The organism is Pontibacter locisalis, from assembly GCF_042684605.1.
Classification (GTDB): Bacteria; Bacteroidota; Bacteroidia; order Cytophagales; family Hymenobacteraceae; genus Pontibacter; species Pontibacter locisalis.
In genome coordinates this window covers 5524-63194 of record NZ_JBHULU010000022.1, presented here as the reverse complement: position 1 = coordinate 63194, position 57671 = coordinate 5524, and the positions used below count along the sequence as shown (strand labels likewise).

Genomic DNA, 57671 nt, shown 5'->3' with positions numbered 1-57671 from the left:
GGCTTCTTTAGTACTACAGTCAGGTCAGTAAGTGAACCATCCGGAATAGGAACGCGCATTGCTACGCCATCCAGTTTACCTTTCAGGTGAGGAAGCACAAGACCAACGGCCTTAGCAGCACCAGTAGAGGTAGGAACGATGGAGTAAGCCGCAGCACGTGCTCTGCGCAGGTCTTTGTGCGGACCATCCTGCAGGTTCTGATCAGCTGTGTAAGCGTGAACAGTGGTGATGTATCCTTTCTCGATGCCGAAAGTATCATCCAAAACCTTTGCCATTGGCGCAAGGCAGTTGGTTGTACAAGAGGCGTTAGAAACGATTCTTTCTTCACCATTTAACACATCATCATTTACACCAAGAACTACTGTTTTGATATCGCCTTTAGCAGGAGCAGAAATAACTACTTTTCTGGCACCAGCCTCCAGGTGACCACCAGCACCCTGCTCATCCACGAAACGACCTGTAGACTCTAAAACTACGTCTACTCCCAGCTTACCCCAAGGCAAGTTCTTAGGCTCACGCTCTGCAGTAATCTGGATCTCCTGGCCATTTACTACGATGCTTTTATCAGTAGCCTCTACGGTGCCGTTAAAACGACCGTGCACAGAGTCATACTTTAACAGGTGCGCCAGTGTTTTGGTATCAGTAAGGTCGTTGATAGCAACTACTTCTACGTTCTCCTTCTGAAGCAGCGCCTTAAATGTAAGTCTGCCGATACGGCCGAAACCGTTAATTGCAACTTTTATTTTAGACATAGTTTCTAATTTTGAGAGTTATAATTTATGGTGCGAAGTTACGATTACCATAGTGTAAAACCAATATTTTTTTCTATCCTGATAATGAACATTTTACAGATAATGTTAAAAAAAATATGCTTTACGTTTTTGCAATTAATAAGAGAGCTGTATATTTGCACCACAATTAGACAGAACGGCCCGTTCGTCTAGGGGTTAGGACGCCAGATTTTCATTCTGGTAACAGGGGTTCGATTCCCCTACGGGCTACTGGAAGGGAAAAGTGATCGTTTGCATCGCTTTTCCCTTTTTCTTTTGCCTCTAAAAACCGCTCTATCTCCTTGGAAAGGGAGAAAAAGCCGTTCACCCTTGTGGTTCGATAACCCTCCATTTCGCGGTCATAATACACCCCATCGGGAAACATCATCGCCTGCAGTTGTTTTCTGCCCTGCACGTTTTTATTACTCCATGAAGATGAGATAGTTACCGCTGTATTTAGCCCGTTTTCAATGAAGGATTTGGGGTTCGATAACGCTGGTGCGCACTTTTCAAGATTCTGCTCGATTTCCAGTAGCTCAGCTTTCAGTTCAGAGCTGAATTTAGTGAAGAGTTCCTTCTCTATTTCGCCAAAGGCATAGCGGCGCTCGAGCGTGTCCAGCTTCTTTTTGAGCTCGGTGTGCTGCGTCTGCAAACGTTTTTCTTCTATCCTACTTTCCTCTGTCAGCTTATGGTAGGTCTCTTCCATGATCTCCGACAGCTTGGGCAAGTATGTAGCATCAACCTCGAGTTCCGCTAAAAAGCCTTCGTATAGGTTGTGCAGCTTACTGGCGTTTCTATTTAGCTTGCAGCCGATGGTGTTGCACTTGTAGTAGTGGATCTGCTTCTTTTTCATCTCGTAGCCCGTCAGTGGCTTTTTACAGCTGCCGCACTTGATGTGATGTCTAAGCGGCAGTTCCTCGTCTTCTTTCACCTGTGTGTAGCCGTGCGCGTTCTGGGCCTGCAGCCCGTTCACCTTCAGAAACATCTGGCGCGTAATCAGCGGCTCGTGCTGGCCTTCCACGACTTCGCCATCTTCCAGTAAGCCATGGCTGATCAATCCGCAGTAGAAGGGGTTTCTGAACAGCTTTGTAAGGGTTTGGTTATAGAGTATCAAGCCTTGCGCTTTCAGGCGCTTTAGAATATCTGTGTTACTTAGTCCCTGCTCAGCTTTGAGCTGAAAGGCTAGGCGAATCAGCTTACCCGTTTTATTGGGCTTTAGAATCACTTCTTTGCCTACAATCACTTTATCATAACCCATCGGAATCTTGCCAACCCACAGACCGCGTCTGACGCGCGCTTCCATGCCCGTCATGCACTTTTCCCGTCGCTGGTCATTGTCGAACTGCGAGAAAAGAAATTGAATGCCTTGCTGCAGCTTGCCGGCCGCCGTTTGGGTGTCCACCGGCTGGGTCACGGCTACAACCGAGATGCCCATACGGCCTAGTTCATCCACGATGCCGATGGCCGAAGAGCCGGTACGCGAAAAGCGGTCATGCGAGTAGACGATGATATAGCCTACCCGGAGCTTGCTTTTCTTCACGAATTCGAGCATCTTCTGAAACTCCTTCCGTTCGTCTGACTTGGCACTTTCATAGGTGCCGCCAAACTTACCCACCACCTGGTAGCCGTGGCGCTCAGCGTAAGCTGTGCAGCGCTCTAACTGGGTGGATAAGCTTTGGTTGGTCTCAGCCTGCTCTTTGGTCGATACGCGGGTGTAGATGATGGCCACCTTGCCGCGCGGGGCTGCTTTCTTGGCTCCCTTCTGCAGTGGCCGTGCAAAGATGCTCAGTTCATCCCCTTTCCCTGTGACAGCCCGAAGTGCCGTAGGCTTTTTAGCTTGAGCAGGTTTCTTAGAAACAGCTTTAGCTTTCGCAGCAGATTTTGTAGCTACCTTCTTAACTTTAGTTGCAACCTCCGGTGTCTCCGGCATAGCTGCTGTGGTTTGCTTTTTCATGTTCTGTCAAGGTTAAAGGGAAAGGGGTTCTTTTGCTTTTTTGTTACGCTTGATTTTGGGCTTTAGTGCTTTAGAGACTTTAGCAGATTCAGGGTCTGTTCCGTCTTCACCAGCCATAGTGGCCGCTGTCAGCTCCTGCAGGTGCTGGTTAAAAACCCAGGCACTAAAACGGAGCATAAAATCTACCTGTGCATAGGCTTCTTCTTCGGTCAGATGCTCCAGCCCCGGCGTCTGCCTTAGTTCGCGGACATGACGCTCGATGCTTTCAATTTCTTCGGTGAGCTGCTTGTAGTAGCTATCGTAGCCACTTTGCTGTCCTTGTTCAGGTTGCGCGGATGCAGCAACTGTATTGATGCTGCCAGGTCTTACTGAACGCTGTTTTTTGTTTGGTCTTTGTTGTTTCTCTTTTTGGTTTTTAGATAACGTTTTCAATTTGGTATTTGCCAGTGCCAGTGTCCGGGGCGACCGGTACATTGACGGGCTATACTATGGGTGCGGGGCTACCGCTACCCTTGGCTCCTGCCTGATCAGCGTCCGGCAAGAGTAAGCTAAATGGTAATGTATGCTGAAAGCTAATAAGCCTTGGGCACTAAATTCTACGTCTGTGTTCTTTGGTGAACTTCAGTTTAGAGCCCCCGCGGTTTTCCAGCTCCACCGACTGATAGTTCTTCAGTGCCAGTGTTTCGATCAATTCCTTAGACAAGGCCTCGTCCAGCACACCATCTGACGTGGTGCGCAGGGTGATCTGGCGCTTCTCGTCGAAGGTGACGGTAACCTGCCGGAAACTTTTGTTGCGGATGGCCCTGACCACCTGCAGCTCTTCTTCTGAAAGCAACGATAAACGCGGAATATAGTCGGCTTTGTCTTCGTCTAAGATAAATGCTGCCAGGTGCTGGGTAATGGACAGGAACACATGCGTTCTGCCCAGCAGCACCTGCCCTTCTGGCCCCATGCCCTGCATCTCGTCGAGCCACGGCACCAGATCGCCTGTCGGAAAGATCAGAATGCCGGCTTCCTGCTTGTGGTATAACGCGGAATAAACCATCGACTCCAGCAGCGTAAAACCAATCCCGAACGTTTGCAAAATTTCATCAAGTTGTCCGGTCTTCACCAACTCTAGAACTTCAGCTACTTCGGCAGGCTTCATTGCCTTTGCCAGCCCTGTTTCTAGTTTCTTCAGTAATGACGGACTGAGGTTCTTGCCGCTGATTGGAAAGTTGCCAAACAGGTACTCGCGCAAGGCTTTTACCCGTGCCAGCGGCAGCCCCAACTCGCGCAGCTCCTTGGCCATCTTCAGCCACAGGAACTCCAGAAAACTGAGCTTGGTCCAGGCCTGCTCTTCCGTCTTGGGCGCCAGCCCGGCTTTCTTCCAGTCCACGTAGAGCTTGGGGGCAATACCGGCTTGCTTCAGCGAAAAGATCGGCTCGCGCAGCTTCTCGTAAAGCTCTGGTATCTGGTCCATTTCCTGCAGGTCCAGCTGCAAAGCAAAGTCTTCCGTGCCGGTTTCGGGGGGTGGTGTCTCCTCTCTCATGTGTAGTTAAATTCTATATTTAACCCAAAGGTAATATTTAGTTTTAACTATACAACAACTTTGTAATATTTGTTTTATTCCGGGGTAAAATATTTTCTTATACCAGTGCTGGTGCTTAAAACGGCAGCTTGGATATGCATAAACAATCGTCTCTAAAAAAACTGAAACCGGATCTTGCATGCGCGCATGCACGCGTACGTCGTGCGCAGGCGGGCGCGATTATAGAAGCGTTGGTGCTGGTTGCGGACACGGAAAACACAGCCGGAAAAGCAGGGTATGCGGTAGAAAATCAAGGTTCCGCATAGGCACTGCAAGTGCTTGTTTTACGGAAACTTTTGCGGAGATCTAAGTAGCGTGCGCACAGGTAGTTACAAATACTTTTTAGCGTTCATTAAACATTAAAAATAGCCGCCCGAACTGGGTGTTTTTTCAGGCGGAAACGCGCCGGAAACTATAGCTCTCAGGCAAAAACCACTGAAACCCCAAAAACCGCATTCCGCAGTACGCTTCCAGAACAACAGCTAAAACATGCAGTCAAATCTACATGCAACTAACGCCATCACAAGGGGTTACAGAAATAATTAAGCGCCTGAAAACAGGCAAAAACAGCGTTTCCGTAGTTCCGTACTTCCAGGCTGAAAAACGAACTATACAACAATCATCTTGCAACGAAAATTCTCACAGTCTATTTTCATGGTAAAGTACCACGGGCACCATGCCCTTAACCATCCAAAAAGAGCCACGGAAATAAGTGCGGAAAAAAGTCGGTAAAACCGCACGCTTAATAGCCCCTGTAACGCCGCCAAAACAGACTGTTTATATGATCTATAAAAGCTGCTGCTAAACATCCTGTTTTCCGCCGCTTAAACCACCGACAGGATCACACTTTGGCGCGGAGCTTTTTGGGCAGCCGGAAAGGCTGTTACAGAAAGTCACGCGCATTTTGAGCGCACTCTTTTTGTTCCGTAACTTGATCCGAATCCAGGCAGCGAGAGACAGTAAAACCAACTGTTTTCCGCATGTAAAACACACTGAATCTTACCGCACTTTTTCCGTCTGCTAAACCCGTGCATAAACAAGTATAAAATAGCGGACCGGAGCACCCGTTTTCAGCGGGTTCCGGCGTGAATTCAAGCGCGGCAACACAACTGCCTACAGTACAACTACAGCCTGTGTTATATACACAACCAACTTTCAACACCTCCTAGTCCCTGCCGGCCTGCACAGCCACTTGAACTATACCGCGTCTCTGCTACCTGTTCCTCCCTGCAGCAACCGCTCCAAAACATCGCAAAAATTCTATACTTTTCTACAGAACAATGCCACCTTTTCCCTACCTTGTACTCCTGTATTAACGCCGAGTACCCAAGTATAAATGAGCAATAAAAACACCCCTGCCGCTAAAGCTAAAGCGGATATAGATTTTGAAAACGAACTCTGGAATGCTGCCAACGAGCTGCGTGGCGCTGTAGCCGAGAACCAGTACAAAGACTACGTGCTCTCGCTGCTGTTTGTAAAGCACCTCTCCGAGCGCTACGAACTGCGCAAGCAGGAAATACAGCAGGACTTTGCTAACCCCGAAAGCGACTACTATAACATAGAGGCCCACCAGCAGGCCGAGGTACTCGAAGACGAGCTGGAGTACCAGGTAAAGAACGTGTACCGCCTGCCCCAGCAAGCTACTTGGGAGTACCTGCGCGAGAACGCTGAGCAGGACGACATTAAAGTGAAGGTAGACCAGGCCTTTGTGCTGCTAGACGAGCTGCTTGCCAAGCGCAACCCCGACTACAAAGGCGTGCTGGAGCCTATCTTTGTCAAAAGCCAGCTCTCCCCTACGCAGGTAGCCGGGCTCATCAACCTGTTCTCCAAAGAGAAGTTCTCCGAGATCAACAACCCCGAGTCTGATATTTACGGCCGCGTGTATGAGTACTACATCGGCAAGTTTGCCATGGCCGAAGGCTCCGGTGCGGGGCAGTTCTTTACGCCGGGTGCGGTGGTGCGTTTGCTCGTGGAAATGCTGGAGCCGCTCAAGGGCCGCATCATGGACCTGGCCTGCGGCTCGGGTGGTATGTTTGTGCAGAGCCTCAAGTTTCTGCAGGCGCACGGCGGTGACAAAAACGACATTTCCATTTACGGGCAGGAGCGCTACGAAGGCACGCTGCGTCTCTGCAAAATGAACCTGCTGCTGCGCAACCTCTCCTTCGACGTGAAGCTGGGCGACTCGCTGCTGCAGGACCGCTTCTCCGACCTGAAGGCCGACTACGCCCTCATGAACCCGCCGTTCAACATCAGCAACTGGCACCCCGAGCTGTTGCCCGACAACGACCCGCGCCTCTTCGGGGCCAAAGATACCTTTACCACCCCCGGCAACGCCAATTACATGTGGTTCCAGACGCTGTGGCACCACCTGAGCGAGCGCGGCACGGCTGGCGTGGTGATGGCCAACGGCGCCATGACCACCGGAAGCGCCGGCGAAAAGAACGTGCGCGAGCACATGATACAGCAAGGCATGGTAGACTGCATTGTGCAGATGCCCGACAAGCTCTTCCTGACCACCGGCATACCGGCCTGTATTTTTATACTTAGCAAGAACCGCGACGGACGCGACGGCGAGCACCGCGAGCGCAAAAACGAGATTCTCTTTATAGATGCCCGCAAACTGGGCACCATGGCCAGCCGACGCCTGCGTGTGTTCGAAGATGCCGACGTGGCCCGAATTGCCGACACCTACCATACCTGGCGCAACTTGGGCGGCAGCTACTCAGATGTGGAAGGCTTCTGCAAGGCCGCTACCTTAGCCGAGGTGGCTGCCAACAATTACGTTCTCTCGCCGGGCCGCTACGTGGGCTCCGAAGCCGAGGAAGACGACGGTGTTCCGTTTGAAGAGAAGATGAAACTGCTGACTACCGAACTTGCCGCTCAGTTTGAGGAAAGCGCCCTGCTGGAGAAGCGGATTCGGGAGAATCTGGAGGGGATTGGGTTTGGGTTGTAAAAGCTATTTCCTTTATTTGTATACTATAATTTAACGTAAACTATTCATAAAACTTTATTAATATAAAGCTAATGAAAGACTTCGATATTAATTCACAGGAATGGTGGAATGATGATCAAAAACCAGATCAAGCTTTCTTTGACGAAGCTAATGCCAAAATAAAATCTATATATGATAGTTTAAATAACTTCCAAGATGAAGAGGTTAAAGAAGATCATACAAAGAAGGTAGACAAAATAAAGCTCCTGGAAGGCTTAATAAAACATTACCTCGATTTAACAAAGGCTTTAGATCAAAGAAGAGGAGACTACTTTAAAGCTGGTTTACAGCTCTTTACAATAGCCCTTGCTGGCCTTGGTATAGTTATAAGATATATAAGTCCGAGTAATTTGACAGTTCTTGGATTAGTTAGTGCTTCTATAGCAATCGGCTTAGCTATTATTATTTATACTGGCTTCAGAATCATTACTACTTATTATTGGCAAACAAAATCAGACCGATACCACTTTTTAAAGATTGATGCCAAAAAACTTAACTACCTAGGAAACAGCTGGATGTGGTTTTATCATGGCGTTCCAGGAGTAAGTAAAATACCTTTTACTGATAACCCCAAAAAGGGAAGTAATGAAGACCTTCAATTAAATAAAAAAGGTGTACTTGGTTATTTAGAAGGTGCTGAAGCGTATTTCAACAATTATATAAAAGCTACAGATAAAGATATTTTTATACAGCATCTAAGATATACTTATCTATTACTAGTTCACAACGCCTATAAAAACAAGTTCGATAGACAACTGACTGATAGATTATCCATAGGTACTAGGTGGGCGGCTTTTGCTACAGTTATAGCACTTGTAGTAAGTATCGTTTATAGCTCCGTAACCAAACTTCCTTTCAGCAGGCAGGAGATTGTAGATATGACAAATAGAGAACTATATGATAGCTTAAGTCAGAATTCGGATATAGTTACAATTAACCCGGTACAGCAAAACAACAAGCTTCAAGATAGCGCTTTGACTATAAAAAACAATTTTGCTATCGACTCATCAAAGATATTGGTGGCTGCTATAGACACTACTGCTACTAAGCAGTCTACAGCTGAAAAAACTACGCCAAAGCCCAAAACTGCCCCAACCAAATAATGGCTGAAAATAAGGACTATAGATACTCCATGAGTATTACATCACAATTACCACATTGTAGTTTGCCTCTAAGGCTTGATTCATATTCTAAGTGCTCCTATCGCTGTAGCTATTGTTTTGCTAAAAATAGAGGTGGCAATCATCCCCCAAAAGGGATTAAAACTATAAATTACAAGTCTGTTGATAAACTTTTATGCAAGTCATTAAAGACTGAAAATGATTCAACGAAGACTGTTATATCTCAACTATTAGAAAACAAAACACCTATACACTTTGGGGGTATGAGTGATCCATTCATGGAGTATGAGGAGTATGGTCAGAAGACTTTGGAAACATTAAAAGTCCTAAGAGACTACCATTATCCAACTATTATATCAACTAAAGGAACCCTAATTACAAAAGATGAATACCTAAAAGTTATATCACAAAGTTTAGTTGCTACACAAGTCTCTTTCTCTTCATTAGATGATAAAGTATCCAGTCTAATAGAGTTTAATACACCGTTACCATCAGAAAGATTAGATGTTATAAAAAGCCTTGCTGCAGTTTGCTGGGTATCTGCAAGGCTACAGCCTTTGATACCGGGGGAATTGGATTCAACAATCGAGGCCATCAAAACCTTAGCTAAAGCGGGGGTTAAGCATATATCAGTAGAATTACTAAAACTTCCTCTTACCGAATATTCTAAATTAACTACTCAAATATCTAGTGCAGTAGGAAGAGAAATAGAGGAATATTATTCCGAAAGAAGACTAATGGGATTAGAGTTTTTAGTTAACAGAGAATATGCTCTACTAACTCACAAAGAGTTATCAAAGGTAGCTTGGGGATTAGGTATTAGTTATTCTTCAGCTGACACTGACCTCCTCCCTTACGATAGTAGTGATTGCTGCTGTTCTGGAGTTCATGAACTACCAGGGTTTGAAAATTACTACCGTTACACTTTCTCACAAGCGATAAGGAATGCATTAAGAGAAAATAGTAAATTATTGATGTATGAGCATTTATCATGCGAGTGGGCTCCTGATGGACCGATCAATCAATATGTAAATTCAAAGAGCAGAGTTGAGGATGCAAACAATATAATCGGATGGATGGCTGCAAAATGGAATAGCTCAACAAAATCTATAGGACCACTAGCTTTTTATGGTATTGAAGAAACTGAATGCTATGATAATAATGGGATGAAAATATATAGAATAAGCAATAAAGCTTTTGAGTTAGCGCTTCAATTAGGTGCAATACCTAAGACCGCAACAAAAGCAAAAGATAAAATGCTAATTCCAAATTAATAAGTTAACATCCCAAAACATGTACAATTGGAACACATATAATTTAGGAACACTTTGCACTAAGGTAACTTCAGGTGGAACACCCTTGCGTTCTAAAAAGGAGTTTTATGAAAACGGCAAAATTCCTTGGCTAAAAACCAAAGAGGTTGCCAATTGCAGAGTTTATAATGCAGAAAACAAGATTACACAGTTAGGCTTAGAGAAATCTTCTGCAAAGCTTATTCCTCCCAACTCTGTAATAGTTGCGATGTATGGTGATGGTGAAACTGCTGGTAGAGTTGCGATCAACAAGATACCTTTAGCTACTAATCAAGCTTGCTGTAACCTAATTATAGATTCGAATAAAGCAGATTATGAGTTCATATATTATTACCTTCTTAACTCTTACGATTATCTAGTAAATCTCAAGTCTGGAAGTGGACAGCAAAACTTAAGTGGGGCTATTATCAAAGAAGTAGAAGTTATACTCCCCGACCTCCCCACCCAACGCCGCATAGCCGAAATTTTATCTGCGCTGGATGACAAAATAGAGCTGAACCGCCGCATGAACCAAACGCTGGAGCAAATGGCGCAAACGCTCTTCCGGCAGTATTTCGTGGATGGTATAGATGAAGAGAATCTGCCGGAGGGATGGAAAACTGAGCCTTTAGACGAAGTGGCTAATTTCTTAAATGGTTTAGCTCTTCAGAAGTATAAACCTAAAGACGAAAAGCACTTTTTACCAATCATTAAGATTAGAGAATTAAAGAATGGTATCACATCATCTACTGAAAAAGCTGATGTGAATATACCTTCTCAGTATATTATTCATGATGGTGATATTTTGTTCAGTTGGTCTGGTACTTTGGAAGCAGATATTTGGTGTCACGGTGATGGAGCCTTAAACCAACACTTGTTCAAAGTAACATCTGATAAGTTTCCTAAGTGGTTCTATTATTATTGGGTGAAAGAGCATTTAAGAGAGTTTCAAAGTATAGCTGCTTCTAAAGCTACAACAATGGGCCATATTAAGAGAAGCCATTTATCAGAAGCTATAGTTTATACTTCGCCTGAAGAACATTTGAGCAAAGCTAATAATGTGATTGCCCCTTTGCTTGATAAAATAGTTAATTGCAAAGTAGAAATACGAAGACTCATCAAACTTCGTGACACCCTCCTACCTAAACTCATGTCAGGAGAAATTGACGTGATGCAACTGAAAACAGACGAACAGCATGAGCCAATACTTAGCTGAAGAAGCCATTGAGCAAGCGGCCATAGCCTGGCTGCGCGAGCAGGAGCCCTATACTTACCAACACGGCTCCGAACTGAAACGTGACCAGAGCAAAGCCGTGCTCGAAGATGTGTTTGAGCAATTTCTGCAGCGCCGTTATCCGCAGGTACCGCCCAAGGTGCTGGCCGAGCTAAAGCAAGAGTTCCTGTTTAACAGCGGCACCGATCTGCACCAGCGCAACCACGCCTTTCACCTCAAGCTCAGCAAAGGCATCAGCAAAACATGGAAAGACGATACCGGCAAGCAGCATTTCGGCCACTTCTACCCCATCGCCTACGACGCTGTTTCTGAAAATGACTTCCGGGTAGTCAACCAGTTTACCATCGTCGGTAAAAACAAGCGTATCCCCGACCTCATCATCTTCGTGAACGGCCTGCCGCTGGTGCTCTTCGAGTTCAAAAACCTGTTCAGCCAAGACGCCACCGTAGAAGCCGCCTACAACCAGGTGCAGCACTATACCCTGGATATTCCGCAGGTGTTCGAGTACAACGCCCTGACCGTGGTAAGCGATGGCCAAACTACCCTGCATGGCATGTACAGCAGCGGCCTGGAGTGGTTTGCCGCCTGGAAAAGCACAGACGGACGTGAGGTGGTAAACAACGGCTTCGCACTGGAAACCCTCATCAAAGGCCTGCTGGTGCCAGAGCGCCTCTTGCAATACGTGCGCTACTTCATCTTCCATGAGCCAGACAAGGGCCAGCTGATAAAGAAAGGCGCCAAGTACCACCAGTTCTTCGGGATACAATACGCCCTGCAGCAAACCCTGAAGAGTGTACGCCCTTACGGCGATGGGCGCATTGGCGTGGTATGGCACACCACCCGCTCGGGCAAAAGCATAACCATGGCCATTTACACCGGCATTTTGCGCCAGCTGCCCGAGCTCAAAAACCCAACCATTGTGGTGCAGGTAGACCGCTTCGACCTGAACCGCCAGCTCTTCGACGATTTCGTGGCAGCCAAAGACCTGGTAGGCGACGTGAGCATAGCCAACACCACCGACGAGCTGCGCAGTCTGCTGAGCGGAGAAGGCGGAGGCGTAGTGTTTAGCACCGTGCAGAAGTTTAACCTGAAAGATAACGCCAACGGCCGCGAACTGGAGCACCCCGTCCTGAGTACCCGCGACAACATTATTGTGATTGCCGACGAGTGCCACCGCACCCAGTACGGCCTGATTCAGGGCTTTGCCAATAACCTGCGCCGTGCCCTGCCACAGGCCAGCTTCATTGGCTTTACCGGCACCCCCGTAGACAGTAAAGACGCCGACACCGAAGCCGTGTTCGGGGAGATCATCCATACATATGACATCAGGCAGGCCACCGAAGACAAAGCCGTGGTACCGATCTACTACGAACCTCGCCTGGCCAAACTGCATTTAGGCAACGAGCAGCTAGAGGAAGAAGCCGAAGAGATAACCGGCGGTCTGGATGACAGCGACAAGAACAAAATACTGTGGGCTGCCATGGAAGACGCAGCCGGTTCTGCCGCGCGTGTGGAAGCCATTGCCAAAGACATGCTGCAGCACTATACTACGCGCAACGCCAGCCTGAGCGGCAAGGCCATGATCGTGTGCATGAGCCGTCGCAATTGCGTGAAGCTCTACGATGCCCTCACCGCCCTGGAAGGCTGTCCCGAGGTAGCCGTGATCATGACCACCAACATCGCCAAAGACCCCATCGCCTGGAACCCGCACGTGCGCACCAAAGAGCAGATGGAGGCCATCAAAAGCCGCTTCAAAGACCCCGACGACCCGCTAAAGCTCGTGATCGTGCGCGACATGTGGCTGACTGGCTTCGACAACCCGGCCATGCACACGCTGTATGTAGACAAGGTGATGAGCGGCCATAACCTGATACAGGCCGTAAACCGCGTCGCCACCGTGTTCCGCGATAAGCCCAGCGGCCTGATCGTGGACTACATCGGCATAGGCGACAGGCTCCGCGACGCCACCAACAAATACACCACCTCCGGAGGCCAGGGCAAAGTAGCCTTTGACATTGAAGAGGCGTTTGAGCTGGCCAAGGAAACAATTGGTGTGTTGCGGGAGATGCTGCCGGGAGGGCTTATAGAAATAAATTATAGTGGCGCTAATGGCGCGAGCGTCCACGCTCGTGACGGCTATAGTGGGGGCCTCCGGCCCCAGGAACAGCCAACCCGGCCAGAGGCCTCCTATATAGGAAACACGAGCGAGGACGCTCGCGCTATGAAATTTAATACGTTGCATGAGGCTATTCCATACTTTGGAGCTTTACCTAAGACTGAAAAATACAAACTTGTATCTTTTGCCGTTAACCATCTGGTAGCAGACGATGAACTATGCAAGGCTTTTATGCTGAACGAGAAGATTCTCAGCAGCCTCGCCCCGATCATCAAAAGCCACGAAAGTATAAACGAACTGGCAGCGGATATTATCTACCTGCAACACGTGGGTGCGGCACTGCGCAAACTGAAAAACCCGAACAGGAGCGTGAAAGAATCGGCACAAAAAGTCAAAGACCTCATCCACCGTAGCATAGAGAGCGAAGATGTAGTAGACGTATTCCAGATGGCAGGCATCGAGCGCTTCGACATCTCCATCATCAACGACGATTTCCTAGCCACCGCCAAGGCCCAAAAAACCGGCAACGAACTAAAGCTGGAGCTGATACGCCAGATCCTGAACGATGAGATAAAAGTGCGCTCTTTTAAAAACCTGGCAAAGTCGCGCAAGTTAAAAGAGGCAGTAGAGAAAATTCTGGCCGACTACCACAACCACTTTTTCGATAGCCTGGTGGCCATGGAAAAGCTGCGCGAAGTGGCTAAGCAGATGCAGGAAGAAGACCAGCGCAGGAACCAGCTCGGCCTCACCGACGAGGAAGAAGCCTTCTACGAGATCCTGGCCAATCACCCCAACGCCGTGCAGGACTTCGACCTGATAAAGGAACTGGTGCAAAAGATATTAGCTGAAGTAAAGAAAAGCGCCCAGCAACCCGACTGGTACAAAAAAGACGACACCAAAGCCCAACTGCAACTAGCCGTGAAAAAGGTATTGCGCTTTAAAGTGAATGCCGAACTGCAGGAGATTCTGGATGAGGTGATGGAGCAGGCCGAGGCACGGTATAGCAAGTGGGGAGATATGAGTGTGGCGTAAGAAGAAACCAAACGCATTTTTAATCAAATCAGGGGTTATAAAATTTGATGCAACTTTATACCTTAGCGCCAAAAGCTTTTAATTTTAAGTTTGATTTCCTAGCTTTGCAGCCATGACATTATCAAACAACGCATATTACTATTATTACTATAGCCGTGACTTCCGTTTCGGAATAGGATGCGTTTGTTCCCTTTGAAGTAGCTAATACTACAAATATACAGAAGCCTGGTTCCGAAACGAACCAGGCTTTTTTTATTCCCGAATACCTAAAAACACAGCTCAAAATGATCAGTACAACAGAAATCGAAACAAGTACAGTACGCCAGATACCTACTTTAAAAGATATGCAGCAGGTATACCAGAACTATACAACTGAAGACCAGAAAGTCTGGGAGATACTCTACACCAGGCAGATGAAGGACCTGCCGCACGAAGCATCCGTGGCTTTTTTAGACGGGTTACAGGTGGCAGGCTTCAAAAGCGCGACCATACCGGACTTCGCCAAAGTCAATAACATCCTTGGTGAACTTAATGGCTGGGAGATAGTGGCTGTAGAGGGTATAATCGATGACAAGCTCTTCTTTGAGCTTTTGTCTGACAAGAAGTTTCCGGCCACCACCTGGTTGCGCAAAATGAGCGAGCTGGATTACCTGGAGGAGCCGGATATGTTCCATGATGTGTTTGGCCACGTGCCCTTGCTTACTGACAATACAGTAACTGATTTTCTGCAGGCTCTGAGCCGGATCGGTGCTGCCCGCGCAAATAATCCCGCCGCCATTGAGCTACTGTCAAGGATCTACTGGTTCACCATCGAGTTCGGACTGATTAGAGAGAACGGAGATTTAAGAATTTACGGGGCGGGAATCCTTAGCTCCGTAGGTGAGACAAAACACAGCCTGAGTGATGCACCCCTGCACTTTGCGTATAACTTACAGCAGATCCTGCAAACGCCTTACCGCAAAGATACTTTCCAGGACAGGTACTTTATCATCGACTCCTATGAACAGCTGCTTGATTCTATAGAAGAAATTGAGGCGAAACTGGAAGAGAGCTTAGCCGATTTTGCACTAAACTAAAACTGAGATATACCATGTCACTTACCGAGAAAAGATGCGTGCCCTGCGAAGGGGGCGTTCCCACTATCAAAGGCGGGGAGATAGAAAACTATACGTGCCAGCTGAAAAGCAAGTGGAGCGTTGTGGACGGGAAAAAGATCCGCAGGGAATTTACCTTTTCAGACTTTGTGGCCGCCATGGCCTTTGCCAACCGCGTGGCCGAAATTGCCGAATCTGAAGAGCACCACCCCGACCTGCATATTTACTACGGAAGGGTGGTAGTGGAGCTTTGGACACACGCGATAGACGGTTTATCTGAGAACGACTTCATCGTGGCCGCTAAGATAGACGAGATCTAAGTATCAAGCTTCTAAGGCTCCTGGCTATACAGACCCGTATAGTCTCTTGATTAAACCCGCTCCGTTAAAAGAACAGGAGCGGGTTTTGTTTTTATCAGAAAACATCTCTCCTGCTCCATAACAAACTCCTGTAAATAGTCAGAGAATTTGTCTTCTGCGCGACAAAACGTAAAATTTATGTTTGCACATTATTTCACCGTTCACAGCGGCAATAGTGTAGTCAAAGCGCTGAACCCAGAATTAAGGCATATTCACAACCACTCTTAAAAATTTAACTCCACCACTTAAACAACAACAGCATAACCAGAGCGTAAATTATAAGGGTATGGAAACAGATCAATAGCGTTAAAGAAAATATACTTATGGGCCATAAACTACACTAGCTATGAAAAAACTAATGAACATTCTTTTAGCAGGGATAACCGGTACGGCTATTATAATGGCCTGTACTAACGGAACCTCCACCACTGCTAGCACAACAGAAACCACTGCAATGGCAACTGAGCCCATGCAAACTACTCAGGCAAACCAAAACCAGGACGCCAGAGCTATGGTTAAGGACTGGCCTGAAACGGCAAAAATGGCCGCCAACAACACGATGGAAAAGTATGGGCAGCCACACGGTATAACGCCTCACATGCTGGTGTGGCATGACACGGGGCCCTTCAAACGCACAATAGTCTACAAAGAGGAAGTACAACACGACTTCCCGATGCCGCACAAGGATGTGCTGGAGCAGTTCGTTAATTACCAGGTGCCGGCCGACAAGTTCGACGAGCTTGCCATGTATGACGGTAGTGTGATTGCCGAACGCACAAAAGGGGAGCTTTCTGCACGCTGCGACAAAGAAGGAGCCAACATCCTCGCGCTTAATCTGGCTGATGACATTATAAAGGACAAGCGCACGGTAGATGAAGCGCGTCAGTTTTACGCAGACGCGATCATGCAGATGCTGGAAGGACAAGCGCCTGCCTACATGCAGAGCCTGCAGTTCAGTCCACCTACGCAAAACGTAGGCTTTACCGACAAAACCGTAATGGACATGTCTAAGGTAAAACAGCTGAAGCAGGACAAATAAATGACAGTAAACTGTCACGTAGATGAGGTATCCAGCAGACAAAGGCCTGTAGAGCAGAAGTTCTACAGGCCTTTGTTGATTTCGCTTATTCTTTGCAGACTGGAGTATATGATTCACCAAAACATGCCAAAGCTAACCTTTAAGAGGCAAGCCAGTACCTAACAATTGATACACATGACAATCAATATGACACGCTCCCAATACACAAATATTTCAGCATTATTGCTTTTGTTTTTTTCTCTAGTGCTGATGCAATGCACCAGCAAGCCTGAAAAGCAGGCATCTGTAGCAGAGCCTACGGCCATGCAGGATGGCTACAAAGCAAAAGGCCTAGCTTACGCAGCAGGAAACCAGCAAAAAGTAGAGGCTATCTACAGCAACCTTGTTTCGGCTCTGGAGGATAACAATGCAATAAGCATAGTAGCCCAGGTAAATCATCAACAAAACGCCAGCAAGGCGGGTATGGATCTGAATCCTACACGGGTGGTGCTGTTTGGCAATCCTAAGCTGGGAACCCCGCTCATGCAGGCCAATCAGCAGGCGGGCCTCGACCTACCCCAGAAGATACTGGTTTATGAAGACGAAGCAGGCGAAACGTACGCAGCCTTTAACTCCGTTCAGTACCTTGCCAGCAGGCATGGCCTGGATACCGTCTCCACACTCCCTAAAATTGAGAACGCCCTGTCCGGTTTGGTAAAGAATGCCACCAATAGCCAGGTGGTTAACCCGGATGCCAACTCTGTTTCTTTGAACGAAGGAGTTGTAAGTAAGGAAAGCACAAACTCTTTTACGGACACCTACGAAAAGCTCTCGAAAGCTATTGAGGGTAACGCCAACATTAAGATAATGGCAGAACTGGACCATCAACAGAACGCTAAATCAGTAGGGCTGGAACTTAACCCGACAAAGCTCATCGTTTTCGGCAATCCCAACCTAGGCACACCGCTGATGCAGGCAGCCCAGACAGTCGGCATAGACCTGCCGCAGAAAATGCTGGTGTACCAGGACAATAGCGGCACTGTGAGAGTCGCATACAACGACCCTTATTACCTAGCTGAGAGGCATGGCATCGACGGACAGGACGATGTGCTCAGGAAAATAGCCGATGCTCTTGGCAGCCTTGCCACGGCCGCCACAAAGTAAGACGGTATATGGAAAAGAAGAGAAGAACATTCCTCCGAAACATGGCGGCTGTTGGCGCAGGAGCCTTCGTGGCTTTCGCCGTAACTGGTATGTCCCCGGCTACAACTACAGATTAAATCCTAAACACTACATCCATGCAAAAGCCAAAGCTCCTGATATTCGACGTGAACGAAACGCTGCTCGACCTGAGCAGCATGAAAGAAAGCATCAACAAGGCTTTGGACCACGAGTTCGCTTTCAGCCAATGGTTTGCCTTCATGCTGCAGTACTCCCTTGTAGATACTGTCACAAGCAACTACCACGACTTCGGCACCATTGGGAAAGCAGCCATGCAGATGACGCAGGAAAAGCTCAGCAGAAGTATACCCGACAGTAAAGTGCAGGAGCTCTTAAGTATGATCAAAAGCCTGCCGCCCCACCCGGACGTGAAACCAGGACTGGAAAAGCTGAAAGATGCCGGTTACCGGATGATCACGCTCACCAACTCCACACACGAAGTGGTAACACAGCAGATGAAGTCTGCCGGACTTACCGGATACTTTGATGAGCTGATGAGCATTGAAAGCACCCGCAAGTATAAACCGCACCCGGACACCTATCAGTACGCACTCCAAAAAGCAGGTGTGAAACCCGGTGAAGCCATGTTGATCGCAGCACACGGCTGGGACATAACAGGTGCCTTACAAGCCGGTTTGCAGGCAGCGTTTATTAACCGCGAGGGACAGGTGCTTTATCCGCTTGCTACGAGACCACAGTTTAACGAAAAGATGCTCACCCCTATTACCGAGAAACTTACAGCCTTATAAAAAGTAAGGTTAGCATACTCTTAAGTGAAATAAAGATAAAAATATCCTCATGCGATCAGACATTGTGGCAGGAGCCAAATTCCCTGATTATGAACTGCCCGACCATACCGGGCATAGGAAGAAGCTAAGTGACCTGCAGGGCAAGGACCCGATGGCACTGGTGCTGGCCCGTGGCGGCTACTGCCCAAAAGAGCACCTGCAGCATATTTGGATGGCCGAAATGCAGCCGGAGCTGAAGGTGGGCTATACCCGCTTTGTCACCATCAGCACCGATTCTGTGCTCCAATCGAAGGAGTGGCGGAACAGGCTCGGGGCACACTGGCCATTCCTTTCAGACGAAGAGCGGACGATACAGCAGGATTTGGAGATTGAAGAGTACACAGATCCCATTCATAACCCAATGATCCCACACACCATTCTGCTGGAGCCCGGTCTGGTAGTGTATAAAGTATACAACGGCTACTGGTACTGGGGCCGCCCCACGCCTGAGGAAATGCGCCAGGACTTCCGTGCCATTTCTCAAAAGCACCGCCCCGACTGGGACTTGAACACACGTGGACTGCGGGAAAAGTGGGAAAACGGTGAAAAGGAGTATTTCCTGCCTTACAAGAAAAAATAAGCCTGTGGCCAGTTTGTCTACTACTGCTGACTGGAGCTTCCGGGAATAGGAGTGTTTAGATCACCCGGCTATTTATTCGCTTCAAAAACCGCAGTTTCAGGATGAAAAGCATACCAGGCAAACCAATACATTTGGTTTACTATCACTTTCTCCCCGTTCTCCTGTTTAACAGTCACGCTATTGGCTTTCTCATCAAACCTGATGCTAAGCTCTTGCCCTTTATAAGTATCTTTTACAGTATCAGACGCGGCTTTGCGTAGTTCTGGAAAAGGATAAGCTTTATAGGCACCATCTATTTCTATACCAGCCACAAGTGTCTTTGGGTGATACCTGTCGCTGGTTTCCTGCACCGGGAACATGATCTCCTTGCTTCCGGTATAGTCCCCGTACGGGCTTCTATTATAGTCCCGGTTATAGCCTGTGTTCGTAGACAGTACTTCCGTATCAGGATGTTGCGAAAGCCACCCTTCCCAGGTAGTAGAGGTTGCCGCCACCTGCGGCAGCTCAGCTCCTTTCATTTTACCGCTAATAGCCTCTGCCTTCACCTGCGACCACAACGATTCTGTCTGGTGATCATACATCACCACATTGCTATTATATAAAAGGCCGCTTACACCAAAGGTTAAAAGACTGTCGTTTATCTCCCTCGAAAAAACATAGGCGCTGTTGCAAAGGGGACAGTAACTAATAACAACGGGCTTTCCGCCCACCACATCGTTCACGATTTCATGCCAGGTGAGTATCTTGATCGGGTATGCCTTTACATCCTGATTTATGCTGATGCCAATCACCTCATCCGAAGGGTTCATGAAATCAGCATTTGCAGCAGTCACATATTCAGGATTCGAGATTGCCGGAATGTTGTCCCGGTTGGGGGTTCCCTCATAAATTTCACCTATGAGCACCGTCGGATCTATGATCTCAAACCCATTCAGTACCCTGACTTCCTGGGAATCATTTTTCACCTTATTCTGTGCGTTGTTCTGTGCATTACATCCGGTAAGCAGCAAAACCAAAACTGATAAAACTAAATAGCGCATAGCAAACCTTCTATTGTTGCAGATTCAGCCTTATGTAAGCTCTTTCTACTACATTTATATACGCTTTTTCCCGCCTCCCGAACAATAGTCTTGCGGAGCCGGTTTAAATTGAACATATCAAGTAACTGGCAATCAGAAAGAATAAACTTATACTGAAGAAGTAAAGTATGGCAGTAGTAATGGAGCCTAAGATTTCAGACTACGTATTGATAGGTAATTCACGCGCAGCAGCCTTATTAAGCAACAAAGGCTCCATTGACTGGTGCTGCCTCCCTGAATTTGACTCGCCCAGCATTTTTGCAGCTCTTTTAGACCGGGTGAAGGGCGGCTGCTTTGCTTTAAGTCCTGAATCCCCCTACACCTCCAGCCAAAACTATCTACCTGACACCAATGTTGTGGAGACTGTTTTTGAAAACGATGACGGCAGAGTACGGCTGACCGATACATTCACCGCCATGGAGGAGCGTGAAAAAGAGAAGACACTCTTCCCCGATCATGAAATACTACGCGTAATAGAAGGCATTACAGGTACTGTGCGGATGAAAATGGAATATACTCCCAGGCCTTATTATGGTAAGAACACTCCTAAGCTGAATGACCTGAAGAAGCTGGGACTCTCTTTTTCATGGAAAGAAAACACCTATGTTCTCATTAGCACACTCGACCCTACCCAGATCACCTTAAACAAAGACAAAAGCAAGGCAACAGCAGAGTTCCAGGTGCAGCCAGGAGAACAGGTGATATTTTCCTTTAGCAATTCCAGCCAAAATCCAGCCATTATTCCTGAATTAAGGCTAACTACCCCCAAGCGGCTACAGGGTACCGTCTCCTTCTGGCATAAATGGATAGCCAGCTGTCATTACTCAGGCGTCTACAAGGATCAGGTGAAACGGAGCGCCCTGGTGCTGAAGCTTTTGACGCATGCCCCTTCAGGAGCCATTGTTGCTGCCCCTACCACCTCGCTACCCGAAGAAATAGGAGGCGTAAGAAACTGGGACTACCGATACTGCTGGTTACGGGATGCCTCCTTTACAATCCGGGCATTATTAAACCTGGGATTTGAAGAAGAGGCGCGCGCCTATGTCAGCTGGATGCTTCACGCCACCCAACTTACCAGGCCAAAGCTCCAGGTTGTCTATTCAGTTTTCGGGCACTCCTCCCTAGAAGAAAAGCAGCTTGACTGGTTAGATGGATACCAGAACTCTAAACCTGTTCGTGTGGGTAACGGAGCTGACAGCCAGCTACAGCTAGACGTGTACGGGGAGGTGCTTGATGGGGTGTATGCTTACTACTCCTCAGGAAATAACCTTGATCGCGAGACCAGGAAATTCCTTATTGGTTTAGGTGGTATACTATGTAAAATATGGGACCAACCGGATAACGGAATCTGGGAAGTACGCTCTGATATTGTTCATCATACCCACTCTAAAGTTCTGGCCTGGGTCGGCTTGGATCGCCTTATCAAACTTAGCGAAAAGCATAATTGGAAAGATGTGCCCCGAGAAAAGTTTAAAGACATAGCATCCCGTATTAAAGAGGCAGTTGAAAAGGATGGATACAACAGCATATTGAACTCCTATACCCGTGAATTCAACGGTAACTCTTTAGATGCCAGCCTGCTTACGCTTCCTCTCGTAGGTTACTGCAAAGCTTCATCACCCAGAATGATGTCTACTGTCAGTTTAATCTTGGAAAAGCTTACAAAGAATAACATGGTGTACCGTTACCTGAACACCAACGACGGGCTTAACGGGTCAGAAGGCACATTTGGTGTGTGCAGTTTTTGGCTTGTCGAGAATCTGGTAGCGTGTGGAAAGTTGGAAGAAGCAGTCAAGGTGTTTGAAACAATGATTGATCATGCCAGTCCGGCTGGCCTGCTTTCAGAGGAAGTAGATCCAGATACAAACCAACTGTTAGGCAACTACCCACAGGGCTTCTCCCACATTGGTCTTATCAATGCCGCTCTTACAATCAATAAAGCTTTGGAGAAAGGAGACAAAAACCATGAACATTGATAACCTGCTACTCTGGGGGTTTGCGGCCACCCTGATTCTAACCACTTTAATGGCCGCTTCGAAGCATTTCGGCCTTACCCGAATGGACATTCCTTTCATGCTAGGCACCATGTTTACTTCGAACCGGAACAAAGCCCCCTGGTTTGGATTTATGATACACCTTATGATGGGGTGGATATTTGCCTTTATCTATGGCTTGGCATTTGAAAGCTCCGGCTTACACACATGGTGGTTTGGCCTCGCAATCGGTTTTGTGCACGCGGCCTTTGTGCTGTCAGTAGGTTTACAAATCGTCAGTGCGTTTCACCCCCGGATGGCTCAGCCTTATCAAGGTCCTACGCCCACAAAACAGTTAGAGCCGCCAGGCTTCTTTGCCCTAAACTACGGGAAAGGAACACCTTTGGCCACGCTGATCGGGCATTTAGTCTATGGTGGCGTTTTAGGTCTGTTTTATACTTAAGTTACCTGTTTTCACCTCTCCGGCTTCCTGCTAGCTGCACCACTAGCTGCGCAATCTCCTCCGGCTTTTCCTCCTGCAGGAAATGTCTGGAGTCGAGCTTATGGACAGTGCTTAGATTTGCCGCCCGCTTAATCTCATTACCAAAGTGCTCATAATCCAGCGCCGGGTCGTCGGCTCCCCAGATGGCTTGTATCGGATAGTCCACATTCTGCACAGCCTGATAGCACAGCTGCTTAAACTCTTCCGACTTCTGGAAATTCCGCATAATCTTCAGAAAAGCTTTGCCCCCATCGTCGCGCTTAAGCAGGTCCACATAGGCGTATACTTCCTCTTTGGGCAAATCATCGGCATGATTCACACCTAGCTGCGAGAAAAGCAGATACCAGGTGGGATGTTGAATAGTCATTAACTCTGCCTCTCCCAGCAGCGGCTTTTCAAACGGACGCATTGGCAGGGGCTTTTGGAACTTGTCTACTTCTATCCAGGTGTTCAGGATGGTGAGTGAGAGCACCTTCTCTTTATTCTCTGCGGCCATCGCAAAGCCTACCGGACCGCCAATGTCATGTATAAGCAGGTGGTACTTTTCGATGCCCATCACTTCGGCTGCACGGGCACAGAAGCGCGCAAAGTTGTGGAAGGTGTACTCAAAATCCTCTGGTCTGTCTGATAAACCAAGGCCGGGCAGATCAATGGAAACACCGCGCATACCTTTAGCAGCCAGCGCATGTATCACCTTGCGGTACAGGTAAGATGAGGAAGGAACCCCGTGGATACAGAACACCACCTCCCCTTCGCCCTCATCCCGCACAAAGGTCCTGATGCCGTCTACTTGTATAAACTTACCTGCAGCTTGATGCTGTTCTATTACCTGCTCCACTGTTCTTTTACCGCTCATAGTCTGTTCAATTAGATGTATCAATTCATACTTACGGAACAGTTTCTGGCAGGTGAGAACTTTTTTATCCTCTAGATAGCAACATCTACTTGTACCCGCCGCTACTACTCATAAAACAGGTTATTACAGTATTTCTAAGCTAATCATTATGCGCTTTTGTCGTGGGGCAGACAAAAAGATACTCTGTATAACTGTAGGTTAGCTTGTGCAGTAAGTGTGTTATCATGCAAGATGAGTACGCTGTTTAAAAGTAAGTGCTGCGCTTTTAGTTCGCGTGTCCGCAACTCGTATTCTATCAAATCAGAAACTTTATGGCAAATCAAGATAAAGAATGCACCACCAGCCAATGGGACTTTAGCAACCTAAAGGCTTTGTTCCTGAACTGCACCTTGAAAAGGTCTCCTGAAAAGTCGCACACCAGAACGCTGATAGATGTTGCTGTGGCTGTTATGGAAAAAAACGGGGTAAGCACTGAAGTAATCCGACCGGTAGACTATAAAATTGCCCCCGGTGTGTATCCTGATATGAAGGAGCAGGGATGGGAAGAAGATCAATGGCCTGAATTGTGGAAAAAAGTGCAGGCTGCAGATATTCTCGTAATTGGCTCTCCAATCTGGTTAGGTGATAAATCCTCAGAGTGCACCAAAGTGATAGAGCGGCTTTACGGGCAGTCGGGCCAACTGAACGAGCAGGGCCAGTACATTTACTACGGAAAGGTGGCAGGCTGCATTATTACAGGCAACGAAGACGGCATTAAGCACTGCTCCATGAATATCCTGTATTCCATGCAGCACCTCGGCTGCGTTATACCGCCCCAGGCAGATGCCGGCTGGATCGGCGAAGCAGGCCCAGGCCCCTCCTACGGTGACGATGGAATTGGGCTTGACAACGATTTTACCCAACGCAACACCACCTTTATGGCCTGGAACCTCATGCACCTGGCGCGCATCTTAAAAGAAAGCAAGGGAATACCGGTGCACGGCAACCAACGCTCCTTATGGGAATCAGGCTGCCGCTTTGATCACCCGAACCCGGAGTATAGATAACCGGCATATACTTACCGATTCTATACAAATAACATGTCATCAGGATTCACAGGAACTATTATATGGAGTTAAAAACAACAACATTGGATCCCCTGATCAACCTTACCCGAAAAGAAAACGGCAATAAGGATCTGACAGACTTCGCCAATCACGTGACGGCTGGTTTAAGTCATACACCCAAAAAACTATCATCTCGTTATTTCTACGACGGGCCGGGCAGTGCGCTCTTCCAGCAGATTATGGAGTTGCCAGAGTATTACCCTACCCGCTGCGAGTACGAGGTGATTACAGAAAACAAATCCGCCATCGCAGCCCATCTGGCAAGCGAGGGGTTCTTCCATCTTATAGACTTGGGTGCCGGTGATGCCTTGAAAACAAAGATTCTTTTAAAGGAGCTTCAGGAACGCCGGGCTGCATTTGAATATCTGCCTGTAGACATTTCTGAGGACGCTATGCAACAGCTGAGCAGCAGTTTGGAAAAGGAAATACCGGGGCTCAACCATCAGGCTGTAGTTGGTGATTACAATGATTCGCTGGAGTGGCTGCAGCAAAATAAGTCTGGCCGAAAAGTTATCCTGTTCCTGGGGTCCAACATCGGCAACTTTGAGCACGAAGAAAGTCTGGGTTTCCTGCGTAAGATAAGGTCGCACCTGGAGCCGGGAGATAGCCTGCTGATGGGTATTGACCTGCGTAAAGATCCTGATACGATATTACGCGCCTACAACGATTTCGCCGGCGTAACAGCAGCCTTTAACCTGAACCTGCTGCACCGTATCAACAGGGAGCTTGGTGGCAATTTTGATGTAAATGGCTTTATCCACTATCCAATTTATAACCCGCAGGAAGGTGTGATGCGAAGCTACCTGGTAAGTAAGCAGGAGCAGGATGTGTACATTCAGGCAACAGGAAGATCATTTCACTTCAATGCTTGGGAAGCCATTCATACCGAGAGTTCTTATAAGTATACGCTGCCGCAGATCCAGGCTATGGTAGAAGCAAGTGGCTTTACGTTGGAAACAATATTCCAGGACAAAGAGGGATGTTTTGCTGACGTTATCTTCCATGCAGTATAGCTTCTAAAAACCCGTTAAAGCGTAAATTAAGGCGCTAGAATAAATAACGCTGATAGTGTCTATAAACTAAAGAAGCCGTGCTAAATACTAACACCGCTCCTCTAGAAACAATACACCAGCTATGGTTTCTTTTAAATTCAGGAATGATTTCCTTTGATCAGGTTATAAGCCGGCTTAAGAGAGGCAAAATTAATAACTGCCCCTGTCACACAGTACACGCAAACTTTTTTCTGCACAAAAGCCATCTTATACAAATATTGCGCAGCGCCTACTGCCTGCCCAAGTACAATGCCACTCAAAGCCAGGTCCAGCAGGCGTGAGCGCTTTTTGAAACGGGAACTTGCCATCGCCAGGAACATCGTGGCCGCATAAGCCCCCAGACTGATCACGCCATCCGGTATGCCCAAGATCACCGCATCCTTCGACGTGTTCACTTTAACGGTATCAAACACTTTTCCGGGCGGATCCGGAAGTTTTTTAAAATAGCCCATCTGCAGCAGAGAAATAAGGCTGAAGTCAGCTAGTCCTCCCGCAGCTAAGGCCGCTATATCGCGACGGTGCTCTGTACTATCACTTTTATCAGCGCGTATTTTATCAATAGTAGTCATTTTCATAGTATTATCTTATTTGTTCAGTTTACTCTACGAGTGGCTGCAGCGGGTTTGGTATCAGCAACACCCGCCACCGTCGTAGAACCAGGTAGAATCGGTGATGTAAATGTCTTCTCTGCTCAGGCTGCCTAAGGCCTTGGCTGTCTTATCGCAAACGGCGAGCGGCTGGTTTTGTAGCAGTGTGTGTCCTTTGCCGTCGTCAAAGTAATCTTCTGCTCCAAAGTAGATAGCGTGCTTGCCTGTGAATACACATGGGCCATCAGCCGGCATCGGGTCTTTGATGGCGCAGATTTCCACGCTTTCGATAAACACCAGCTTATCCGTATCGTACTGCCCCGGGGCCAGCACGCGGTAAGGTCTTCTGGCACGCACCTCCACAGTACCGAATCCTACCCTGGTGATCATGTCGATATACTGCTGCAAAGGCAAGGCACCGCTCAGGCACAGGGCACGTAGCCTGTCATCGTTCCGCAGGCTTTCGCTCATGTAATCCTCACTAGTAGGATCCGACAGCACCAGCCGGCCGTGCGGCTTCAGTACCCGGTACATCTCAGCAAGAGCCAATTCCAGTTCTTCTTCCTTAAAAATATTGAACAGGCAGTTTTGCGCAGCAACATCTATGCTCTCGCTTGCAACAGGAAGTTCTAGTGCATCCCCGTTTCGCAATTCAACAAAGTCTTTGTTAAACCAGCTATTTTGTTTTTCCGCTTCCTGCAGGTTCTCTTCACACACCTCCAGCATCCGCTCCACAGGGTCAACACCTACTACAGCACCGGGTCTGCGGCAGAAGTAGGAGAACTGCAGCAACTCCATGCCGCCTCCAACGCCTACATACAGCACGTTTGGGTTGTTGCTCAGGTCCCGCGGGTTTACCGTGGAGCCACAGCCATAGTTCATCTCCAGCATCTTAGACGGAACAGTAAGCTCGGGTAATTGCCAAACCGGCGTAGTGGTGCAGCAAAGTCCTTTCTGTGGGGTGTTGGCAGCTTCTTCGTAAACTAGTTTTGCTGCTTCTAAATAGTTACTCATCTATGTACATGTGTTTATATTATTTGAATAGGTTGATTTAAAACTCTTCACTTGGGTAAAGGTTTAGGACTATACTATATCAGGTTTATCAGCCAATAGGTAATACCGGCGCAAACTGCCGCCACCGGCAAGGTAAGAAGCCAAGACAGCAAAATATTAGACACCACCCGGTAATTCGCCCTACCGGTTACCGTACCAATTCCAAAAATAGAGCCTACCGAGACATGCGTTGTGGAAACAGGCATACCGTGTATACTTGCTGTTGTTACTAAAAGGCCGGTGATCAGGTTGGCTGTAAAGCCTTGCCCGTGGTTCATGCGGGTTATTTTTTTGCTCATGGTCAGCGCAACTTTTCGTGCATTCAGCAGGCCGCCCAGCGCAATGGCTACAGCGATAGCACCTATCCCCCATTCCAGCTTAAGCGCCTGCGCCACCAGCAGCAATCCCGCTATCTTAGGCGTGTCATTCAGGCCGCGGGCAAAACTCACAACGCCGGCACTCAGGAAATGGGCGCTGTCCAGCACCCTTTGCATGCCTATTCCTAAAAAATGCCCCTGGTACACCTGCTGGCAATGCTGCTGCTTGCCTATTTTCAGGGAAGTGGGTTGTAAAACGGCTATGGTTTGCAACATACTTCCGTTTGCAGCCAGAGCGCTAACAGGAACATATTCCTTTCCAACACATACGCAGGTTTCCTTTGTAAAACCCAGCCTGCTGCGGAGCCTGTTAAAGACAAAGTATAACAAAAGACTTAAGACAGCCGCTATCAGCGGACTCACCAGCAGCGGAACAAGAAACGTACTGCCTAGTTTAGCAAAGTTGAAGGAAGAACCTAAGGCAACAACGCCCGAACCAAACAAGGCCCCCACCAAACCGTGTGTCGTGGAGATGGGCATGCCTATTTTTGTGGCGATAAGCACTGCCAGAGCAGCTCCCAGGGCAACAGAAATGGCAAATTCGGGTCCTGTCAGTAAGGAATCTGGCACCAAACCTTTCCCTGAGAAATTCTTTACCAGCACACCAGCAAGGAAAATGGCAGCCAGCGATCCCATTAAAGTGGTTACAGTAGCCCAGGTAATGGCACTTTTGTAATTGGTGGTACCGCTGCCAAACAGCGTGGCTACTCCCTTAAAGTTATCATTGGCTCCGTTGCTGTAGGCTAAGAAGCAGGCGGCTATAAAAAGAAGTATGAGCATCGCTAACTGTTACAGGTCTATACTTATTTAACGGTCTCACCGCCACAACTTGAACCGGCACCTGCTGTGCAGCCGTAGCAATGTTGGTTGAGTACAATGTGTCGCTTGTCCAGCGGCTCGGCGTCAAATTCGCGGATGTGGCGGGGCATACCCTCCTCCACTTTCAGTTCCAGCATCTGGTTAAAGTCGCAGTCGTAGAGGTAGCCGTCCCAGCCTACCGAGATGGTGTTTCGGCACATTACGCCAGCGGCAGCTACCGGATTAAAAGCGTCTATCAGTTTCTGTATATAGTTCTCGTAGTTACCACTTCGTATCAGGTAATCGAGGTAGCGGCTCACGGGCAAATTCGTGATACAGAAAAGGCTGTTAAAATCGATGTCGTACCCACTCTTAAGCCGGCGTTTGAACTCTGCCTCAAGCGACTTCTGCCCGCTTGGCAGGAAGGCACCCGATGGATTAAATACCAGATCCAGTAGCAAACCTGTGTCCTCCTTTCCATAGCCAACATCATTGAGCATCTGTAGTGCTTTTATTGATTTCTCGAACACGCCATCGCCGCGCTGTGCATCGGTACGGGATGCCTGGAAGTATGGCAAAGAAGAAATAACATGAACGCCATGCTCCTTAAAGAACTCCGGCAGATCGTGGTACTTTTTGTTGGCAAGTATAATCGTAAGGTTGCAACGCACGATCACCTGCCGCCCCAGCTTCGAGAGCTCTTCTACAAACCACCGGAAGTCCGGGTTCATCTCTGGAGCACCGCCTGTCAGGTCTACAGTTCCGATATTCGGCGACTGCTTTATGGCATCCAGGCAAAGCTGCATCGTCTCGCGCGTCATGATCTCTTTACGGTCCGGCCCTGCGTCTACGTGGCAGTGTTTGCAGGTCTGGTTACACATTTTGCCAACGTTAATTTGCAGAATAGTAGTCCCTGTAGAAGTTAGTGGGTAAAGTCCGTATTCATCAAGTTTTTCAGCAAAGGCCTGAAACTGGCTCCCGTGCAAGGAGGGTTGTTGCAGCACAGTTAGCTGCATGAGCGGATCTGCCAGTTCGTGCGCTTGTCTTTTCAATGATTTTATCATCCGAGGTATAGGTTACATGGTCAGTTCCTTTAATTTGTTCATCATCTGCACACCGTGCACCAAAGCTGCACCACCTTTAATGGCAGCGGCTACATGCACGGCTTCCATCATCTGGTTCTCGTCTGCACCTTTCTGCAAGCAATCTGTAGTATAGGCATCAATGCAGTAAGGGCATTGCACGGCATGAGACACAGCCAGGGCGATCAGGGCTTTTTCACGTTCTGTCAAAGCGCCTTCTTTAAAAACCTCTCCATAGTAATCGAAGAACTTGCGACCCAGCTTCGGCTGAAGCTCAGTTATACCTCCAAACTTTTTAAGGTCGGCGGGATTGTAATAGGTATGTTCCATTTGTGCGGTGTTATGTATTTTCTATACTACCCTATAGCGAGCAAAGCAAGCCTACAGTTTTTCGATGGTATACAGCTCAGTTGCGATAGCATGAAGCTTTATAACCTAACTTAAAGGTATAATGCTATTTAGTCACTTATTGTCGTGGTACTGACAAATAGTGAAAAAGGACAATAGATAGGGATTGTCTGCGCTGAAGATTAAAATGCTCAGGTCAGGTTTGTCTAAGAAAAAGGGTAGGAAGCGTCAGAGCGCAGTAGTCTGGAATTACCACAGGCTGTACCGCAGTATGAACGTACTAAGCCTACTTCACTGCTGTTTGTTATTGGATTGTTAAAGTATAGCTATGAATCCAGTATTCTACAGAATTAGAGTTTGTTCAGACATTTAATGTAGATACGGTGCCTGTTGTAGGTTATAATTTCAGATTTTTCAAGGTTACTTAGAACGGTTGTAACAGTTTGGCGGCTTGTAGCAGTCATCTTTCCTATCTCGTCATGTGTTAGTTGCACATGCACAGCCATTTCATTCGGATTGTTGCCCACAACATAACCGTGTTCAAAAACCAGGTCCCGTATGAAGTCCCTCACACGCTCCTCTGCTGTTCTGAACATCAGGCGCTCCAAGTGACGCTGTAATTTTTCTAACCGCTGCCCAATCGTCTTCGTGATCTGTAAAAGCAAAGCAGGATTATCTTCTACCACTTTCCCAAACGCGTCTATCTCAAACCTGCATATTAGTGCTTCCTCTCCAACTACAGCTATTTCTTCACGAATTTCTTTGCCAGCTACTGAAAGCTCTCCGAAAACCTCTCCCGGCCCGAGTACAGCCAGTATGATCTCTTTGCCACTATCAGAGCGTTGCAAAATTCTCACTTTCCCCTCTTTTACCAGGTATAAGCTATCCGCTGTCTGTCCGGAAGTATAAATAACCTGCCCTTCAGGTAACCTCTCCATAAGCGCAAGCTTCCCTAGCTTCATTCTGTCTTCTTTAGTCAGAACATCGAAAAAGCTGAAATTCTCCAAATACCACTGAACAGTTTTAGTAGCGATAGCCATAGGTGCAGGTTTATACTTATCAAAAGTACAAAAATTGTCAAAATTTTAGATTAGCTTATACTATAAATATTAGCTCCCGCTTTTATAGAACTCATTTTTATAATCGATTATAGCACCTATGAGAGAGGCATGTACAAAAGCCTGCGGCACGTTACCCAACCACTCCCCTGTTTCCGGGTCTCCTTCCTCAGGCATTATGCCAGCGTCGTTCATAAAATTCAGTACCGCCCCGATGATCTGCTCAAACTTCTCCTTATCCTGCCGCATCACCCAGTACTGGGCTACCCAGCAGGTGCCGGCCAGAAAGGCGCCTTCTTTGCGGGAGTCATAGTCAACAAGATGGCGACGGTACAGGTTTTGTTGGCAATACTCCTTTTCCAAACGTTCTATGGTTTTAAGCATCTGCGGCGTATCTGCCTCTATAAAACCCCACACAGGAAAAAGGGCCGCCGTCACGTCTACATCCTCGCTTCCGGCATAAACCGCGTATGCACCGTCAGATGTAATACAATTCTCGTCAATATACTTTCTGATCTCTTTAGATGTATCCTGCCAACGTTTTTTCTGTGCTTCATCCTGCGAGTGCTCGGATATATAATGCAGGCTAATAGAGGCCACTACCTTACTAGAAGTATACTGATGCTTCTGTGTTTCCTCCCAAATACCATGGTCAGGCTTCTCCCAGTTATCCACCAAAAATTCAGCCATTTGTTCTACCGTATCCCAATGCTCGCGGGTGTCGTACCGATTGTAGATCACTTTGGCTGCGATGATCACATTACTATTTGCATCTAGCTGCAGCTGGTTGCTGGCTCCGTTGCCGTACTGCACAGGCTTGCTGTTTTTGTAGCCTTTAAAATCCAGTTCCTGCTGCGTTCCGGCAGGTTGCTCATCGAGGGTAAGCATGGGCACGACGGGTTTAGGTATGCGGTGCATGGCCGAGCACATAAAGCTCAAGAACTTGCGTTCTTCTTCGCCGTCGCTTCCTGCCCGTGCCAGGGCGCTTACAATCATGGCCGCATCACGAAGCCACACATAGCGGTAATCATAGTTTCGCTCACCACCCGGAACCTCGGGTAAGGACGTCGTAGCTGCTGCAATAATGCCGCCATTCTGTGCATACGTAAGTAGGCGCAGCAATCGCAGCGAATTACGAACCTGCTCTTCATATGGTCCTTTGTATGTTATCCGCTGGGAAACTTTTCTCCAGTTTTTCAAGGTCAGCTCCCTTGCCTCTTCCATCAGTTCTAGCGGCCGGTCCAGGTATTTTTCTGCCAGTATAAACCAAGCTTTTTCGCCTGCAGGAACATGGCAGATAATGATGTCATCCACTATTTCCATTGGGTGTGAGGCATGCACATGAAAATCAAACTCCAGGGATACATGCCTTTCGCCTAATACTTCCAGTTCTGGTTTCCGCCTGTTATAATTTGGCCTGTAAGCTATTCTTGTTGTGTAGGAGACCGGAGAGGCAGAAAGTTCGCGGCAAATACCATAAAAGCTGGCATCCAAAGGCATCCAGTCCTCCAGCAAAAGGCTACCACTCTTATGTGTAAGATAAGTTTGTAACACAGCGCTGTCCTCCAGGTAGTTTCTTTTTTCGAGCTCAATCCCTTCCACCTCCAAAGACCATGAGCCTCCAGCTTCAGCATCCAGTAAGGCAGCAAAGTAAGAGGGGCTGTCAAAGCGCTTAGGACAGTACCACACAATGTTTCCACTTTTATCTAACAAGGCACAGGTACGCCTGTCACCGATCATGGCCAGATCCTGAATGTTTATATGCTGCGTTTTCATTACCCTATAGCGATTTTTCTAAACTTATTTTTGCTTTAAACCATACTTCTAGACTTAACCTCCCTTCAAACTGTGCAGGCTATAGCTTAAGCAAAGGGTTACCACAATACTGCATAGTTCTACTAATTACGTCAATTAGTAGAACTGCAAATGTCGTTGCAGCGACAAAAAGCCAATTGAGGTTGTGAACACGAAGCTTAGGCACGTACATCTCATATTTTTCGTATTACTTTAATACCTAATTAGCGAAGAAGCAGTAACCAAAAGCATAAAATAAAAAGTATGGCTCAAACGAAACTATGGCACCTGGAGAACTTTAGCATGCTGCACATCCTTACAAAACAGGAAATGCAGGCGCTGGATAAAATGGCAGTCATGCGAAACGCACCCAGAAACCAGGTGATCTATTTTCCGGAAGACACTTCTGATACTGTATTTCTATTAAAACAAGGCAAAGTAAAGATCTCACGCATATCGGAAGCAGGTAAGGAAATGATACTGGCCATACTTGGCCCGGGGGAGATTTTTGGAGAGCTTTCCATTACAGGACAGTCAAAACGCGAAGAGATAGCCGAGGCCACAGAAGATGCCGTCATCTGCTCGGTAAGTATTGCCGATTTTCAGCGTATGATGGAGATGAACCCTAAATTTAACCTGCAGGTGACTAAATTCATCGGGTTTCGGTTAAAGAAAATACAATCAAGGCTGGAGAGCCTGATTTTTAAAACCGCTGAGCAGCGCGTACGTTACCTGTTGAAAGAGCTGGCCGAGGAGCATGGTCGCCAAATCATCAATAACCCGGAAGAACGTGTTGTTAAAATGCGTCTCACCCACGAAGACATTGCCAAGCTTTCCGCCACCAGCCGGCAAACGGTTACCACCGTGTTAAATGACTTGGAGAAGCACGGTATCATCAGTTATGACCGCAGTCGCATTTTCGTTAGAAAATATAGCGAACTATAGCAGGTTATTACAGTTGCGGTTCCTTCCTTAATGGTTCAAACATGGTGCTGTTTTGTTAATTCCAGTCACTTAATATGTCGCGTTAGCAGCATGCTTTCTGTAATGCCTCATCCAGCCTGCTCTTGAGCTGGTCCAGTGATTTCATCCGGTTCAGCTCCTCTGCCTCCAGAAGCACCTCAATGCGGTTTTCACCGGTCTGCAGAGCTACCAGCGGATAAGTGTCACGAACGGGCGCAAACCGCCATTCATTTCTATATATAAACTCCACCGGCATTGGCAACTGCTTTATATATTCACTCCACGCCTTCTGCACGGTAAATTTGCCGTACGTCAACGCGCAAAGGCTGCAGGCATAGGTTTCAGGAGAAACAATCTTATGCGCGAAATCAGTCAGCTTATTAAACAAACCTGTCTCTGAGTTGTAAACGAAAATCAGCTTCTGCTCCATTTTTATGTTTTTTTATAAGACTGAAAAGAGTAATAGAACACCAGCAGATAACCTATCGCCAGCATACTGTGGAAAATGAGTAAGCCATACTCCCCCTTCACCACACTCCATACGGCAACAGCCAGGAACAACAGTCCCAGCAAGCCTTCCGCATAGGTAGTAAAGGGCATGCGGAGGTTCAGGTACAGATTCTCCTGCCACCTATGTTGCGGCGCCTCCAGGTTGAACTTGGGTGTTCGGATAAATGGTGATTTACGGCCCGTCCAGCCCTCCCAAACGGCAACGGCGTTGTGCAGCGCCAGCCCCATCGACAGCGACAGGAACAGCGGAAAGTATAGCAGAAAGCCCGCACGGTCTGAGAAGGAAGCCTTCTCCCGGCTGAAAGCCTGAAAATACACTAGGCTGATAACCAGGAAGCTTAGCAGTGTGGCCGCGCCAATAGTAAATATCTCTTCTGGCAGTTGGTTGTTCACCCGGGCCCACAGCAGTGGAATGCTCGCCAGCGAGGCCAGCAGAACGGCCACGAACACGGCGCTGTTGAGCAGGTGGGCCAGCGCATGGTATTTCACCTTTAATGGTGCATCAGAATGCACCACCGTGCCCAGGTGTTTCACAGCCGACTCAGCCCCGCCCTTGGTCCAGCGGAATTGCTGCGACTTGAGCGCGCTCATCACCGGGGGCAGCTCAGCCGGCGACTCTACCTCCGGCAGATACTTGAATTTCCAGCCTTTGATCTGCGCCCGGTAGCTCAGGTCCAGGTCTTCGGTCAGTGTGTCGTCCTGCCAGTTGCCTGCATCCAGTATGGTTTCCTTCCGCCAGATGCCCCCGGTGCCGTTGAAGTTGATGTAGGCGCTCAGGCTGTTTCGTCCCACCTGCTCCACGTAGAAGTGCGCGTCCAGAGCAAAGGCCTGCAGCCGCGTCAGCAGTGAGTATTCTCTGTTTAGGTGCGTCCATCGGGTCTGCACCATGCCCACGCTCTCGTCGGCAAAGTATGGCACCGTGCGCTTGAGGAAATGCGGCTTAGGTGTAAAGTCGGCATCAAAAATGGCAATGTATTCCCCCTTCACCAGGTCCAGCCCATGCTTTAGGGCACCCGCCTTATAGCCACTGCGGTCCGGGCGCCGGATGTGCTGCAGGTTTAGGCGGGGATACTGCTGTATTTTTGCCTGGATCAGTTGTGTTGTCTCATCATCGCTATCATCCAGAAGCTGCACTTCCAGCTTGTCAGCGGGATAATCCAGGGTGGCCACGGCACCTATCAGGCGCTCCACTACATACCGCTCGTTATACACCGGTAGCTGCACCGTGACCATGGGCCAAACGTCAGGCGCAGGAGGCGTAGCGCCATGGCCTCGCTTGAGGAACAGTCGGAAACGATAGAGCAGGTGCGCCTGGGCCACGCTGTAGAAAAGTATAAACAGCATGGCCATCCCATAAACCAAAACAAACAAAAGCAGTAGCAAACTCATTAACTCAATACATTAATAGACTCATTTCCAGTCAGCACGGGTATATCGGTAATGCGCCCCTGCTCCGGACCGTTCTCCAGCTTCAGCACACCCCGTGGGCAGACAGAAGCACATACCCCGCACCCCACGCAGGAGGCGCGCACTATGTTCTGACCGCGCTGCGCGTACCAGCGCACATCAATACCCATCTCACAGTAGGTAGAGCAGTTGCCGCAGGAGATGCATTGCCCGCCGTTGGTGGTAATGCGGAAGCGCGACTTGAAACGCTGCACAATGCCTAGATAAGCCGCCAGCGGACAGCCAAACCGACACCATACGCGGTTACCCATCAGCGGGTAAAAGCCCACCCCCACCACGCCGGCAAAGGCAGCCCCGATTAGAAAGCCATACCACTCATGCAGCGTATTAGTCCACTGCCCCAGCATCGCGAAACCGGAGAAGTAATTGGCAATTGTCACGCCGGTCATTACCACAGCAAACACCAGCACGCCGTGCACCATCCAGCGCTCGATGCGCCAGGCCTTCAATGATTTATCGGAAAGGTGTCGATACGGGTCACCGGCCGTCTCTGCCAGTCCGCCGCAGCCGCACACCCAGCTGCAGTACCAGCGCTTGCCGTAAAAATACGTCAATAGCGGCACCCCCAGGATGATCAGCAGGATTCCCCACACGAACATGAAAAGGCCGATGCCGCCGCTGCTCAGCATGCTGTCCACGCGGTAGTCGTAGAAGAACGTGTAGTCCAGTGGCCAGATGTTCTTGAAATCGTGCCAGGGCTTGTTGAGCAGCACCAGGATCTCCGGGATCAGGAAAGCAAAGCTCAGCTGAAAGAACATCACCGAAGAGGTGCGCAGCAGCTGGTAGTTGTTGCCCCTGTACTTGCGGAACATCCGCACGCCCATCACCAGGATGGCCAGGGTATAAATGGTGCCGTACAGAAACCACTGGCTTGCCGGGCCGCCGGAGAGCAACTGGCTGAGCGGGTCGACCAGCAGCGTCCAGTTCACGATGTAAGCCGGGAACCAGTACAGCAGCACGTAGATGCCGATCAGGTACACGCCCAGCGTAATGCCGATGATACCCCGCGACTTGTTGGAGGAGAACATCACGCCGTTGTGCTTGATGCCCGCCGGCTCTTCTCTATACTTTGGCAGGATATTCAGGAACGCACCGAGCGTACCCAGCCCAATAGTGAGCAGCAACAGCAGCAGCCTGTTGTTTGCAACGAAACCCTCGCTGGCAGCCTTGGTGGCGGCAAACGTGTAATCGTCCCAGATCACGCGGTCCCACTGCTCGTTCTCCTGCTGCCGCTGGTTATAGGCATCGAAGTGCCGGTTAAAGGCGCTGGCGAAGGAAAAGCTGCTGCCATAGGTCTTTCCCAGCATGGGCTGCAGCTCCTGCCGCAGTATCTCAAAGCTCTGCTCGCTGGTTACCTGCTTCAGCTTCTGCTCCGTCAGCTGGAAGTCCCCCAGGAAGAGCAGCCCGTTGAAGACGAGCAGCGCCACCAGAAACATCCCTAAACCTATTTTCTGAATCATTCTCATACCCATGCTTTATAGTCCGAACAGCGCCAGCAGGCCCTTCTTTTTTTTCTTTTCAGGTGACTGCAGGTTAGTGCCGAACTGCCGGTTGAACTTCTGCAGGATTTCCGCATAATGCCTGTCGTAGAACTCCGGGTCAAAGTTGGCTTGGTGCAGCTGCTCCATCACTTCTTCTACAGTACCATTCTGGCGTAAGCATGCATCAAAAAAATCATGTCGCAGCCGCATACCGAAGGCATTTACCCCCTGCAGCTTCCGCGTTTGTTTATCAAATAACAGGCGCAGGCACTTCCTGCCATCTGCGTGTTCCCAGTAAAACGATGTCACGGGCTCCTCCCACTTGCTGGGAACCTGCCCGTAGGTCTGGTATTCGATGTCGAGGAACTTGGCTGAGTTGAACCATGGCCCCGGCTTGTAGGGCACCGGCTCGTGGGCCAGGTTGTGGGCCAGCGTCTCGCCGTGCATGCGGCCCGTGTACCACACCTGCTCCACAGGCCGGCGCAGCGGGGGCGGCGTGCGATACTCCACACAGTCGCCGATGGCAAACACGTTGGGGATGTTGGTAGCAAAGAACTCATCTACAAGAACACCTTTGTTTACCTCCAGCTGCGTGTCGCGCACCAGGTCAATATTCGGGCTGACGCCTACCGTCAGGCCCACGAACTGGCAGGGAATCTCTTCTCCGGCTTTGGTTACTACTGCTTTTACGCTTCTATTCCCATCATCCAGGATGCGGTCCAGTTCTTCTCCCAGCCGCAGGTCGATGTGGTGCTCGCGTATGTGGTGGCCCACCAGCCTGGCTTCCTCCAGGGGCAGTATGTTACCCCAGAACTCCTGCTCCCGTACCAGCAGCGTTACAGGTATATGCCTGCTGCACAGCATTTCGGCCATCTCAATGCCAATAAGGCCTCCACCAACCACTACGGCACGCTGGCAGCCTTTGGTATTAATCTCCATACTTTGTAGGTCCTGATAGCTGTACAGCCCCTGCACGCCCTTCAACTCCTGCCCAGGCCAACCGAACATGTTGGATTTGGAGCCCAGCGCCAGCACCAGAATATCATACTTCAGCAGTGGCTGCCCTTTCATTTGCAGCTCCTTTTTATCGAAGTCTATATGTGTCACCCAATCCTGCACCAGCTCCAGCCTGTTTTTCTGCCAGAACCAGTCTTCGTAGGGCTTGATGTTCTCGTACTTCATATGCCCCATGTAGACGTACATCAGGGCGGTGCGGGAGAAGAAGTGTTTGGTTTCGCCGGAAACTATCGTGATATGGGAAGAACTGTCGCGCTTGCGGAGATGACGGGCGCAGGTAACGCCCGAGATGCCGTTGCCGATGATCACCACACGTCGTGTTTTTGACCTGATACAGAACGCTCCTATGGGCTTTCCCTCCTTCATTTGTCTGTTATTTAACTTGCTTTAGCATCGCGTAATAATTTTCCCGGATCACTCGTGGTTGCACCTTCTTTCTATAGAGCTTAAAGGAAAGGTAATTGGCCAGATTTACTCTGAGAAAACTGTTCTGCCTGTACTTCCTGGACGAGGCATAGATATTTTTCGGGAGGATGCGGTATCCGTACAGGGGCATCAGGCGGTGCACCAATTCAAAATCCTCCATCACGCAGTAGTCTTCGTTATAACCACCTATTTCCTCAAATATCTCTTTCGGCAGGTACAGTGACTGATCACCACCACCGCTAAACATTGTCCTGAACCTGGAGAGGAAAGAATTGATGTCTAATAGCAAGCTTCCGGGCGTAAGCTTTAGCCTGTAGCACCCTACCAGATGCCCTGCGTCAATAGCCTTGTTAATATCATCTACAAGCGTCAGCGGGGGCAGGCAATCTGCATGCAGAAAGTATAGTACGTCCCCGGTTGCTGCCCGGGCTCCTGCGTTCAGCTGCACCGCCCGGCTAGCCTTTTTAGTTCGCAGCAGCTTTACTTCAGCGGGAATTATGGCATCCACGCCATCAGTGCTGCCTCCATCCACTAAAACAACCTCCATTAACTCTCTGTCGAAAGCCAATTCAAGGTGCTCCAGCAGTTGCTGTAGCGCCTTTCTGTCGTTAAAAACCGGTATGATGACGCTGATCCTGCGCATGGCTATTCGTTCAAACTCCAGTCGTATTTCATATAATCAACTTCCGCGTTTGGTTTGATCTTCGTGCGGCTGTACTTGTTGAGATAGTCTATCAAACTGCCGTTTTTCGTAAAGTCGCCCTTAAACCAGTTGAATATCTGCGATACCGCTACCCTGTCAGGAGTAAGCTTGTTCCGTTTGGGGTCATTGATAAATGCACGGGCCATCTCGTCGAGTTGCTTATCCAGCTTGCTTGCCACAAAGGCCTCATTTCGCAAGGGTGGGCACGAAAATGAGGCACAGTTGATGGCAAAATGTATTCTCGGTTCGTTAAACTGCTTGCGCAGGATTTTATGTTCAATCTCGTCCAGGCTAGCTTCCTTGCCACCTATTTTGAAAAATCTCTTGTGCCACACGGTGTTCACGCCTGGCACTTTCAAGGTCGGGTGCAGGTCCTGTATACTTTGCAGGGGGTAGTTATCTATAATCAGTTTAACAGTATAGGCGTTGTAAGCATTGATCCAGTAGGCAAGTTGCTCGGCTTCCGACCACTTCTTCTTATCTGGCGGGTTGTTGCTGATCGTGTCCAGGTATCGTTGCAATTTTGCCTTATCCTTAATAAAACCTTTGTAATCTACTTCACCGGTTTTGCTTACATGCTGTTGCAGCAATTCATTCCAGACCTGGTGCGAAGGTGGTTGGGTACCCTCAGCACCAAGCGTGGATGCTCCCTGGCAACTCCTGGCAAAAACTGAAAGGATAATGATAAGTAGTAGTCTCATGTTTTCTGATGCTGTTTACCAAAGATCGCTTAACTATAAATAATATACTGTCGCGCGTCCGACAGTTAAGCAATATTGCTATTGGGCAACTACTTGGCAGGTATTGCTTTTCGTCAAGTTTAGAGAGTAATCGCCCATTCGTGCACTTGCAGATCAGATTAAAGTCGCTTTAAAAGAAATGGCATACCTGTGAAACACCTGTTTAAACGTGTCGGAATAGTGTCTGGAGAGTTGCCTGCTCTTCAGATGAAAAAGATGCCTGGTGGTGAAAAAATTGTTTACACGCATAAAGCACAGCGCACAACGTAAGGGAAGCTTAGCCATGATTTTATTCCAGACCGAATCTGTGGCAACCTGTGCAAATACACCTGCTTTGTTATTGTTCTGTAAGCTTTCCAGAATCAGCTGATCAAAATGAGGCCTGGGGAAAGTGCCCGGGTTTAAGAAGAGGAGTATGTCACCGGTAGCCTCAAAAGCCCCTGCCTCCAGACAAGCCGCCTTCGAAGCGCCTGCGAACCTCAGCGTCTTTACTTTAGGCTCTTTATCAAGAACTGCCAGCTTGGAGCACTGGTCTTTTGTGCTGATAAAAATAATTTCTTTCACAGTTTGGTAAGTGGCATAGTACTGTAAGTATCGGCATGCTTCACCTGTATCCTCTTTCTCGCCGCTTAGCGGCACGATTATGCTGATCCTCATTTTTCCTTACCATAAACGGTGACCGCTGTAACTGTAACAGCCTTTATATTAACTGTAAAGGAAGTAAGCCAGAAGTTCAGCCATTGTCGCACAACCGACAAAAGTGCATTTGTGAGCGCGTTACTTTAGCAATAAGAGCAGATTGACAGAAAACAGAGCAGAAAAAAAGTGGCTAACAGGCAGAGCAAATCGTAGTTACAAGTATGGCTAAGATATTTACATGCACAACTATACAATGAAATTATTAGCCTCCATTTAGCCCCACCGATGAGACAAGTAATTAAACATGCTTTTATAGGAGGTATCGCAGGTACAGCGTTCATGACCTTAGCTATGCTGCTGGCACCTTTAGCGGGACTTCCACACGCGAGCCCGCCCATCATGCTGGCAAAGGTGATGAACGTGCCGCTTCTGGTTGGGTGGTTGATTCATTTTGGAATGGGAGTCATTTTCGCCTTAGCCTATGCACTTCTGTTTCTAAAACTAGAGGTAAAACTAAGCGAACGTATTTATAAAGAAATTTCCAGTAGGTACCTGAAAGGGATAATATTTGGTGTAATCGTGTTTGCCTGTGCACAAGCGGTAACGCTGATTCTAGAGACATTGATAGGAGACATGACACCTTCTGGAGTGCATAGACTGCCCCTGTTGCTCATAAGTCTGGTGGGTCACATTATCTTTGGTATCATCGTGGCTCTATTCGCAAAGGAGCGACTTCAAAAGGCCAGTACTTTCAGAAATACAAGCGTCCATCTACATAAATCATAAGCAATCACAAATGAAGCAAAAACTCTCATACATTGCCCTTGCAGCATTACTCCTGCAAGCCTGCCAACCAGCAGAAGATAAAACAACAGAAACTACAGAAGTAACAGCAGAGGCAACTACAGAACAAGCTACATATCCTGTGTATTTCAGCGAGGTAATGGAAGCGCACGGCGGGCTGGAGCAATGGAAGCAATTGGGAAGCATGCAATACCAGCTCACCAACAACGGCAACACCGAAACGCACCTCATCGACCTGAAGAGCCGGAAAGACCTGGTGAAGGCGGACAACTACACGATTGGTCACGACGGGAAGCAGGTATGGGTTAGCCCGAACAGAGCAGCCTATCCCGGCAAGTCAGCAAAGTTTTACCACAACCTGTACTTCTACTTCTACGCCATCCCTTTTGTGCTCGCCGACCCGGGTGTAAACTACGAGCAGCTGGAACCCATGGAGCTGCAGGGGAAGAAGTATGAGGTAATCGGCGTCTCTTTTGGTGAGGGAATCGGCGATACGCCCGAAGATGAGTACAGGCTGCTAATAGATCCTGAAACCAACCGCATGGAATGGCTGCTCTATACCGTCACCTTCTTTAACGGACAGCCAAGTGATCAATTCAATGCCCTAAGGTATGAGAATTATCAGGAGCACCAAGGGCTGCTTTTCCCTGGTAAGTTAACCGGACATAAGTATGAGAACGGCCAGATTGGCGACGTGCGTTATACTGTTTCCATTGATAATTTACAGCTAAAGGAAGAGCAACCTGCTCAGGAACAGTTCGAGAAACCAGAGCAGGCTGAGGTAGAGGCTTAATATTTATACCCTTCGCCCTGATCACTTTCGAGCGCCACCCCCAAACCCAGTACCAGACGGTTGACAAAGTTGAAGTAGGCGATGACCAAGTGCGCATCCAGGATAGCTCTGTCGTCGTGGCCCAGTTGCTTTAACCTGTCAATCGCCTGCTCTACCTGTTCACCGCTTGGTGCTGCGGTTAGATGATAGGCCAGTTCACATAAAATCTGGTCCGGTTCATCCAATCCGATAGAAGTATAATCTTTCGCCAGCGTGTTCACCCGTTCTTCATCTTTCCAATAATGCTGCAGCGCCTGCTTGTGATGTATCTGGCAGTATTCGCAGTTATTAGCCGCTGAAACCACCACCGCCATCATTTCGCGCTGCGCACGGTTCAGCGGAGACCGCGCGTACATGATGGCCATGTACAGGTCCATGTGGTGCACGATGGTAGCCGGGTTCAGGCTCTGTATTTTGTGTACCTCGGCCAGCTTGCCGCGTTTGCCCAGCAGATCATCGTAAATTTCTTTTAGTTCGCCGGTAGCATTGTCGTAATCTATTACCTCTATTCTTGCCATGGATGATTTTATAGTGTATGATTTGTCAGACAATATACTGCCTTTGCCTGCAAAGCTTCAAGTCTGATGCTATACATACCCGGAGAAAAAAGGGCAAATGGCCGGAGCACACATTTAAAATGGAACTCAGATAATGCACTCCACATTGTGGCAGCAGCTTTCAAAGGTACACCCTTACCTGACAGCGCAGTCTGTACCAATCTCTTAAATCTTTGGTTTTGTCGTGTGGCTGACAAAACTGCCGCTATATGGCCTCTACTGATGGCGCTATCACTATTTCCGTAGCCTTATATCGTATGAATACCTCCAGAAGGCGCATTAGCAGGGGCTGCCAAGCTGTCTCAAAATAACTCAGCAAGGAAGGGTTTAGTATAATAAAAGCGCGAATCAAGTTTCACATCATCAACTAACACTATGGGAAAAAACATACTTTCTACCAGGCTCTTCTTATTAGTTTTCCTTCTGTTTACCGCAGCTGGATGCTCCAAAATGAAGACCATGATGAAGACAAAGCAACGCGCCATTGCCTTAGAGCGCACGGTGAGTGCCAGCGACGTGCAGGTGCCACCAGGATACAAAGTGGAGGCCGTTGCCACCAGCTTAACCTTCCCTTCCGGAGTTACCTTTGATGAGCAGGGCAATGTGTACTTTATAGAAGCCGGTTACTCATACATAGACGTATTCAAGAAGCCGCGCCTGGCGCAGCTGATGCCTAACGGAGAGACAAGAACGATAGCAGAGGGCGAGGATAATGGCCCCTGGAACGGTGTGACCTACAAGAACGGCAACTTTTACATAGCGGAGGGGAACATAAAGCAGGGTGGCCGCATCCTCAGGATCTCGAAAGACGGCCAGATGACAGCCATCGTAGAGAACCTTCCACGCTTCGGTGACCATCAGACAAACGGCCCGGTTATAGGCAACGATGGCTATATTTACTTTGGTCAAGGAACAACCACAAATTCAGCTGTGGTGGGTAAAGACAATTACCTGATGGGCTGGCTCGCCAATAACGAGCAACTGCACGACATCCCGTGTGAGGACATTATACTTTCAGGGAAAAACTTCACCACGCCTAACATCCTATCCGGAGAAGGCGATGACATGACCACCACCGGAGCCTATGTGCCCTATGGCACCGCCACCAAGCCCGGCCAGGTGATTAAAGGACGAGTGCCTTGCACCGGGGCTATTATGCGCGTGCGCGAAACCGGAGGGCCTGTGGAACTGGTAGCCTGGGGATTCCGGAACCCCTATGGCATGGCCTTCTCTCCTGACGGCCGGCTTTTCATAACCGAAAACAGCTACGATGCCCGTGGCACCAGGCCAATTGTAACCCAAGGCGATCACCTGTGGGAAGTAAAGCAGGGGGCATGGTACGGGTGGCCGGATTTTGAAGGCGGCGTACCGTTGAATTCCGACAAGTATAAACGCCCGGGTGAAGAGGCTCCTGCCCCCCTACTGCAGCAGCACCCTAGCACGCCACCGCAGCCAGCTGCCGTGCTGGGGATTCACTCCTCCTCTAATGGCATCGCATTCTCTAACGACGCATTTGCCTTTGCCGGCCAAGCCTTTATCGCACAGTTCGGAGACATGACACCAACCACCGGTACCACTAACCAGCCAACCGGATTTAAGGTGGTGCGGGTAGACGTCAATACCGGCCAGGTGACAGACTTTGCCACCAATAAAAAGCCGGGCCCCTCTACAGCGCACCAGAATGATGGCGGACTGGAGCGCCCTTTAGGCATAGGTTTTTCACCTGATGGCAGAAGCATGTACATCGCCGACTTTGGCATTATGACAGTAAGCCCCATGGGGCCAACGCCGCAGGAAGGTACCGGAGTGATTTGGAAAATCACCAAACAATAACAACAGGGGTTTAGGCAGACCGGTATTTCTTACCTGAGCTAAACAAGAAGTCTCAAGCGGTACTTATTCTCTCTGACAGAGTAGTATAGCCTGAGACTTTAAAACATTTATAGTTCAAGAAATATGGCTGATTCACATCAGCCTTCTAGAAACTCATCAGCTATTACTAAAACTGCTCAGGCCTTTAAAGGAAGGTAAGAGCGATGGAAGTTTGATTCCACTAAAACCATTTAACACAAAAACTATGGATTTAAAAATAAACGGCAAGACAGCCGTCATCACAGGAGGAGACTCCGGAATGGGACTAGCCACCGCCAAGCTACTTGCCAGCGAAGGCGTTAACATCATTTTGAGCGATAAGACTGATAAGGAACTGCAGAAAGCCGCAGAAGAGGTTCGCGAGTTTGCTATAAAAGAAAATAAAGTGATAGCTGTTACGGCAGACGTCACAAAGAATGAAGAAGTGCTCCAGTTGGCCGCTCGTGCAAAGGAGGAGTTTGGAGGTGTAAATATGCTGGTGCATTGCGCAGGTATACGCGGTGCCGCAGGAGACTTCCTGTCCCTCAGCGACGAAGATTGGTATAAATCCATAGATGTTGATCTTATGGGTGCAGTACGTGTTTGTCGGGCTTTCATTCCACAGATGCAGGAAAAAGGTCGGGGGCGTATAGTACTCATCGCTTCAGAGAATGCACTGCAGCCCTATCAGGAGGAGAGCCCTTACAATGCCTGCAAGGCTGGTATAATCAACCTTACGAAATGCCTGTCCAGGGCTTACTCCAAAGAGGGGCTCATGATCAACTGCGTATCCCCTGCTTACGTGGCCACCCCAATGACAGAGGAGATGATGGTACAGCTTGCTAATAAACGCGGCACATCTAAAGACAAAGCAATAGAATGGTTCCTAGAAAACAAACGTCCCCATATAGCCGTGGACCGCAGGGGGCAAGCTGAGGAGGTAGCCTCTGTAATTGCTTTCTTATGTTCTGAACGCGCCAGTTATGTAAATGGCAGCAACTACCGCGTGGACGGGGGCTCTGTAGAATCAGCCTTCGGGTAAACTTATCCAACTCCTTTTACCAAAAGCTCAGCCAAATACAATGTAAATAAATGAAGAATGAGGCATAACGAAGATATAATACAATGGGGAGATCAGGGGGAAGTATTGGTGTTCCTGCACTACTTTGGAGGTGCAGCCAAAAGCTGGTCCTGGGTAGCGGAGCAATTATCAAATGAATATAAGTGTGTCGCCATTAACCTCCCAGGCTTTGGGGGAGCCGCCGCTCTGGATAGCCCAACGATTAAGGCCTTTTCAGACTACGTACAGAAAGAGCTGAAGTCACTTGGTATAGAATCCTATACTTTGATTGGGCACTCCATGGGTGGTAAAATAGCCATGCAACTAGCAGCTGATGCCCCAAAAGGCAATGTCCAGCGCTTAATCTTAGTGGCCCCCTCCCCTCCTACTACAGAGCCAATGCCGGAAGAAGAGAAAAAGCGCATGCTGCATCATCCTAGTCGCTCTGAAGCAGTAAAAACAGTTGAAAATGGGGTGAAGCAAAACCTGCCAAAGGAGCGTCATCAATTGGCTGTGGAAACGCAGCTCATCATCGATCAAAGTACTTGGAAATGGTGGATTGAGGAAGGCATGAATCAATCCATTGCCGATCATATCGCTTCACTTGATTTGCCCATCACGGTGCTTGCCTCCATGGATGATCCAGTTATGACCCATGACGTCATTGAACAGCGGGTCATGCAGGTGATAAAATCGGCTGAGCTCATCAACACGCAACAGACAGGGCATTTAATTCCACTGGAGGACCCTGACTGGATCGCTACACAGATCAGAAAGGCAATGGAGGCTGAAAAAGCAGTTTGAAAGGATCTTGCTAAAGTACGTTTAGCTAAACCAGTTAAGTGGGACCCAAGAAACCTCTGAAGCCTTAAAATTTCAGATAAATTAAAACTAAGTTATGTCAGATAATAGCCAAAATAAAAAGCCAAAACAATACTACTGGCACGTCTGGACGGACGAGGAAGGCGTCAGCCACCAAACCCGCACGGAACTAACTTCTTTTAAAAAGGAAAGCATGGGAGGAGATGCCGATGAGCAATGGAACAACCACCTGCTGGAAGCCAACACAAAAGTATTGTTTACTGAACTTCCTGTTGGTTGGGTCGGCACTTGGCACGAAAACCCAAAGCCCCAGTGGATCGTGCCTTTATCCGGCCGTTGGTATGTTGAAACCATGGATGGAAAACGTGTAGAAATGGGGCCGGGTGAGATTTCTTTAGGAGGCGACCAAAACACAAAAGCCAATGCGCAGGGCCACAAGGGGCATGTTTCCGGTACACTGGGTACAGAGCCAGCAAAATTGATGATTGTGCAGCTACTGGAAGAAAAATGGATAGGCGCGAAACCCGGTGACTTTTCATAACTACAGAGATGGAAAGCAATCATGAAAAAACCAGCGACTTCTCTAGTATACATAGGTACTTATGCTGATGCCGACAGAGAAAGTATATTTCTTTACCAGCTAAACCCGCAGACAGGTGAATTGAATAAGATAAAGGGCTTTGTAGGAGGCAAAAAAACCTCCTACATGGCTATAGATAAGCTGCGTCGTCACTTGTATGTAGTTAATGAGCGGGATGATTACGAGGAAAGAGAAAGTGGAGCGGTGTGTTCCTTTCTTATTGACCGGCAGACAGGTTATCTCACCTTCTTGAATCGGGTCGCTTCTTTGGGAAGCCTGCCGGTGCATGTTGCGTTGGAGGACAGCGGAAAGGCAGTTTTAGTAGCCAACTATAAAACCGGTAACGTAGCAGTTCTCCCGATACAGGAGAACGGGGAATTAGCAGAGGCCTCTGACCTAAGGCAACACTTGGGTGCTGGCCCAGACGAAGAAAGACAGGAGTCGGCCCACGCGCACTATACTGCTTTTAGCCCTGACCGCCGCTTGGTTTTCGTTGTAGACTTAGGCATAGATAAATTGCTGTGCTACTACCTAGATGCCACAAAAGGAACATTGATACCGGCAAAGCAGCCAGTGGCGTACGCAGCCAGCCCTGGAACAGGTCCTCGTCAGCTTTCCTTCCATCCAAATGGGTACTACGCTTACATAATTCACGAATTAAAGCCTATTGTAACTGCGCTATGTTATGATAGCATTAATGGTACCTTCATTGAGATCCAAACCATAGAAACCGTACCTGCTGATTATAAGGGTGAAAACAAATGTGGAGGTATTCAAGTGTCTCCAGACGGTAAATACCTGTATGGCTCCAACCGCGGACACAACAGCATTGTTGTGTATGCTATTGATGAAGCTAGTGGCAAATTGAATCTTGTGGAGTACATGCCCTCTGGAGGTAAGTGGCCCCGGGAATTTACCATAGACCTAACAGGGAACATCCTGTTGGTTGCGAATCAAAAGTCAAACAATATTGCCACTTTCAGAATAGATAAGAATACAGGTAGGCTTCATGCAACAGGTTACCAGACTGAGGTAAAAAAACCTGTTTTTCTGATGGTGGTGCCGATATAAAACCAGTAAAGTACCGCTTACGCGATTATAACTTTACCCTAATTTATTCTCGCTCTCTTATTGCGGGTTATCAGGGCGAATACAATATTATGGTGTATACGCTCTAACATGCTGCTTTGCTACTCCCAAATTGTCTATTCCTAACTCCACTACATCCCCAGGCTTCAAGAACGTAGGTGGGTGCAAACCATAGCCGACACCGGCAGGTGAACCTGTAGATATAACGTCCCCAGGAAGCAGGGTCATGAACTGGCTCACATATGAAATGATAAAAGGTATCTTGAAAATGAAGTTGGCTGTGGTGCTATTCTGCATCATTTCGCCATTCACCTTTAGCCACAGGCGCAGGTTATCAACGTCGCTAATTTCATCTTTTGTTGCAAGTACAGGCCCCAATGGTGCAAAGGAATCGCAGCCCTTGCCTTTGGTCCAGTTACCGCCACGCTCAAACTGATACTCCCGTTCCGATACGTCGTTGTGCAGGCAGTACCCTGCCACGTAATCCATTGCCTCTGCTTCTACCACATAGGTTGCCCTTGCCCCCATCACCACCGCCAGCTCCACTTCCCAGTCTGTTTTTACAGAGCCTCGGGGTATGATAATATCATCATTCGGGCCAGACAAGGCCGTGGTGGATTTTAGGAAAAGGATAGGCTCTCCTGGCAGCTCTACCTTCATCTCCTCAGCATGGTCGGCGTAGTTCAGGCCAATGCAAACGATTTTTGATGGCCGTGCAACAGGACCGCCCAGGCGGCTTTCCGCCGGTATCTTCTCAAGTTTTCCCTGATGCGACGCTACAAAATCCTGAAGGCGAACCAGGCCGCCTGTCTCAAAAAAGTGCTCGTTGTAATCTTCCCCAAACCCAGCGACATCATACATGTCCTCCCCAAGTATAATACCAGGCTTTTCCTGATATTGTGTTCCGTATCGTATCAGTTTCATAAGCTTTTCTATTAGCCTAAACGTTTAGTATCCAGAAGCCTGCTCTTCCTGCACATGTGAGACTACGAATGCCTTCTCTATTCGTTCTTTTCCTGCTGCACAGGCGGACAGGCAACCGAGCCATAAGAGCAGTAAACACAGCAGTCTCCGGGCTTAGGTTTTAGTACCTGTCCGCATTTCTCGCAGGAGTAAAAATACTGGCAGGCATTGGTTGGCATCACCTCTTCTTTGCTGTGTCCGCAGCTGGGACAGGTGATAGTGGACTTATACTTTGTCATAAGCTACTTCACAACTTCCACACCACGCCAGAAAGCCACACGTCCCTTTATACCCTTGGCCATCTCCTTCGGATCAGCATAGTACCAGGCGGCGTCCTTGTTTTCTTTTCCGTCTACTTTCAGGGTGTAGTAACAAGCTGTTCCTTTCCAATGGCAGACCGTTTGCGTATCGCTATCCTTAAAGTATTCTTTCTTAACGCTATCTATCGGGAAGTAGTGATTTCCCTCGATTACGATGGTGTCGTCACTTTCGGCGATGGTTTCGCCATTCCAAATTGCTTTCATGTTATTTTATTAAAGTGAACTCTATGTTTAAAATTTTTACTGCTGCTCGTATTCTGTTTGGGGCAACAGCGATGATATGATCCTGATTGTATTGCTTAGGGTTTTGTGCACCGGGCACTTCTCAGCAATCTCCAGCAACCTGCTACGCTGCTCCTCTGTCAGCTTTCCCTGTAGTTCTATCTCCCGCCATATGTGGTCCAGAAGCGCCTTCTGATAATGCTTTTCCGAATCCAGCTCATGTATCTTATCATGGTTCAGGTGCACCAGCACATTGGTCAGGGTCTATTTCTGTCATAAACTATTACGCATAAGATTAATCTCGTTGTTTAAGCAATCAATTTTATACTGAGTTAGCAAACGTTTTAATCAGCAAACTGCACTCTAACTAAAGGGCTACTTATGAGACTGAAAAAAACTTTGATGTTCATATGTAAACTTGAAGAAAGCGATTGCGTGAAGTCCTTTAGCTCCTTTAGTCTATCTGAATCATAAAATATTCCATTCAATATGACTCCTTTTATTGTTTTTGAATTGGTTATATGTTCTAAAGGATTTTTATTTAAAATGACTAAATCTGCCATTTTCCCAACTTCAACTGATCCATGATCTTTCTCTTTACCAGCAAACGTTGCTGGAATAATAGTTGCACTTTGCAGTGCCTTTAAGTTTGACAGACCACTTTTGGTCAAATCTTCTAACTCATCATGGATGCTAAATCCTGCGAAAATATAAGAGTCGGTAACATCGGTACCTGTCATAATGGGTACACCTATTTCACTGGCTAAATGAATTTGTTTCTTAGCTGCATTGTAAAAGTCTGTACTTATGTTTTTTCCTTCTTTGGAAAGGTTCTTATTCCGGTTGTTTTGAACATCGAAATCCCACCAGAGCTTTTTTCTTACATAAGTGATATACTTTAAATTCGGGTTTTCCAGAAAGGACGGTTCATGGGCATACGCTTCAAACTTGAGTGTCTGAAGCGTAGGGGTCCAGTGTGTATTGTGTTCTTTCATCAGTAGCATCAACCTTATTGCCATCTCAGGTTTATAATCTTTAACCATTGACCCCTTCGATTTTGAATAGAATTTTCGCCAATTGTCTGATGTCCGTAAACTATCTGCATTAGGGAAGCATTCGTACAGGAAAATACGCCCATGTTCAAAGCTTCTTTGCCCTAGAACAATGGCATCTTCTAAACTCGTAAATATGGGTTTATGGCCAGCAAGGTGCATTCCATACTTCGGTGCTTGCAAAGCAAGGTATTTGTATGATTCAGTTGGTACCTGTTCATATACTTTAATAAAATCTATCTTTTCATTTTTGTAAAAGCGTAAGAGTGAATCAACATCCTCCCTTTTCTGAAGCTTAAAATATTCTGGAAAACCGTTCGGAACCGAAGCCGCTCCATCCATTTGATAGCTGCTTTGCAACACGTACCTCGGAGATACCCTGTGGTTATCACTCAATTCGGTGTTCCAAATCAGGCGCTCTTTGCTGCCAGCCCAGTAACTATCTCTTTTGTTCAACTGCCCTGACATATCTCTAATACCTGTAACGCCGTTGGCAATGTAAAGCGGATGGTGAAGCCATTCAGAATGTTGATTTGAATGAGTATGCATATCCCAGAGACCTGGCATTAAGTATTTGTTGTTGCCATCAATTACCAGTGAAGAAGGATGTGCTTCTAGAATGCCTGAGGTATCTATGGCTAGAATAATATTCTCTTTAATAACAACATCACGGTTTTTGAATATTTTGCCAGATTTAACATCGATTATATTGATCGATTGTATGAAAACTGTACTGTATCTGGCAGGAGGTTTAAGATGTGGTAATGGCCATAAAATAGCCAATACAATAGTTAACAGCAGAAAAAGAATGATTCCTGAAAATACTTTAAGCAATTTAATTGTCTTATTTTTCATTTTATTGGAACAGTCTAAAAAGTATAGTGGCTGCAACTAGAAGATGCTACGATGTTCCCACATTGAAAGCTAATATTACTTCTATAAGCTATGTGTGAGGCTGTAGTCACAAACAAGTTATATATTAATGGGAATGATTCAAGAAAGGAAAAAATTACCCTGTTATTTCCCCTTTTCGTTCTCTTTGTATATTTCCGACTCCGGGTAAAAGGCAAGCCAGGCAAAGGCCAGATGGTTGCTATGCGGTTCAACCCTAAGCTGTTTTCCTTTCATTGGCCCTGCTATACTGCGGCCGGTAATGTCCCAGGTAGATCCTGTCTCCTGGTCTGTAAACTGGTCGCCCTTCTTAAGGAAGGTAAGCTTTTTCCCGTCCAGCACGGCATTGAATAAAGTAGCTGAACCCACATTCCTGGATTTGCTGATGTCTCTTTCATCCAGCACTGACACCGTTCCAGACTTGTAGAAAATTACGATGTGCTTATTATGGAAGGTATCGTTGATAACACCCTTTTTCTCGATCACTGAGAAAGGATAGATTTTGCGGTTTCCCTTGCTTTCCACGTCTACCACCCGCTCCATGGGCGGCAGCCGCTTGTCTTCCTTGGCTTTGTCGATAAAAGCATCATAGGGAGAACCTTTAAGGTCATCATAACCAATGTATGGGTTCTGTCCATAGCCTCCCGCAAGGCCTGTTTGCGGCGAGAGGATCTGCCCGTTAGGGTAGCGCTGAAAGAACTCTTCAACCGAAATCACCAGCGATGGTATCACTTTCAGTTCCGCTCCGGCTAACTTTCCTACTAAAGCATGCCCCATCAGCTGCTGCCACCAAGTCTCTGTCTGCAGGTCGTACATCACCATATCGCTGTGCCGCAGCATGCCCGATACGCCAAAAGTGAGTAGCCTTTCCTGTCCTTTGTGGTTCAACCGCCTGTCATACACCACACTGGCGTTACAAAGAGGGCAATAGGTTACAAGTATAGGAATGCCTGCCAGCGTGTCGTTAGCGATCTCATGCACCGTCAGTACGTTGAGCGGGTATGCTCTAGCCTGCCCATCGATAGCCAGGCTGATAACGGGCTCATGCCTGAAATATGCCTGCCGCCCTTTTTCAGCCCCGATAAAGGTTGGCGTGTTCAGTACCGGGAAAGCCCCTTTGGGTACGGCAACCGTGAACTCAGAAAGCTTGACGGTTCTATTAGTTGTATCCGTTTTCCAGTGGTAGGGTATATTCCTTGGATTTTTAAGTTGGGCAAACCCTTTCTGACTTGGTCCTGCCACTAATAAAAGCACCAGCAATAAGAAAGTATAGCGTATCATGATTATCAGGCATAAAGAAAAGCACTATTCACTGCACCATTAATAAGTTGTACAAGAAGCTGTATGCAATAGCAGCAAACCTTACCTATTATACTTACAACATATTTGATTACAGGTCTTTACGAACTTAAACACATTCTACACTCAAAAGTGTCGGCTACCCGACAACAGGTGACTTTTGTTAAACATACTTGCCATATACCCACTATAACCTTAAGAAAGGCAGTTAGCAAGATGGTCTATACAGGGCTATTTGTACGACGCTACAAACAGTATATAGGTGCTTGCTGAAAGCTGTAAGCTATAGATAGAGATTAAACCAAAACATTTATAATTATGGGAACAATAAACTGGAAAGCAGCAATTTGGGCCGGTGTCATATCGGGGCTCATTTTTATGATGCTGGAAATGATCATGGTGCCCCTCTTCCTGGGAGGTAGCGCTTGGGCTCCGCCTCGCATGATCGCAGCCATTATTCTGGGTGAAGGTGTTTTGCCTCCACCTGCCACTTTCGATTTTGGAGTCTTCATGGCAGCTCTTGTTCTGCACATGATGCTATCCATCATCTACGCCATTGTTATAGCCTTTATTGTAAAGAACATGACTTTGGGTAAAGCCTTGGCAGTTGGCGCTGTCATCGGCTTGCTCATCTACTTTGTGAATTTCTATATCATGACCGGCCTATTCCCTTGGTTTGCCATGGCACGAAACTGGGTATCAGCCTTTGCCCACGTCAGCTTTGGTATTGGTGCCGCCTGGGCTTATATCAAACTTCAAGAGCATTATACACACGGCGTACATACCAACAGCACTAGCTCCATTTAACCGAAGCTGCATAAAAACAGCTGTTATCAATAATACAGTAAAATAAAGTTCAGCAATCTTACCCCTTCCTGATGCCGAAGCTTCCATTTAAGGAGCCTTCAGCACCAGGAAGGATAGTGTTCTTTATTGCTCAATTTGACGTAAGCATCAGTAAACCATTTACTATGAAAAAAAAGAATAGCAAAAGGAAGGAAAATGATCAGGAGGTAAATAGTAATATTGCCCGTATGGCGGCAGGCATAGGCATCGGTATAGTGGCAGGATTGGTAGGAACTGCTGTTATGACTGCCGCACAGATGATAGAGATGCAATATAGTGGCCGCAAGCCTAGCAACACTCCATACAAAGCCATTAAGAAGACTTTTGGCATTGAGGCCCAATCAGAAGAGGACCAAGAACTCATCACCAACCAATCTCATATCGCCTACGGAACCACTTGGGGAATCCCACGAGGGGTAATGGCCGTTTTCGGGGCTGACGGTGTAGCCGGTACATCAGTGCACTTCGGGGCTGTATGGGGTACAGAGTTAACCATGCTTCCAGCCATGGACGTGGTAGAGCCTGTAACTACATGGGGCCCGAAGGCCATCGCCGAAAATGCCATGTTTCATGCAGTATATGCCATAGCAACGGAATTTACTGCTGATGCGCTAACCAGATGGCTACATGCATCTTTTGTAAAGTAATTAAACGCTGTAAGGACAAATCCAGATAATGGTACCCAAAGGCAAGATAGTAGCGATCGGTGGCAACGAGGACAAAGGCAGCTTTCCGCTCCCGCTCAGTAAGGACCACTCTCAGCGCATCCTTTTCTTTGAGCAAGGGATCTTGAAGCGTATTCACGATGAGCTTTACGGCATCGGCACGCGCATAGAAGTAGTTACGACTGCCACTAGCATACCGGAAGAACTGTATCAGGCCTATTTACATGGTTTCATACTACTGGGGTGTGACAATGTAGGGCATCTGGCCATAGTAAACAGAACACAAGCTGACAGTCCTGAGACACTCCAGCGCCTCCGCAAGGCTGATGCTGTTATGTTCACGGGAGGCGATCAGCTGCGGATTACAGCAGCGTTCATAAACACGGAAGCACTGAAGCTGATGACGCACCGCTACCTGCACGAGGAGAAGTTCCTGATTGCCGGAACCAGTGCCGGTGCCATGGCGCTGTGCAAGATCATGATTGAGGGCTCTCATGAAACCAAGCCGCTTGTCAAAGGGATCGTATCGTTGGGTGAAGGATTAGCCTTGCTGCACAAGGTGATCATCGACACGCACTTTGTAAACCGCCGCCGCATCCCGCGCATGATCGAGGCCATCGCCATGCAACCGGAACTGGTAGGTATAGGCTTGGGTGAAGACACTGGTGTTTTGATCTCCAGAGGGAATGAGATAGAGACAATCGGATCTGGCCTGGTGGTGATTTTGGACGGTAGGGAACTTGAGGAAAACAACTTTGCTCAGCTTAAAACAGGAGAAGCCCTGTGCCTGGAGCACCTGATCATGCACGTACTCCCTAAAGGCAGAAGCTACCTTATTGATAAAGCAGAGATAGACAACTGAGAGGCTTATAAAAGACTGTCCATAGGTAGTTCTGGCTTTGCTGGGGATAGAATTACGTATTGTCGCATTTATGACAATTTCCTGTCACGTAACCCTGCACCTTTGTATTAGACCACTATAAGAGGAAAAGCCTGCGTGCTAGTGAATCAGAACAAGGTGTAATTAGCTTTAACACACGTAAAAATATTTACCAATAATCATAAAAGACCAATAAAGATGACAACGAAAACAGATAATAAGAGATTTAAAACCAACTTAAAACCTGTCACAATCGACAGTGCCAATGAGGCGCAAAAGCCGCACTTAGAAAATGCACAAAAGCAGACGGGCATGATCCCGAACATGTATAAAAACATGGTTAACTCACCGGGCCTGATGGAGACCTACTCCGTCGGATATGACCATTTCCGGAAAAACAGCGGATTCACACCCGTAGAGCAGGAAGTTGTTTTTGTAACGATAAGTATAGCCAACGGCTGCGAGTACTGCGCCGCAGCCCACAGCTTCATTGCCGATAACATGTCCAAAGTACCTGTTGAGGTAACGGATGCTATTCGTGAGGGAAGAGAGATCCCGAATACCAAACTGAATGCGCTATCAGAGTTTACCCGTATTATGTTTGACAAGCGTGGTAACCCTACACATGAAGAAGTAGAAGAGTTTCTGCAGGCAGGCTATGAAGAGAAGCACATCATGGAGATCATACTTGCGCTGGCGGTAAAAACGCTCAGCAACTACTCAAACCACATCTTCCATACCGAACTAGACGATATGTTCAGCGGCAGAGCGTGGAGCAGGGACTAGTCTATTGCTACAGCATTTAGATAACATCAACCACAGTTATCAAAAATAAGGGCTATTCAAATAATGAGTAGCCCTTATTTTTAGTCAACAAAACAAAACTATTAGACACGGTTAGTAAGCACAGAGGCAGTTCTGGAGCGGTAAAGATTTTCTACATTTCCGGCAGGAGGGCCCTGTTTGGCTGCCCTGTCTTCTCTGGTTGGGACCTCTTTCCAAGGCATGCTGCCAACCACTAGTTTGGGCACGTTCACGAATACCTCATTACCGCTGCGCTTCGTGATGGCATCCAGTGGAATATAAGTGTCCGTTTTAAAAATCATGCCTCTTGGCACGAGTATGTATCCATCAGTACCTCCTTCTGTGAATACTACCTTCTCTACAGTACCGATCTCTCCGTTGTCAGACCCTTTTACAGTGTCTCCTTCGCGTACATCAACCATGTTGGCAGGAGTTGATGCTTCTAATGCTTTCAGAAATTCTTCCGTTGTTATCACCGCATTCGAAACCAGCGGTAAGTTTAAATGCACGGCAGCTTCATACTCAGGTATACTGGCGGCACCCATCGCGTCTTTGATCATAGTCACGTCGTAGCCGTCTTCCATGGCGTGCCGTGCCGTAGATTCACAGCAAAGGTTAGCAGCCATACCTGCAATTACGAGGTGGGTAATCCCCATCCGCTCCAGATGCTCCGGCAGATCGCTCCTGAACACGTCGCAGCTTTTATGCGGCAGCAGCACAATGTCCTCTGCCTGCGGCTGAATATCAGGATGGAAATCAGCACCCCAGCTGTCGGCAAGAAACATCTTGTTTTCAAACATCATCCGGTTTATGCCGCTTCTCTTCTGCAACTGTTCATCTGCATAGTCATCTTCCGTATAAGCCATTGGCCCGAACAGTACAGGTATTCCCTTGGCCCGCGCACCCGCTATAGTTTTTTGCAGATGATCAACCATGTTGTGGAGCTTCAGCGTGTTTTTTGTCAGTTCATAAGCTGCCCCTCCTTCTGAGAGAAAGTCATTAACAGGGTCAATGACTAATAAAGCTGTAGTACCTTTTGGGAATGAGAGCCCACCCTCGTTCTTAGGTAAAAAAGTTGCTTTCTGGTTTGGGTCATGTGGTCTTCTTTGTTCCATAGTTTAAAATGTTTTGTTTTTACACACTCCATGTTGTTTGCTCTTTTATTAATCAAAAACAAAAAAACTAAGAGCACCTCTGGTTAATGATTTTACAATCATTTTAAACTTGACCCACTTCTCTAAAGTTGGCTTCCAGTATCGTTAAAGAGTAATTAAATCAGAATACTTAAAGAAATGTCAATTAGCCGACAGAAAAATGTGAAGATCAACTATTTATTTTGCTTAAGAATAGTGTAAAATTCTATTGACAAAATGGTGCAACTC

General features: G+C 47.7%; 55 protein-coding genes and 1 tRNA gene (1 of these 56 running past the window's edge). 28 read left to right on the top strand and 28 right to left on the bottom strand.

The annotated features are described in order from the left end of the window. On the bottom strand, positions 1–752 hold the 5' portion of the coding sequence (gene gap / locus ACFSRY_RS18325) for a type I glyceraldehyde-3-phosphate dehydrogenase (protein ID WP_377511423.1). The gene continues 241 nt to the left of window position 1, outside the view; 752 of the gene's 993 nt are visible here — the first part of the coding sequence; it begins with the start codon at positions 750–752; its stop codon lies beyond the left edge, outside the window. 177 nt (positions 753–929) lie between these two features. On the opposite strand from gap, the gene ACFSRY_RS18320 reads away from it, so the two are divergent. After that, positions 930–1001 (top strand) — tRNA-Glu (locus tag ACFSRY_RS18320). Here the strand turns inward: ACFSRY_RS18320 and ACFSRY_RS18315 are convergent. From ACFSRY_RS18315 to ACFSRY_RS18305, 3 genes are all read right to left on the bottom strand, one after another. Beyond that, positions 964–2700 (bottom strand): recombinase family protein, encoded by a 1737-nt coding sequence (locus ACFSRY_RS18315; protein WP_377511609.1) that lies wholly within the window; start codon positions 2698–2700, stop codon positions 964–966. The two genes, ACFSRY_RS18320 and ACFSRY_RS18315, sit on opposite strands and share 38 nt — an antisense overlap. Positions 2701–2736: 36 nt before the next feature. Then, on the bottom strand, positions 2737–3198 hold the full coding sequence (locus ACFSRY_RS18310) for a hypothetical protein (RefSeq protein WP_377511420.1): 462 nt from the start codon (positions 3196–3198) through the stop codon (positions 2737–2739). 115 nt (positions 3199–3313) lie between these two features. After that, complete coding sequence (locus ACFSRY_RS18305) at positions 3314–4255, bottom strand: hypothetical protein (protein ID WP_377511417.1); 942 nt, start codon at positions 4253–4255, stop codon at positions 3314–3316. A gap of 1375 nt (positions 4256–5630) precedes the next feature. Here ACFSRY_RS18305 and ACFSRY_RS18300 point away from each other — a divergent pair. The 11 genes from ACFSRY_RS18300 to ACFSRY_RS18250 all read left to right on the top strand — a co-directional run bounded on the left by ACFSRY_RS18300 (position 5631) and on the right by ACFSRY_RS18250 (position 19141). After that, positions 5631–7247: a type I restriction-modification system subunit M gene (locus tag ACFSRY_RS18300; RefSeq protein WP_377511414.1), complete on the top strand. Its 1617-nt coding sequence runs from the start codon at positions 5631–5633 to the stop codon at positions 7245–7247. 71 nt (positions 7248–7318) lie between these two features. Beyond that, complete coding sequence (locus ACFSRY_RS18295) at positions 7319–8389, top strand: hypothetical protein (RefSeq protein WP_377511411.1); 1071 nt, start codon at positions 7319–7321, stop codon at positions 8387–8389. Continuing rightward, positions 8389–9681, top strand: a complete 1293-nt coding sequence (locus ACFSRY_RS18290) for a radical SAM protein (protein ID WP_377511408.1) — start codon at positions 8389–8391, stop codon at positions 9679–9681. Before ACFSRY_RS18295 ends, ACFSRY_RS18290 begins: the two co-directional genes overlap by 1 nt. 19 nt (positions 9682–9700) lie before the next feature. After that, positions 9701–10915, top strand: coding sequence for a restriction endonuclease subunit S (locus ACFSRY_RS18285; RefSeq protein ID WP_377511405.1), 1215 nt, complete (start codon positions 9701–9703; stop codon positions 10913–10915). Then, positions 10896–14081: a type I restriction endonuclease subunit R gene (locus ACFSRY_RS18280; protein WP_377511402.1), complete on the top strand. Its 3186-nt coding sequence runs from the start codon at positions 10896–10898 to the stop codon at positions 14079–14081. Before ACFSRY_RS18285 ends, ACFSRY_RS18280 begins: the two co-directional genes overlap by 20 nt. Positions 14082–14365: 284 nt before the next feature. Further along, positions 14366–15157 (top strand): phenylalanine 4-monooxygenase, encoded by a 792-nt coding sequence (locus ACFSRY_RS18275; protein WP_377511399.1) that lies wholly within the window; start codon positions 14366–14368, stop codon positions 15155–15157. 38 nt (positions 15158–15195) lie between these two features. Further along, a complete protein-coding gene (locus ACFSRY_RS18270) occupies positions 15196–15495 on the top strand; it encodes a 4a-hydroxytetrahydrobiopterin dehydratase (protein WP_377511396.1) in 300 nt (99 codons plus the stop codon). 385 nt (positions 15496–15880) lie between these two features. Further along, positions 15881–16573 carry a hypothetical protein gene (locus ACFSRY_RS18265; protein ID WP_377511393.1) on the top strand — a complete coding sequence of 231 codons (693 nt, stop codon included), beginning with the start codon at positions 15881–15883 and terminating at the stop codon, positions 16571–16573. Positions 16574–16801: 228 nt separating this feature from the next. Continuing rightward, a complete protein-coding gene (locus ACFSRY_RS18260; RefSeq protein WP_377511390.1) occupies positions 16802–17716 on the top strand; it encodes a DUF302 domain-containing protein in 915 nt (304 codons plus the stop codon). Between the two features lie 134 nt (positions 17717–17850). Next, positions 17851–18522: a haloacid dehalogenase type II gene (locus ACFSRY_RS18255; RefSeq protein ID WP_377511387.1), complete on the top strand. Its 672-nt coding sequence runs from the start codon at positions 17851–17853 to the stop codon at positions 18520–18522. A gap of 49 nt (positions 18523–18571) precedes the next feature. Further along, positions 18572–19141 carry a peroxiredoxin family protein gene (locus tag ACFSRY_RS18250; RefSeq protein WP_377511384.1) on the top strand — a complete coding sequence of 190 codons (570 nt, stop codon included), beginning with the start codon at positions 18572–18574 and terminating at the stop codon, positions 19139–19141. A gap of 68 nt (positions 19142–19209) precedes the next feature. On the opposite strand, the gene ACFSRY_RS18245 is transcribed toward ACFSRY_RS18250, so the two are convergent. Further along, positions 19210–20181 carry a DUF3179 domain-containing protein gene (locus ACFSRY_RS18245; RefSeq protein WP_377511381.1) on the bottom strand — a complete coding sequence of 324 codons (972 nt, stop codon included), beginning with the start codon at positions 20179–20181 and terminating at the stop codon, positions 19210–19212. A 167-nt stretch (positions 20182–20348) separates the two neighbouring features. Between ACFSRY_RS18245 and ACFSRY_RS18240 the strand changes: the two genes are divergently transcribed. Further along, the gene (locus ACFSRY_RS18240) at positions 20349–22196 is read left to right on the top strand and encodes a glycoside hydrolase family 15 protein (RefSeq protein WP_377511378.1); all 1848 of its coding nucleotides are present in this window, start codon (positions 20349–20351) and stop codon (positions 22194–22196) included. Further along, entirely contained in the window at positions 22186–22656 is a 471-nt protein-coding gene (locus ACFSRY_RS18235) for a hypothetical protein (RefSeq protein ID WP_377511375.1), read from the top strand. Before ACFSRY_RS18240 ends, ACFSRY_RS18235 begins: the two co-directional genes overlap by 11 nt. A 1-nt stretch (position 22657) precedes the next feature. On the opposite strand, the gene ACFSRY_RS18230 is transcribed toward ACFSRY_RS18235, so the two are convergent. Next, positions 22658–23551 (bottom strand): alpha/beta fold hydrolase, encoded by an 894-nt coding sequence (locus ACFSRY_RS18230; RefSeq protein WP_377511372.1) that lies wholly within the window; start codon positions 23549–23551, stop codon positions 22658–22660. Between the two features lie 311 nt (positions 23552–23862). Here ACFSRY_RS18230 and ACFSRY_RS18225 point away from each other — a divergent pair, with 311 nt between their 5' ends. Together ACFSRY_RS18225 and egtD are read left to right on the top strand one after the other, a co-directional pair. Then, on the top strand, positions 23863–24597 hold the full coding sequence (locus ACFSRY_RS18225) for a flavodoxin family protein (RefSeq protein ID WP_377511369.1): 735 nt from the start codon (positions 23863–23865) through the stop codon (positions 24595–24597). Positions 24598–24659: 62 nt separating this feature from the next. Next, the gene (gene egtD / locus ACFSRY_RS18220; RefSeq protein WP_377511366.1) at positions 24660–25670 is read left to right on the top strand and encodes an L-histidine N(alpha)-methyltransferase; all 1011 of its coding nucleotides are present in this window, start codon (positions 24660–24662) and stop codon (positions 25668–25670) included. 137 nt (positions 25671–25807) lie between these two features. On the opposite strand, the gene ACFSRY_RS18215 is transcribed toward egtD, so the two are convergent. The 7 genes from ACFSRY_RS18215 to ACFSRY_RS18185 form a co-directional block, all read right to left on the bottom strand. Further along, entirely contained in the window at positions 25808–26284 is a 477-nt protein-coding gene (locus tag ACFSRY_RS18215) for a vitamin K epoxide reductase family protein (protein WP_377511363.1), read from the bottom strand. A 54-nt stretch (positions 26285–26338) separates the two neighbouring features. After that, positions 26339–27310, bottom strand: coding sequence for an arsenosugar biosynthesis arsenite methyltransferase ArsM (gene arsM, locus ACFSRY_RS18210; protein ID WP_377511360.1), 972 nt, complete (start codon positions 27308–27310; stop codon positions 26339–26341). Positions 27311–27384: 74 nt separating this feature from the next. After that, positions 27385–28506, bottom strand: coding sequence for an inorganic phosphate transporter (locus tag ACFSRY_RS18205; RefSeq protein ID WP_377511357.1), 1122 nt, complete (start codon positions 28504–28506; stop codon positions 27385–27387). 23 nt (positions 28507–28529) lie between these two features. Beyond that, positions 28530–29585 (bottom strand): arsenosugar biosynthesis radical SAM (seleno)protein ArsS, encoded by a 1056-nt coding sequence (gene arsS / locus ACFSRY_RS18200; protein ID WP_377511606.1) that lies wholly within the window; start codon positions 29583–29585, stop codon positions 28530–28532. Positions 29586–29600: 15 nt separating this feature from the next. Next, the gene (locus ACFSRY_RS18195; protein WP_377511354.1) at positions 29601–29936 is read right to left on the bottom strand and encodes an arsenosugar biosynthesis-associated peroxidase-like protein; all 336 of its coding nucleotides are present in this window, start codon (positions 29934–29936) and stop codon (positions 29601–29603) included. A 368-nt stretch (positions 29937–30304) separates the two neighbouring features. Continuing rightward, a complete protein-coding gene (locus ACFSRY_RS18190) occupies positions 30305–30994 on the bottom strand; it encodes a Crp/Fnr family transcriptional regulator (RefSeq protein ID WP_377511350.1) in 690 nt (229 codons plus the stop codon). A gap of 69 nt (positions 30995–31063) precedes the next feature. Beyond that, the gene (locus ACFSRY_RS18185; RefSeq protein WP_377511347.1) at positions 31064–32788 is read right to left on the bottom strand and encodes a glycoside hydrolase family 15 protein; all 1725 of its coding nucleotides are present in this window, start codon (positions 32786–32788) and stop codon (positions 31064–31066) included. A gap of 282 nt (positions 32789–33070) precedes the next feature. On the opposite strand from ACFSRY_RS18185, the gene ACFSRY_RS18180 reads away from it, so the two are divergent. Then, entirely contained in the window at positions 33071–33751 is a 681-nt protein-coding gene (locus ACFSRY_RS18180) for a Crp/Fnr family transcriptional regulator (RefSeq protein WP_377511344.1), read from the top strand. Positions 33752–33833: 82 nt separating this feature from the next. Here ACFSRY_RS18180 and ACFSRY_RS18175 read toward each other — a convergent pair whose 3' ends face one another. From ACFSRY_RS18175 to ACFSRY_RS18145, 7 genes are all read right to left on the bottom strand, one after another. Then, positions 33834–34199: a hypothetical protein gene (locus ACFSRY_RS18175; protein WP_377511341.1), complete on the bottom strand. Its 366-nt coding sequence runs from the start codon at positions 34197–34199 to the stop codon at positions 33834–33836. 2 nt (positions 34200–34201) lie between these two features. Beyond that, a complete protein-coding gene (locus tag ACFSRY_RS18170) occupies positions 34202–35668 on the bottom strand; it encodes a cellulose synthase family protein (RefSeq protein ID WP_377511338.1) in 1467 nt (488 codons plus the stop codon). Next, a complete protein-coding gene (locus ACFSRY_RS18165) occupies positions 35668–37212 on the bottom strand; it encodes a 4Fe-4S binding protein (RefSeq protein WP_377511335.1) in 1545 nt (514 codons plus the stop codon). The genes ACFSRY_RS18170 and ACFSRY_RS18165 overlap by 1 nt, the downstream gene beginning before the upstream one ends. Before the next feature lie 9 nt (positions 37213–37221). Beyond that, the gene (locus ACFSRY_RS18160; RefSeq protein ID WP_377511331.1) at positions 37222–38610 is read right to left on the bottom strand and encodes an NAD(P)/FAD-dependent oxidoreductase; all 1389 of its coding nucleotides are present in this window, start codon (positions 38608–38610) and stop codon (positions 37222–37224) included. Positions 38611–38617: 7 nt separating this feature from the next. Then, the gene (locus ACFSRY_RS18155) at positions 38618–39313 is read right to left on the bottom strand and encodes a TIGR04283 family arsenosugar biosynthesis glycosyltransferase (RefSeq protein ID WP_377511328.1); all 696 of its coding nucleotides are present in this window, start codon (positions 39311–39313) and stop codon (positions 38618–38620) included. A gap of 2 nt (positions 39314–39315) precedes the next feature. Further along, positions 39316–40074: a DUF547 domain-containing protein gene (locus ACFSRY_RS18150; protein WP_377511325.1), complete on the bottom strand. Its 759-nt coding sequence runs from the start codon at positions 40072–40074 to the stop codon at positions 39316–39318. A 153-nt stretch (positions 40075–40227) separates the two neighbouring features. Then, positions 40228–40770: a hypothetical protein gene (locus tag ACFSRY_RS18145; protein WP_377511322.1), complete on the bottom strand. Its 543-nt coding sequence runs from the start codon at positions 40768–40770 to the stop codon at positions 40228–40230. Between the two features lie 267 nt (positions 40771–41037). Here ACFSRY_RS18145 and ACFSRY_RS18140 point away from each other — a divergent pair, with 267 nt between their 5' ends. Next, positions 41038–41538: a DUF6789 family protein gene (locus ACFSRY_RS18140; protein ID WP_377511319.1), complete on the top strand. Its 501-nt coding sequence runs from the start codon at positions 41038–41040 to the stop codon at positions 41536–41538. 10 nt (positions 41539–41548) lie between these two features. Then, complete coding sequence (locus tag ACFSRY_RS18135; protein WP_377511316.1) at positions 41549–42349, top strand: DUF6503 family protein; 801 nt, start codon at positions 41549–41551, stop codon at positions 42347–42349. Here ACFSRY_RS18135 and ACFSRY_RS18130 read toward each other — a convergent pair. Then, positions 42346–42906 carry a peroxidase-related enzyme gene (locus ACFSRY_RS18130; RefSeq protein ID WP_377511313.1) on the bottom strand — a complete coding sequence of 187 codons (561 nt, stop codon included), beginning with the start codon at positions 42904–42906 and terminating at the stop codon, positions 42346–42348. The genes ACFSRY_RS18135 and ACFSRY_RS18130 overlap by 4 nt on opposite strands. 414 nt (positions 42907–43320) lie before the next feature. Here ACFSRY_RS18130 and ACFSRY_RS18125 point away from each other — a divergent pair, with 414 nt between their 5' ends. The 5 genes from ACFSRY_RS18125 to ACFSRY_RS18105 all read left to right on the top strand — a co-directional run bounded on the left by ACFSRY_RS18125 (position 43321) and on the right by ACFSRY_RS18105 (position 48329). Next, on the top strand, positions 43321–44778 hold the full coding sequence (locus ACFSRY_RS18125; protein WP_377511310.1) for a PQQ-dependent sugar dehydrogenase: 1458 nt from the start codon (positions 43321–43323) through the stop codon (positions 44776–44778). 244 nt (positions 44779–45022) lie between these two features. Further along, positions 45023–45838: an SDR family NAD(P)-dependent oxidoreductase gene (locus ACFSRY_RS18120; RefSeq protein ID WP_377511307.1), complete on the top strand. Its 816-nt coding sequence runs from the start codon at positions 45023–45025 to the stop codon at positions 45836–45838. 57 nt (positions 45839–45895) lie between these two features. Next, positions 45896–46660, top strand: coding sequence for an alpha/beta fold hydrolase (locus ACFSRY_RS18115; protein WP_377511304.1), 765 nt, complete (start codon positions 45896–45898; stop codon positions 46658–46660). A gap of 94 nt (positions 46661–46754) precedes the next feature. Then, complete coding sequence (locus ACFSRY_RS18110; protein ID WP_377511301.1) at positions 46755–47219, top strand: hypothetical protein; 465 nt, start codon at positions 46755–46757, stop codon at positions 47217–47219. Between the two features lie 21 nt (positions 47220–47240). Continuing rightward, the gene (locus ACFSRY_RS18105) at positions 47241–48329 is read left to right on the top strand and encodes a lactonase family protein (protein ID WP_377511298.1); all 1089 of its coding nucleotides are present in this window, start codon (positions 47241–47243) and stop codon (positions 48327–48329) included. Between the two features lie 87 nt (positions 48330–48416). Here ACFSRY_RS18105 and ACFSRY_RS18100 read toward each other — a convergent pair whose 3' ends face one another. The 6 genes from ACFSRY_RS18100 to ACFSRY_RS18075 all read right to left on the bottom strand — a co-directional run bounded on the left by ACFSRY_RS18100 (position 48417) and on the right by ACFSRY_RS18075 (position 53076). Next, entirely contained in the window at positions 48417–49271 is an 855-nt protein-coding gene (locus tag ACFSRY_RS18100) for a fumarylacetoacetate hydrolase family protein (RefSeq protein ID WP_377511295.1), read from the bottom strand. 77 nt (positions 49272–49348) lie between these two features. Continuing rightward, entirely contained in the window at positions 49349–49549 is a 201-nt protein-coding gene (locus tag ACFSRY_RS18095; RefSeq protein ID WP_377511292.1) for a GDCCVxC domain-containing (seleno)protein, read from the bottom strand. 3 nt (positions 49550–49552) lie between these two features. Beyond that, positions 49553–49834, bottom strand: a complete 282-nt coding sequence (locus ACFSRY_RS18090) for a DUF427 domain-containing protein (protein ID WP_377511289.1) — start codon at positions 49832–49834, stop codon at positions 49553–49555. 36 nt (positions 49835–49870) lie between these two features. Then, positions 49871–50104: an OsmC family protein gene (locus tag ACFSRY_RS18085; RefSeq protein WP_377511286.1), complete on the bottom strand. Its 234-nt coding sequence runs from the start codon at positions 50102–50104 to the stop codon at positions 49871–49873. Positions 50105–50196: 92 nt separating this feature from the next. Further along, positions 50197–51759 (bottom strand): amidohydrolase family protein, encoded by a 1563-nt coding sequence (locus tag ACFSRY_RS18080; RefSeq protein ID WP_377511283.1) that lies wholly within the window; start codon positions 51757–51759, stop codon positions 50197–50199. A gap of 162 nt (positions 51760–51921) precedes the next feature. Beyond that, positions 51922–53076 (bottom strand): DUF3179 domain-containing protein, encoded by a 1155-nt coding sequence (locus ACFSRY_RS18075; RefSeq protein WP_377511280.1) that lies wholly within the window; start codon positions 53074–53076, stop codon positions 51922–51924. Positions 53077–53412: 336 nt separating this feature from the next. On the opposite strand from ACFSRY_RS18075, the gene ACFSRY_RS18070 reads away from it, so the two are divergent. The 4 genes from ACFSRY_RS18070 to ACFSRY_RS18055 all read left to right on the top strand — a co-directional run bounded on the left by ACFSRY_RS18070 (position 53413) and on the right by ACFSRY_RS18055 (position 56271). Beyond that, positions 53413–53901 carry a hypothetical protein gene (locus ACFSRY_RS18070; protein WP_377511276.1) on the top strand — a complete coding sequence of 163 codons (489 nt, stop codon included), beginning with the start codon at positions 53413–53415 and terminating at the stop codon, positions 53899–53901. Positions 53902–54065: 164 nt separating this feature from the next. Next, entirely contained in the window at positions 54066–54587 is a 522-nt protein-coding gene (locus ACFSRY_RS18065) for a hypothetical protein (protein WP_377511273.1), read from the top strand. Positions 54588–54615: 28 nt separating this feature from the next. Beyond that, positions 54616–55467: a cyanophycinase gene (locus ACFSRY_RS18060; RefSeq protein WP_377511270.1), complete on the top strand. Its 852-nt coding sequence runs from the start codon at positions 54616–54618 to the stop codon at positions 55465–55467. Positions 55468–55683: 216 nt separating this feature from the next. Further along, a complete protein-coding gene (locus tag ACFSRY_RS18055) occupies positions 55684–56271 on the top strand; it encodes a carboxymuconolactone decarboxylase family protein (RefSeq protein ID WP_377511267.1) in 588 nt (195 codons plus the stop codon). 101 nt (positions 56272–56372) lie between these two features. Here the strand turns inward: ACFSRY_RS18055 and ACFSRY_RS18050 are convergent, their stop codons facing one another. Beyond that, the gene (locus ACFSRY_RS18050) at positions 56373–57404 is read right to left on the bottom strand and encodes an isochorismatase family protein (protein ID WP_377511264.1); all 1032 of its coding nucleotides are present in this window, start codon (positions 57402–57404) and stop codon (positions 56373–56375) included. Positions 57405–57671: the final 267 nt, after the last annotated feature.

Coding starts and splice junctions, on each gene's coding strand:
- ACFSRY_RS18155 (WP_377511328.1), bottom strand. CDS start 39,313: ATGCGCAGGATCAGCGTCATCATACCGGTTTTTAACGACAGAAAGGCG.
- ACFSRY_RS18255 (WP_377511387.1), top strand. CDS start 17,851: ATGCAAAAGCCAAAGCTCCTGATATTCGACGTGAACGAAACGCTGCTC.
- ACFSRY_RS18125 (WP_377511310.1), top strand. CDS start 43,321: ATGGGAAAAAACATACTTTCTACCAGGCTCTTCTTATTAGTTTTCCTT.
- ACFSRY_RS18055 (WP_377511267.1), top strand. CDS start 55,684: ATGACAACGAAAACAGATAATAAGAGATTTAAAACCAACTTAAAACCT.
- ACFSRY_RS18275 (WP_377511399.1), top strand. CDS start 14,366: ATGATCAGTACAACAGAAATCGAAACAAGTACAGTACGCCAGATACCT.
- ACFSRY_RS18205 (WP_377511357.1), bottom strand. CDS start 28,506: ATGCTCATACTTCTTTTTATAGCCGCCTGCTTCTTAGCCTACAGCAAC.
- ACFSRY_RS18110 (WP_377511301.1), top strand. CDS start 46,755: ATGTCAGATAATAGCCAAAATAAAAAGCCAAAACAATACTACTGGCAC.
- ACFSRY_RS18065 (WP_377511273.1), top strand. CDS start 54,066: ATGAAAAAAAAGAATAGCAAAAGGAAGGAAAATGATCAGGAGGTAAAT.
- ACFSRY_RS18195 (WP_377511354.1), bottom strand. CDS start 29,936: ATGGAACATACCTATTACAATCCCGCCGACCTTAAAAAGTTTGGAGGT.
- ACFSRY_RS18165 (WP_377511335.1), bottom strand. CDS start 37,212: ATGAGAATGATTCAGAAAATAGGTTTAGGGATGTTTCTGGTGGCGCTG.
- ACFSRY_RS18180 (WP_377511344.1), top strand. CDS start 33,071: ATGGCTCAAACGAAACTATGGCACCTGGAGAACTTTAGCATGCTGCAC.
- ACFSRY_RS18290 (WP_377511408.1), top strand. CDS start 8,389: ATGGCTGAAAATAAGGACTATAGATACTCCATGAGTATTACATCACAA.
- ACFSRY_RS18280 (WP_377511402.1), top strand. CDS start 10,896: ATGAGCCAATACTTAGCTGAAGAAGCCATTGAGCAAGCGGCCATAGCC.
- ACFSRY_RS18315 (WP_377511609.1), bottom strand. CDS start 2,700: ATGCCGGAGACACCGGAGGTTGCAACTAAAGTTAAGAAGGTAGCTACA.
- ACFSRY_RS18300 (WP_377511414.1), top strand. CDS start 5,631: ATGAGCAATAAAAACACCCCTGCCGCTAAAGCTAAAGCGGATATAGAT.
- arsM (WP_377511360.1), bottom strand. CDS start 27,310: ATGAGTAACTATTTAGAAGCAGCAAAACTAGTTTACGAAGAAGCTGCC.
- ACFSRY_RS18105 (WP_377511298.1), top strand. CDS start 47,241: ATGAAAAAACCAGCGACTTCTCTAGTATACATAGGTACTTATGCTGAT.
- ACFSRY_RS18250 (WP_377511384.1), top strand. CDS start 18,572: ATGCGATCAGACATTGTGGCAGGAGCCAAATTCCCTGATTATGAACTG.
- ACFSRY_RS18230 (WP_377511372.1), bottom strand. CDS start 23,551: ATGAGCGGTAAAAGAACAGTGGAGCAGGTAATAGAACAGCATCAAGCT.
- ACFSRY_RS18070 (WP_377511276.1), top strand. CDS start 53,413: ATGGGAACAATAAACTGGAAAGCAGCAATTTGGGCCGGTGTCATATCG.
- ACFSRY_RS18305 (WP_377511417.1), bottom strand. CDS start 4,255: ATGAGAGAGGAGACACCACCCCCCGAAACCGGCACGGAAGACTTTGCT.
- ACFSRY_RS18095 (WP_377511292.1), bottom strand. CDS start 49,549: ATGACAAAGTATAAGTCCACTATCACCTGTCCCAGCTGCGGACACAGC.
- ACFSRY_RS18075 (WP_377511280.1), bottom strand. CDS start 53,076: ATGATACGCTATACTTTCTTATTGCTGGTGCTTTTATTAGTGGCAGGA.
- ACFSRY_RS18215 (WP_377511363.1), bottom strand. CDS start 26,284: ATGAAAATGACTACTATTGATAAAATACGCGCTGATAAAAGTGATAGT.
- ACFSRY_RS18235 (WP_377511375.1), top strand. CDS start 22,186: ATGAACATTGATAACCTGCTACTCTGGGGGTTTGCGGCCACCCTGATT.
- ACFSRY_RS18090 (WP_377511289.1), bottom strand. CDS start 49,834: ATGAAAGCAATTTGGAATGGCGAAACCATCGCCGAAAGTGACGACACC.
- ACFSRY_RS18170 (WP_377511338.1), bottom strand. CDS start 35,668: ATGAGTTTGCTACTGCTTTTGTTTGTTTTGGTTTATGGGATGGCCATG.
- ACFSRY_RS18135 (WP_377511316.1), top strand. CDS start 41,549: ATGAAGCAAAAACTCTCATACATTGCCCTTGCAGCATTACTCCTGCAA.
- ACFSRY_RS18310 (WP_377511420.1), bottom strand. CDS start 3,198: ATGTACCGGTCGCCCCGGACACTGGCACTGGCAAATACCAAATTGAAA.
- ACFSRY_RS18160 (WP_377511331.1), bottom strand. CDS start 38,610: ATGAAGGAGGGAAAGCCCATAGGAGCGTTCTGTATCAGGTCAAAAACA.
- ACFSRY_RS18120 (WP_377511307.1), top strand. CDS start 45,023: ATGGATTTAAAAATAAACGGCAAGACAGCCGTCATCACAGGAGGAGAC.
- egtD (WP_377511366.1), top strand. CDS start 24,660: ATGGAGTTAAAAACAACAACATTGGATCCCCTGATCAACCTTACCCGA.
- ACFSRY_RS18080 (WP_377511283.1), bottom strand. CDS start 51,759: ATGAAAAATAAGACAATTAAATTGCTTAAAGTATTTTCAGGAATCATT.
- ACFSRY_RS18295 (WP_377511411.1), top strand. CDS start 7,319: ATGAAAGACTTCGATATTAATTCACAGGAATGGTGGAATGATGATCAA.
- ACFSRY_RS18190 (WP_377511350.1), bottom strand. CDS start 30,994: ATGGCTATCGCTACTAAAACTGTTCAGTGGTATTTGGAGAATTTCAGC.
- ACFSRY_RS18240 (WP_377511378.1), top strand. CDS start 20,349: ATGGCAGTAGTAATGGAGCCTAAGATTTCAGACTACGTATTGATAGGT.
- ACFSRY_RS18245 (WP_377511381.1), bottom strand. CDS start 20,181: ATGCGCTATTTAGTTTTATCAGTTTTGGTTTTGCTGCTTACCGGATGT.
- ACFSRY_RS18265 (WP_377511393.1), top strand. CDS start 15,881: ATGAAAAAACTAATGAACATTCTTTTAGCAGGGATAACCGGTACGGCT.
- ACFSRY_RS18175 (WP_377511341.1), bottom strand. CDS start 34,199: ATGGAGCAGAAGCTGATTTTCGTTTACAACTCAGAGACAGGTTTGTTT.
- ACFSRY_RS18150 (WP_377511325.1), bottom strand. CDS start 40,074: ATGAGACTACTACTTATCATTATCCTTTCAGTTTTTGCCAGGAGTTGC.
- ACFSRY_RS18100 (WP_377511295.1), bottom strand. CDS start 49,271: ATGAAACTGATACGATACGGAACACAATATCAGGAAAAGCCTGGTATT.
- ACFSRY_RS18130 (WP_377511313.1), bottom strand. CDS start 42,906: ATGGCAAGAATAGAGGTAATAGATTACGACAATGCTACCGGCGAACTA.
- ACFSRY_RS18050 (WP_377511264.1), bottom strand. CDS start 57,404: ATGGAACAAAGAAGACCACATGACCCAAACCAGAAAGCAACTTTTTTA.
- ACFSRY_RS18145 (WP_377511322.1), bottom strand. CDS start 40,770: ATGAGGATCAGCATAATCGTGCCGCTAAGCGGCGAGAAAGAGGATACA.
- ACFSRY_RS18285 (WP_377511405.1), top strand. CDS start 9,701: ATGTACAATTGGAACACATATAATTTAGGAACACTTTGCACTAAGGTA.
- ACFSRY_RS18185 (WP_377511347.1), bottom strand. CDS start 32,788: ATGAAAACGCAGCATATAAACATTCAGGATCTGGCCATGATCGGTGAC.
- ACFSRY_RS18225 (WP_377511369.1), top strand. CDS start 23,863: ATGGCAAATCAAGATAAAGAATGCACCACCAGCCAATGGGACTTTAGC.
- ACFSRY_RS18060 (WP_377511270.1), top strand. CDS start 54,616: ATGGTACCCAAAGGCAAGATAGTAGCGATCGGTGGCAACGAGGACAAA.
- ACFSRY_RS18115 (WP_377511304.1), top strand. CDS start 45,896: ATGAGGCATAACGAAGATATAATACAATGGGGAGATCAGGGGGAAGTA.
- ACFSRY_RS18140 (WP_377511319.1), top strand. CDS start 41,038: ATGAGACAAGTAATTAAACATGCTTTTATAGGAGGTATCGCAGGTACA.